The 56,918-nt window shown below is 68.6% G+C and carries 50 protein-coding genes and 3 tRNA genes; 36 read left to right on the top strand and 17 right to left on the bottom strand.

Translation table 11 applies throughout. The features are described 5' to 3' along the window. The coding region (locus G6016_RS02005; RefSeq protein ID WP_422110426.1) for a THUMP-like domain-containing protein at nucleotides 1-828 on the top strand (828 nt) is incomplete at its 5' end. A gap of 14 nt (nucleotides 829-842) precedes the next feature. On the opposite strand, the gene G6016_RS02000 is transcribed toward G6016_RS02005, so the two are convergent. Further along, complete coding sequence (locus G6016_RS02000) at nucleotides 843-2,288, bottom strand: BamB-related PQQ repeat family beta-propellar protein (RefSeq protein ID WP_182631038.1); 1,446 nt, start codon at nucleotides 2,286-2,288, stop codon at nucleotides 843-845. 257 nt (nucleotides 2,289-2,545) lie between these two features. Here G6016_RS02000 and G6016_RS01995 point away from each other — a divergent pair, with 257 nt between their 5' ends. The 6 genes from G6016_RS01995 to G6016_RS01970 all read left to right on the top strand — a co-directional run bounded on the left by G6016_RS01995 (nucleotide 2,546) and on the right by G6016_RS01970 (nucleotide 9,596). After that, nucleotides 2,546-4,177 carry an AMP-binding protein gene (locus G6016_RS01995; protein WP_182631037.1) on the top strand — a complete coding sequence of 544 codons (1,632 nt, stop codon included), beginning with the start codon at nucleotides 2,546-2,548 and terminating at the stop codon, nucleotides 4,175-4,177. A gap of 126 nt (nucleotides 4,178-4,303) precedes the next feature. Further along, a complete protein-coding gene (locus tag G6016_RS01990; RefSeq protein WP_182631036.1) occupies nucleotides 4,304-5,089 on the top strand; it encodes an electron transfer flavoprotein subunit beta/FixA family protein in 786 nt (261 codons plus the stop codon). 50 nt (nucleotides 5,090-5,139) lie between these two features. Further along, complete coding sequence (locus G6016_RS01985) at nucleotides 5,140-6,090, top strand: electron transfer flavoprotein subunit alpha/FixB family protein (RefSeq protein ID WP_182631035.1); 951 nt, start codon at nucleotides 5,140-5,142, stop codon at nucleotides 6,088-6,090. 106 nt (nucleotides 6,091-6,196) lie between these two features. Continuing rightward, on the top strand, nucleotides 6,197-7,393 hold the full coding sequence (locus G6016_RS01980; RefSeq protein ID WP_182631034.1) for a cysteine desulfurase family protein: 1,197 nt from the start codon (nucleotides 6,197-6,199) through the stop codon (nucleotides 7,391-7,393). Then, nucleotides 7,390-8,520 (top strand): tRNA 2-thiouridine(34) synthase MnmA, encoded by a 1,131-nt coding sequence (gene mnmA / locus G6016_RS01975; RefSeq protein ID WP_182631033.1) that lies wholly within the window; start codon nucleotides 7,390-7,392, stop codon nucleotides 8,518-8,520. The genes G6016_RS01980 and mnmA overlap by 4 nt, the downstream gene beginning before the upstream one ends. After that, the gene (locus tag G6016_RS01970) at nucleotides 8,517-9,596 is read left to right on the top strand and encodes a cobalamin-independent methionine synthase (RefSeq protein ID WP_182631032.1); all 1,080 of its coding nucleotides are present in this window, start codon (nucleotides 8,517-8,519) and stop codon (nucleotides 9,594-9,596) included. The genes mnmA and G6016_RS01970 overlap by 4 nt, the downstream gene beginning before the upstream one ends. A 116-nt stretch (nucleotides 9,597-9,712) precedes the next feature. Here the strand turns inward: G6016_RS01970 and G6016_RS01965 are convergent, their stop codons facing one another. After that, complete coding sequence (locus tag G6016_RS01965; protein WP_182631031.1) at nucleotides 9,713-10,408, bottom strand: exonuclease domain-containing protein; 696 nt, start codon at nucleotides 10,406-10,408, stop codon at nucleotides 9,713-9,715. A gap of 59 nt (nucleotides 10,409-10,467) precedes the next feature. Here G6016_RS01965 and ligA point away from each other — a divergent pair, with 59 nt between their 5' ends. Further along, complete coding sequence (gene ligA, locus G6016_RS01960) at nucleotides 10,468-12,642, top strand: NAD-dependent DNA ligase LigA (protein ID WP_182631030.1); 2,175 nt, start codon at nucleotides 10,468-10,470, stop codon at nucleotides 12,640-12,642. After that, complete coding sequence (locus G6016_RS01955; RefSeq protein WP_182631029.1) at nucleotides 12,639-13,043, top strand: hypothetical protein; 405 nt, start codon at nucleotides 12,639-12,641, stop codon at nucleotides 13,041-13,043. Before ligA ends, G6016_RS01955 begins: the two co-directional genes overlap by 4 nt. Here G6016_RS01955 and G6016_RS01950 read toward each other — a convergent pair. Further along, the gene (locus G6016_RS01950; RefSeq protein WP_182631028.1) at nucleotides 13,031-13,684 is read right to left on the bottom strand and encodes an ACT domain-containing protein; all 654 of its coding nucleotides are present in this window, start codon (nucleotides 13,682-13,684) and stop codon (nucleotides 13,031-13,033) included. The two genes, G6016_RS01955 and G6016_RS01950, sit on opposite strands and share 13 nt — an antisense overlap. Nucleotides 13,685-13,760: 76 nt before the next feature. On the opposite strand from G6016_RS01950, the gene gatC reads away from it, so the two are divergent. From gatC to gatB, 5 genes are read left to right on the top strand one after another with little or no spacing between them, the layout of a single operon-like run. After that, complete coding sequence (gene gatC / locus G6016_RS01945; RefSeq protein WP_182631027.1) at nucleotides 13,761-14,060, top strand: Asp-tRNA(Asn)/Glu-tRNA(Gln) amidotransferase subunit GatC; 300 nt, start codon at nucleotides 13,761-13,763, stop codon at nucleotides 14,058-14,060. Further along, nucleotides 14,057-15,511: an Asp-tRNA(Asn)/Glu-tRNA(Gln) amidotransferase subunit GatA gene (gene gatA, locus G6016_RS01940; protein ID WP_182631026.1), complete on the top strand. Its 1,455-nt coding sequence runs from the start codon at nucleotides 14,057-14,059 to the stop codon at nucleotides 15,509-15,511. The genes gatC and gatA overlap by 4 nt, the downstream gene beginning before the upstream one ends. Next, nucleotides 15,508-16,917: a DHA2 family efflux MFS transporter permease subunit gene (locus tag G6016_RS01935; protein ID WP_182631025.1), complete on the top strand. Its 1,410-nt coding sequence runs from the start codon at nucleotides 15,508-15,510 to the stop codon at nucleotides 16,915-16,917. Before gatA ends, G6016_RS01935 begins: the two co-directional genes overlap by 4 nt. A 45-nt stretch (nucleotides 16,918-16,962) precedes the next feature. Then, the gene (locus G6016_RS01930) at nucleotides 16,963-17,997 is read left to right on the top strand and encodes an ATP-dependent 6-phosphofructokinase (RefSeq protein ID WP_182631024.1); all 1,035 of its coding nucleotides are present in this window, start codon (nucleotides 16,963-16,965) and stop codon (nucleotides 17,995-17,997) included. Nucleotides 17,998-18,007: 10 nt separating this feature from the next. Then, on the top strand, nucleotides 18,008-19,489 hold the full coding sequence (gene gatB, locus G6016_RS01925; RefSeq protein WP_182631023.1) for an Asp-tRNA(Asn)/Glu-tRNA(Gln) amidotransferase subunit GatB: 1,482 nt from the start codon (nucleotides 18,008-18,010) through the stop codon (nucleotides 19,487-19,489). A 177-nt stretch (nucleotides 19,490-19,666) separates the two neighbouring features. Here the strand turns inward: gatB and G6016_RS01920 are convergent, their stop codons facing one another. Beyond that, nucleotides 19,667-20,692 carry an oxidoreductase gene (locus G6016_RS01920; RefSeq protein ID WP_182631022.1) on the bottom strand — a complete coding sequence of 342 codons (1,026 nt, stop codon included), beginning with the start codon at nucleotides 20,690-20,692 and terminating at the stop codon, nucleotides 19,667-19,669. A gap of 66 nt (nucleotides 20,693-20,758) precedes the next feature. On the opposite strand from G6016_RS01920, the gene G6016_RS01915 reads away from it, so the two are divergent. Next, nucleotides 20,759-21,586 carry a DoxX family membrane protein gene (locus G6016_RS01915; RefSeq protein ID WP_182631021.1) on the top strand — a complete coding sequence of 276 codons (828 nt, stop codon included), beginning with the start codon at nucleotides 20,759-20,761 and terminating at the stop codon, nucleotides 21,584-21,586. A 71-nt stretch (nucleotides 21,587-21,657) separates the two neighbouring features. Here the strand turns inward: G6016_RS01915 and ilvD are convergent, their stop codons facing one another. After that, nucleotides 21,658-23,496, bottom strand: coding sequence for a dihydroxy-acid dehydratase (gene ilvD / locus G6016_RS01910; protein WP_182631020.1), 1,839 nt, complete (start codon nucleotides 23,494-23,496; stop codon nucleotides 21,658-21,660). A 177-nt stretch (nucleotides 23,497-23,673) separates the two neighbouring features. Here ilvD and G6016_RS01905 point away from each other — a divergent pair, with 177 nt between their 5' ends. Continuing rightward, complete coding sequence (locus G6016_RS01905) at nucleotides 23,674-25,179, top strand: YhgE/Pip domain-containing protein (protein WP_182631019.1); 1,506 nt, start codon at nucleotides 23,674-23,676, stop codon at nucleotides 25,177-25,179. Here G6016_RS01905 and G6016_RS01900 read toward each other — a convergent pair. Then, nucleotides 25,072-25,506 carry a PH domain-containing protein gene (locus G6016_RS01900; protein ID WP_182631018.1) on the bottom strand — a complete coding sequence of 145 codons (435 nt, stop codon included), beginning with the start codon at nucleotides 25,504-25,506 and terminating at the stop codon, nucleotides 25,072-25,074. The two genes, G6016_RS01905 and G6016_RS01900, sit on opposite strands and share 108 nt — an antisense overlap. 279 nt (nucleotides 25,507-25,785) lie before the next feature. Between G6016_RS01900 and G6016_RS01895 the strand changes: the two genes are divergently transcribed. The 4 genes from G6016_RS01895 to G6016_RS01880 all read left to right on the top strand — a co-directional run bounded on the left by G6016_RS01895 (nucleotide 25,786) and on the right by G6016_RS01880 (nucleotide 30,973). Then, nucleotides 25,786-27,681, top strand: a complete 1,896-nt coding sequence (locus G6016_RS01895) for an acetolactate synthase large subunit (RefSeq protein ID WP_182631017.1) — start codon at nucleotides 25,786-25,788, stop codon at nucleotides 27,679-27,681. Beyond that, nucleotides 27,678-28,184 (top strand): acetolactate synthase small subunit, encoded by a 507-nt coding sequence (ilvN, locus tag G6016_RS01890; RefSeq protein WP_182631016.1) that lies wholly within the window; start codon nucleotides 27,678-27,680, stop codon nucleotides 28,182-28,184. The genes G6016_RS01895 and ilvN overlap by 4 nt, the downstream gene beginning before the upstream one ends. Nucleotides 28,185-28,224: 40 nt before the next feature. Continuing rightward, nucleotides 28,225-29,238: a ketol-acid reductoisomerase gene (ilvC, locus tag G6016_RS01885; RefSeq protein WP_182631015.1), complete on the top strand. Its 1,014-nt coding sequence runs from the start codon at nucleotides 28,225-28,227 to the stop codon at nucleotides 29,236-29,238. 76 nt (nucleotides 29,239-29,314) lie between these two features. Then, entirely contained in the window at nucleotides 29,315-30,973 is a 1,659-nt protein-coding gene (locus tag G6016_RS01880; RefSeq protein WP_182631014.1) for a hypothetical protein, read from the top strand. 17 nt (nucleotides 30,974-30,990) lie between these two features. Here the strand turns inward: G6016_RS01880 and G6016_RS01875 are convergent, their stop codons facing one another. Next, nucleotides 30,991-32,505, bottom strand: a complete 1,515-nt coding sequence (locus G6016_RS01875) for a phytoene desaturase family protein (RefSeq protein WP_182631013.1) — start codon at nucleotides 32,503-32,505, stop codon at nucleotides 30,991-30,993. Continuing rightward, the gene (locus tag G6016_RS01870) at nucleotides 32,502-33,113 is read right to left on the bottom strand and encodes a hypothetical protein (RefSeq protein ID WP_241729663.1); all 612 of its coding nucleotides are present in this window, start codon (nucleotides 33,111-33,113) and stop codon (nucleotides 32,502-32,504) included. The genes G6016_RS01875 and G6016_RS01870 overlap by 4 nt, the downstream gene beginning before the upstream one ends. A 162-nt stretch (nucleotides 33,114-33,275) precedes the next feature. Here G6016_RS01870 and serA point away from each other — a divergent pair, with 162 nt between their 5' ends. The 5 genes from serA (at nucleotide 33,276) to G6016_RS01845 (ending at nucleotide 39,406) form a co-directional block, all read left to right on the top strand. After that, nucleotides 33,276-34,868: a phosphoglycerate dehydrogenase gene (serA, locus tag G6016_RS01865; protein ID WP_182631012.1), complete on the top strand. Its 1,593-nt coding sequence runs from the start codon at nucleotides 33,276-33,278 to the stop codon at nucleotides 34,866-34,868. A gap of 25 nt (nucleotides 34,869-34,893) precedes the next feature. Next, nucleotides 34,894-35,913 carry a 3-isopropylmalate dehydrogenase gene (locus G6016_RS01860; protein WP_182631011.1) on the top strand — a complete coding sequence of 340 codons (1,020 nt, stop codon included), beginning with the start codon at nucleotides 34,894-34,896 and terminating at the stop codon, nucleotides 35,911-35,913. 106 nt (nucleotides 35,914-36,019) lie between these two features. After that, nucleotides 36,020-37,882: a DUF294 nucleotidyltransferase-like domain-containing protein gene (locus G6016_RS01855; RefSeq protein WP_182631010.1), complete on the top strand. Its 1,863-nt coding sequence runs from the start codon at nucleotides 36,020-36,022 to the stop codon at nucleotides 37,880-37,882. 41 nt (nucleotides 37,883-37,923) lie between these two features. Beyond that, a complete protein-coding gene (locus tag G6016_RS01850; RefSeq protein ID WP_241729662.1) occupies nucleotides 37,924-38,601 on the top strand; it encodes an exonuclease domain-containing protein in 678 nt (225 codons plus the stop codon). Between the two features lie 10 nt (nucleotides 38,602-38,611). After that, nucleotides 38,612-39,406, top strand: a complete 795-nt coding sequence (locus tag G6016_RS01845) for a fumarylacetoacetate hydrolase family protein (protein WP_182631008.1) — start codon at nucleotides 38,612-38,614, stop codon at nucleotides 39,404-39,406. Between the two features lie 10 nt (nucleotides 39,407-39,416). On the opposite strand, the gene G6016_RS01840 is transcribed toward G6016_RS01845, so the two are convergent. Beyond that, nucleotides 39,417-40,547 (bottom strand): isochorismate synthase, encoded by a 1,131-nt coding sequence (locus G6016_RS01840; protein ID WP_182631007.1) that lies wholly within the window; start codon nucleotides 40,545-40,547, stop codon nucleotides 39,417-39,419. 126 nt (nucleotides 40,548-40,673) lie between these two features. Here G6016_RS01840 and gltX point away from each other — a divergent pair, with 126 nt between their 5' ends. The 3 genes from gltX (at nucleotide 40,674) to G6016_RS01825 (ending at nucleotide 42,438) form a co-directional block, all read left to right on the top strand. Next, entirely contained in the window at nucleotides 40,674-42,158 is a 1,485-nt protein-coding gene (gene gltX / locus G6016_RS01835) for a glutamate--tRNA ligase (RefSeq protein ID WP_182631006.1), read from the top strand. A 79-nt stretch (nucleotides 42,159-42,237) separates the two neighbouring features. Next, a tRNA-Gln gene (locus G6016_RS01830) sits at nucleotides 42,238-42,309 on the top strand. A 56-nt stretch (nucleotides 42,310-42,365) separates the two neighbouring features. Continuing rightward, nucleotides 42,366-42,438: transfer RNA gene (locus G6016_RS01825), tRNA-Glu, on the top strand. A 126-nt stretch (nucleotides 42,439-42,564) separates the two neighbouring features. Here G6016_RS01825 and G6016_RS01820 read toward each other — a convergent pair. Further along, nucleotides 42,565-44,151, bottom strand: a complete 1,587-nt coding sequence (locus G6016_RS01820; protein WP_182631005.1) for an MDR family MFS transporter — start codon at nucleotides 44,149-44,151, stop codon at nucleotides 42,565-42,567. Beyond that, nucleotides 44,148-44,816: a TetR/AcrR family transcriptional regulator gene (locus G6016_RS01815; RefSeq protein ID WP_182631004.1), complete on the bottom strand. Its 669-nt coding sequence runs from the start codon at nucleotides 44,814-44,816 to the stop codon at nucleotides 44,148-44,150. The genes G6016_RS01820 and G6016_RS01815 overlap by 4 nt, the downstream gene beginning before the upstream one ends. A gap of 112 nt (nucleotides 44,817-44,928) precedes the next feature. On the opposite strand from G6016_RS01815, the gene G6016_RS01810 reads away from it, so the two are divergent. Continuing rightward, nucleotides 44,929-45,004, top strand: a tRNA-Glu gene (locus G6016_RS01810). 169 nt (nucleotides 45,005-45,173) lie between these two features. Here the strand turns inward: G6016_RS01810 and G6016_RS01805 are convergent. Further along, entirely contained in the window at nucleotides 45,174-45,338 is a 165-nt protein-coding gene (locus G6016_RS01805) for a hypothetical protein (protein WP_182631040.1), read from the bottom strand. Between G6016_RS01805 and G6016_RS01800 the strand changes: the two genes are divergently transcribed. Then, the gene (locus G6016_RS01800; protein ID WP_241729661.1) at nucleotides 45,337-46,008 is read left to right on the top strand and encodes an ABC transporter substrate-binding protein; all 672 of its coding nucleotides are present in this window, start codon (nucleotides 45,337-45,339) and stop codon (nucleotides 46,006-46,008) included. The genes G6016_RS01805 and G6016_RS01800 overlap by 2 nt on opposite strands. A gap of 38 nt (nucleotides 46,009-46,046) precedes the next feature. Here the strand turns inward: G6016_RS01800 and G6016_RS01795 are convergent, their stop codons facing one another. Further along, nucleotides 46,047-46,748, bottom strand: a complete 702-nt coding sequence (locus tag G6016_RS01795; protein ID WP_182631003.1) for an IclR family transcriptional regulator domain-containing protein — start codon at nucleotides 46,746-46,748, stop codon at nucleotides 46,047-46,049. Between the two features lie 71 nt (nucleotides 46,749-46,819). Between G6016_RS01795 and leuC the strand changes: the two genes are divergently transcribed. From leuC to G6016_RS01780, 3 genes are all read left to right on the top strand, one after another. Beyond that, nucleotides 46,820-48,286 (top strand): 3-isopropylmalate dehydratase large subunit, encoded by a 1,467-nt coding sequence (gene leuC / locus G6016_RS01790; RefSeq protein ID WP_182631002.1) that lies wholly within the window; start codon nucleotides 46,820-46,822, stop codon nucleotides 48,284-48,286. Between the two features lie 5 nt (nucleotides 48,287-48,291). Further along, nucleotides 48,292-48,888: a 3-isopropylmalate dehydratase small subunit gene (gene leuD / locus G6016_RS01785; protein WP_182631001.1), complete on the top strand. Its 597-nt coding sequence runs from the start codon at nucleotides 48,292-48,294 to the stop codon at nucleotides 48,886-48,888. A gap of 196 nt (nucleotides 48,889-49,084) precedes the next feature. Then, nucleotides 49,085-49,465: an HU family DNA-binding protein gene (locus G6016_RS01780; RefSeq protein ID WP_182631000.1), complete on the top strand. Its 381-nt coding sequence runs from the start codon at nucleotides 49,085-49,087 to the stop codon at nucleotides 49,463-49,465. A gap of 161 nt (nucleotides 49,466-49,626) precedes the next feature. Here the strand turns inward: G6016_RS01780 and G6016_RS17465 are convergent, their stop codons facing one another. From G6016_RS17465 to cofC, 3 genes are read right to left on the bottom strand one after another with little or no spacing between them, the layout of a single operon-like run. Next, nucleotides 49,627-50,544 carry an NUDIX hydrolase gene (locus G6016_RS17465; protein WP_182630999.1) on the bottom strand — a complete coding sequence of 306 codons (918 nt, stop codon included), beginning with the start codon at nucleotides 50,542-50,544 and terminating at the stop codon, nucleotides 49,627-49,629. Beyond that, nucleotides 50,541-52,637 (bottom strand): RNA degradosome polyphosphate kinase, encoded by a 2,097-nt coding sequence (locus G6016_RS01770; protein ID WP_182630998.1) that lies wholly within the window; start codon nucleotides 52,635-52,637, stop codon nucleotides 50,541-50,543. The genes G6016_RS17465 and G6016_RS01770 overlap by 4 nt, the downstream gene beginning before the upstream one ends. Further along, entirely contained in the window at nucleotides 52,634-53,368 is a 735-nt protein-coding gene (cofC, locus tag G6016_RS01765; protein ID WP_182630997.1) for a 2-phospho-L-lactate guanylyltransferase, read from the bottom strand. Before cofC ends, G6016_RS01770 begins: the two co-directional genes overlap by 4 nt. A gap of 108 nt (nucleotides 53,369-53,476) precedes the next feature. Here cofC and G6016_RS01760 point away from each other — a divergent pair, with 108 nt between their 5' ends. Further along, on the top strand, nucleotides 53,477-54,475 hold the full coding sequence (locus G6016_RS01760) for an NAD(P)H-dependent glycerol-3-phosphate dehydrogenase (protein WP_182630996.1): 999 nt from the start codon (nucleotides 53,477-53,479) through the stop codon (nucleotides 54,473-54,475). Between the two features lie 10 nt (nucleotides 54,476-54,485). Continuing rightward, nucleotides 54,486-55,592: a D-alanine--D-alanine ligase gene (locus G6016_RS01755; RefSeq protein ID WP_182630995.1), complete on the top strand. Its 1,107-nt coding sequence runs from the start codon at nucleotides 54,486-54,488 to the stop codon at nucleotides 55,590-55,592. Nucleotides 55,593-55,658: 66 nt separating this feature from the next. On the opposite strand, the gene G6016_RS01750 is transcribed toward G6016_RS01755, so the two are convergent. Next, nucleotides 55,659-56,288, bottom strand: a complete 630-nt coding sequence (locus G6016_RS01750; RefSeq protein WP_182630994.1) for a DUF3515 family protein — start codon at nucleotides 56,286-56,288, stop codon at nucleotides 55,659-55,661. A 136-nt stretch (nucleotides 56,289-56,424) separates the two neighbouring features. On the opposite strand from G6016_RS01750, the gene G6016_RS01745 reads away from it, so the two are divergent. Continuing rightward, nucleotides 56,425-56,918: thiamine-phosphate kinase (locus tag G6016_RS01745; RefSeq protein ID WP_338403474.1), on the top strand; the 494-nt coding region annotated here is incomplete at its 3' end.

Genomic DNA, 56,918 nt, shown 5'->3' with positions numbered 1-56,918 from the left:
CCGACCCGCGACGCCGTGGTGGTGGCCGATCCCGCGCGCCGCTCGGGAGGCCGCCGGATCCACGATCCGGCACAGCTCAGCCCCCCGCTTCCGGCGCTGCTTGCCTCGCTCGCCGGGCGAGATCACGTGGTCAAGTGCGCGCCGGGGTTGGACACGTCCGTCCTGGAGCACCGCGGGGAGGTCGAGGTGGTGTCGCTGGACGGCTCGGTGCGCGAGGCGTGCCTGTGGTCGCCGGGACTGTCCGGTGGGGTGGGCCGCCGGGCGACCGTGGTGCGAACCGTCCCGGCCGCGACAGATGTAGAGACGACGACGGCGCCCGCAGATGCGCGCGGCGGAACGTGGGTCGGGGCGTGGGGCGGCGCGTGGGGCGTACCGCGGGTCACCGCAGAGGGGCTCGAGGTGTATGTGGAGGAGGTCACCGATTCCGACGACGACGACGTCGACGCCTCCCCGGAACCGGACCGTTTCATCGTGGATCCGGACGGGGCCGTCGTCCGGGCGGGACTCGTGCGTCACTGGGCCCGCCGTCACGGGCTCCGGCAATTAGACACCCGGATAGCCCACCTGACCGGTCCGCAGATCCCCGCCGGGTACTCGGGTTTCGAGGTGCTCGACCGCTGCAGGCTCGACCGCAAAGAGCTGCGCCGGGTGCTGCGCGAGCGGGACTGCGGGTCGCTGGAAATCCTGGTGCGGGGCGTGGACGCTGACCCGGACGTGCTGCGCCGCTCGCTCTCACTCAAGGGATCCAGGCCGCTGGCGCTGGTGGTCACGCGGATCGAGCGGTCCGCGGTGGTGTTCGTGTGCGGGCCACGCACGCGCGCCGACTGATCGGTCCGCGAACCCTAGTCGAAGAGGTAGACCGCGCCGAGCCCGGTCGTGAGCACGATCCTGCCATCGGAGTCCACGCTCAACCCCGACACCGGGCCGTGCGCCGCCGGCACCAGGATGCGGTGCAGGGTCTCGCCCGAGGCGCCGTCGAGCAGGTGGATGGCGATGCCGGGCTCGCCGGCGGGCTCGTTGCCGGATTCGTCGTCGTCGGATTCGCCGTCGGCACCGCCGTCGCTTGCACTCCCGTCGGCCCGCACCGCGACGAGCACCCGACCATCGTCAGTGGCCGCCGGATTGGTCAGTTGCCGGAGATCATCGCGCCGCCAGAGTTCGCGGCCCGAACCGTCCTCGGAGGAGATGGCCACGACGGGGGAGGGGCCGGCGTCGTCGTCGTGATCATCCTCGGGGCCCCGCCACAACGTCGACGTGCGGCCCCCGGTGACTACCGTCCCGTCCGGCAGCACGGACGGCGGAAGGTCGGGGCGGTACCCCACCGGCGCCGTCCACAGGTGCGCGCCATCGGTGGTGGAGTAGGCGGCGAGGTCACCGTCGTCGGTGTGCACGTACGCCTCGGCCCGGTCGTTCGACAGGACCACCGGCACCCCGAGACGCCCCTCGGATAGCGGGACGCGCCACAGTTCCTCGAGGGCCCCGCCGTGCTCGTCGCCGGAGCCGCCCGAGTCGGAATCGCTCGAATTGAAACGGAGGGCGACCAGCTCGGGGTCGTCGGCACCGGGGGTCCACACGGTGACGTACGCGGTGGCCGTTGAGGTGTCCACCGCCGCCGGGCCGGGCACGGGACAGCCGCGCGCGCCGATCCCGCACCAGGGCAACCCGTAGCCGCGATCATCGGTCGCGATCGGACCGGCCAACCGCAGCTCCGGAGATGAATCCAGACCCGTGTGCGCGTTGACGACCCTGGCCGCGCCCTGATGGGAGATCACCAACAGGTGGCGCTTGTTGAGCAGCGTCACCGTGGTCGGCGTCCCCCTGGTCTGGACGAACCACCGGTTCTCACCCTCGGCGGCCAGGGCGCCGACCCCGCCGTACATCGGCACGAACAAAGACCCGCGCCCATCGACGGTCGCGGTGATACGCGGACCGTCGGTCGGCAGCCGCACACACCAGCGCTTGCGGCCGTCCTCGGCGGACAGGGCGAACAGATTGCAGCCGCGCTCGGAGATCGTGGCCTGATACGAGGTGCCGATGCCGTCCGACGAGGCGACGCCGATCGCCGGCGCTCCCAACGTGCGCGACCACACCAACTCCGGGGACTGCGACACCGACGAATGTGCGCGCCCCGAATTGGGCGGGCCGCCGGTCACCGACGACCAGCTCGCGGCCTGGGGGAGCCGCGCACCGCCGCTCTCGGTACTCGAGGTGCAGCCGGCGAGCAGACCCACCGCGACCGCGACGAGGCCCAGAGCCCGTACGGTGCGCGCTGTCGTTGCCGGTCCCACAGATCCCCCCCTCGTCTGCACTCCCGTGGTGAGAGTCACCGCATGACACTAGTCCGCTCCGGCGCACCGGCTTCGGTGGACGCACCGATGGCGGCCCCGATGCCGACGAGGACGCCGACCTCGATGCCGGCTTCGCGCCGGTTCCGTCGGCCGGGCAGGGGCGGGGGGAATCCCCGGCGATCAGAGCGCACACCGCACCACCCGCCACTACCGTGACGGACATCACGACCGCCCACACGAGAGGCCACACACTCCCGATGACTGCCGTATCTGGACTGGACACCGCACTGAGCCCGCTGGGATTCCTCGAGAAAGCGGCCAGGGTGTCGCCCGACAAGATCGCGGTGGTCGACGGCCCACGGCGGCAGACCTACGCCGAATTCGCCGAACGGGCCACGCGACTGGCCTCGCTGCTGAAGATGCGTGGCGTCGCGCGCGGTGACCGGGTCGGCGTTCTCGCACCGAACTCGGCCGAGGCGCTGCTCGCGCAGTTCGGAGTCCCACTGTCCGGGGGTGCCGTGGTCGCGCTCAACACCCGGCTCGCGCCCGCGGAGATCGCGTACATCGTCGAGCATGCCGGAATCGGGGTGCTCATCGCGGACGCGGACCTGCTGGCGGGACTGGGCGACGAGGTGCCCGAGCAGCTGAAGCTGATCCTGGTCGCCCCCGATGCCGACGGCACCCAACCGGACCCGGCCCGCTTCGGGCCGAAGGCCGAAGCGCTCGAGGAGGCCCTCGAGCTCGCGTCGCCGCAGCCGGTGCCCTGGACCGTCGACGACGAGGACTCGATCATCGCCGTCAACTACACCTCGGGGACCACCGGGCGACCCAAGGGCGTCATGTACACCCACCGTGGCGCCTACCTCAACGCGCTCGGCGAGATCGTCACCCAAAGTCTCGACGCCGACTCCCGGTATCTGTGGACGCTGCCGATGTTCCACTGCAACGGGTGGTGCACCACGTGGGCCCTGACCGGTGCGGCCGGAACACACGTCTGCCTGCGCGCGGTCCGCGGCGACGAGATCTGGCGGCTGTTCGACGCCGAGCGGGTCAACCGACTGGCCGGTGCCCCGGCGGTGCTGTCCACGATCGCCGACGACCCGGCGGCCCGGCCCGTGCAGGGGATCAGCATGGTCACCGCCGGCGCCCCGCCGTCACCGACCATCCTCCGGCGATTCGAGGACCTCGGGATCGACGTGACCCAGGTGTACGGGCTGACCGAGACCTACGGCCCCTTCACCGTGTGCACCCCGCAGCCGGGATGGGCCGACCTGGAACCCGACGATCGCGCTGCACTCAAGTCGCGGCAGGGGGTCGCGATGATCCACGCCGACACCGTCCGCGTCATCGAGCGCACGGCACCCGGGGAGACGACACTCGTCGACGTGCCGGCCGACGGCGTGACGATGGGCGAAGTGGTCATGACCGGCAACGGCGTGATGAAGGGCTACTTCCAGGACCCCGACGCCACCGCCGCAGCCTTCGCCGGAGGATGGTTCCACTCCGGTGACCTCGGCGTGATGCACCCGGACGGCTACGTCCAGTTGCTCGACCGGGCCAAGGACGTGGTGGTCTCCGGCGGCGAGAACATCTCGACGATCGAGGTCGAGCAGGCCATCGCCTCCCATCCGGACGTCATGGACTGTGCGGTCGTGTCCATGCCCGACGAGAAATGGGGCGAGCGGCCCAAGGCGTACGTGGTGGTGCGGCCCGGATCCGAACTCGACGAAAACAGCGTGATCGAGCACTGTCGGACCAGGATCGCGCGCTACAAGGTGCCCGGTGCCGTGGAGCTCACCGAGGCGTTGCCACGGACCTCCACCGGCAAGGTGCGCAAGAACGAACTCCGTGATGCGGCGTGGTCCGGTTGGGAAAAGCGCATCAACTGACTCACCCCGGAACTCCCTCCACCGGTCGCGGGACGTTATTGTGTGTCGAAGGACCATTATCCGGTGTGATCCGGTCACCTGACGGACTGCACCCAGCCCCGACTCGCAGGAGGTCGACGCAGGCCCATGACGAACATCGTCGTACTGATCAAGCAGGTTCCCGATACGTACTCAGAGCGCAAGCTCTCCGATGGGGACTTCACCCTCGACCGCGAGGCCGCGGACGCGGTCTTGGACGAGATCAACGAGAAGGCCGTCGAGCAGGCCCTCCAGATCAAGGAGGCCGGAGAGGGCGAGGTGACCGTCCTGTGTGCCGGTCCGGACCGCGCCACCGAGGCCATCCGTAAGGCACTGTCCATGGGAGCGGACAAGGCTGTCCACCTCAACGACGAGTCGCTGCACGGTTCCGACCTCGTCCAGACCTCGTGGGCACTGGCCAACGTTCTCAACGGCATGGGCGATATCGATCTGATCATCTGTGGCAACGAGGCCACCGACGGTCGCATGGGCGCGGTCCCCGCGCTCCTGGCCGAGTACCTGGGCAAGCCGCAGCTGACCCACATGCGCACTCTCGAGGTCGCCGACGGCGTCGCCCGTGGCGAGCGCGAGACCGATGAGGGCGTCTTCGAGGTCGAGGCCGCACTGCCGGCCATCATTTCCGTGGGCGAGAAGATCAACGAGCCGCGGTTCCCGTCCTTCAAGGGCATCATGGCGGCCAAGAAGAAGCCGGTCGAGGTTCTGACCCTCGCCGACACCGCGGTCGAGGAAGGCCAGGTCGGCAAGGACAACGCGGCCTCCGCCGTCACGTCCTCCACCCCCAAGCCGCCGCGCACCGCGGGCGAGAAGGTCGCAGACGAGGGCGAGGGCGGCAACGACATCGCCAACTACCTCGTCGCCCAGAAGCTCATCTGATCCGAGCTCACCCGACCGACTCATCCCAGACTTTTCAAGGAGAATCCACCATGGCTGAAGTCCTCGTCGCGGTCGAGCATGTCGACGGCGAACTCAAGAAGGTCTCGCTCGAACTGCTCACCGCCGCTCGCACCCTCGGTGAGCCCGCCGCCGTCGTGTTCGGTGAAAGCGGCTCCGCCGCCGCCCTCACCGACGCCCTCAAGGCCGCCGGTGCGGAGAAGATCTACGTCGCCGAGGGCGACGCGGTCCAGAACTACCTGATCACCCCGAAGGTCGACGTCCTGGCCGGCCTCGCCGAGCAGGGTGCCGCCGCGGTGCTGCTCGCCGCCACCTTCGAGGGCAAGGAGGTCGCCGGTCGTGTGGCGGCGCGTACCGGCTCCGGCATCCTCGGTGACGTCATCGAGATTCGCGACAACGGTTCCGCAGTGCACTCGATCTTCGGTGGTGCCTACACCGTCGAGGCCACCGTCGCCGGTGACGTCCCCGTCTACACCGTCCGCCCCGGCTCCATCGAGGCCAACCCGACCGCCGGTGCCGGCGAGGTCGTCGAGGTCGAGGTCCCCGAGCCCGAGAACGCCGCCAAGGTGATCTCGCGCAACCCGATCGTCGGTGGTGACCGCCCCGAGCTCACCGAGGCCACCGTCGTGGTCGCCGGTGGTCGCGGCGTCGGCTCGGCCGAGAAGTTCGAAGAGGTCGTCGAGCCGCTCGCCGATTCGCTCAAGGGCGCTGTCGGTGCCTCGCGTGCCGCGGTCGACTCCGGCTACTACCCGGGCCAGTTCCAGGTCGGTCAGACCGGCAAGACAGTCTCGCCGCAGCTCTACATCGCCCTGGGTATCTCTGGCGCCATCCAGCACCGCGCCGGCATGCAGACCTCCAAGACGATCGTTGCGGTCAACAAGGACGAAGAGGCCCCGATCTTCGAGATCGCGGACTACGGCATCGTCGGCGACCTGTTCAACGTCGCGCCGCAGCTCACCGAGGCCGTCAACGCCCGCAAGTGAGTCGCGACTGAGCCGCCGCGCACGCGGCGGTAGCAGGCCCCACCCGAACCCCGGCACCCCTGCGGTGCCGGGGTTCGGCGTGTTCCGGCGTATCCTTGCCAGCGATATGCGCACCACCCGCACCGTCCACTATCTGGACCACGCCGCCACCACCCCGATGCGACCGGCCGCCGTCGCCGCCTACGCCGAGGCAGCCTCCACGGTCGGCAATGCCTCGTCGCTCCACGGCTCAGGTCGCCGGGCACGTCGGCGCGTCGAAGAGGCTCGCGAACTGTTGGCCCACCACCTCGGATGTCGGCCCTCTGAGGTCGTGTTCACCTCCGGAGGCACGGAGGCCGACAACCTCGCGGTACTCGGACTGGCGACCGCCGCGGCCGGTGACGTCGTGGCCGTGAGTGCCGCAGAGCACCACTCGGTCCTCGACGCCGCGGAGCACCTGTCGAGCGAGCGGGGCGGCCGCAAGGATGTCCGAGTTCTCCCAGTCGACGACCGGGGTGTCGTCCGGCCCGACACCGTACGAGAGCTGTCCGAGAACCTCGGACCGCGCCTCGCATTGGTCGCGACGATGCTGGCGAACAACGAGATCGGGAGCATCACCGACGTCGCGGCCGTCGCCGAGCCCGCGCTGTCCGCCGGGGCCGCGGTGCACACGGATGCCGTTCAGGCGGTGGGACACATTCCTGTGAATTTCGAGGCACTCGGAGTGACCTCGTTGAGCCTGTCCGCCCATAAATTCGGAGGCCCGCTCGGCGTCGGGGCACTGTTGCTCGACCGTGGTGCCGAGTGCCGACCGATCGGTTTCGGGGGCGGTCAGGAACGCGACCTCCGATCCGGTTCGGTCGACGTGCCGGGAGTGGTGGCGATGGCTGCGGCTCTCGATGAGGCCGTCCGCGAAATGGAGTCCGAGGCGCAGCGATTGGCCGCACTGCGGGACCGACTCGTCGAGGGCGTCCTGGAGACCGTTCCCGGCGTGATCGGCAACGGTGGCGGGCAGCGGTTGCCGGGGATCGCTAATCTCACCTTCCCGGGATGCTCCGGGGAGTCGCTCATCTTGCTGCTGGACGCCGCAGGAATCGAGTGTTCGACCGGATCTGCCTGCACTGCGGGAGTCGCCGAGCCCAGCCACGTCCTGCTCGCGACCGGAGCCGACGAGGCAGCGGCCCGCAGTAGCCTCAGACTGAGTCTGGGATACACCACAACCGAGTCCGACGTAGACGAGGCGATCGCTGCACTCGGGCCAGCCGCCGAGCGTGCGCGGGTCGCCGGACTCGGCCTTTCAGGGGCAGGAGCGAGCGCATCATGAGAGTTCTGGCAGCGATGAGCGGGGGAGTGGACTCTGCGGTGGCCGCCGCCAGGGCAGTTGCCGCCGGACACGACGTGGTGGGCGTCCACTTGGCGCTCAGCGCCGATCCCGCGACACTGCGGACAGGGTCACGGGGCTGCTGCTCGCGAGAAGACGCCGGCGACGCCCGACGGGTCGCAGACCTGCTGGGCATCCCGTTCTATGTGTGGGACTTCGCCGAACGATTCCGTGCGGATGTGATCGACGACTTCGTCGAGTCATACGCCCGCGGTGAGACCCCCAACCCGTGTCTTCGTTGCAATGAGCGCATCAAGTTCGAAGCTCTCCTGGAACGCGGTATGGCCCTCGGTTTCGACGCGGTCGCCACCGGACACTACGCCCGGCTCTCCCATGAGGAGCTGACCGACGGCACCACCCGGCCGGTACTGCGTCGGGCCGTCGACGACGCCAAGGACCAGTCCTACGTCCTCGGTGTCCTCACCCCCCGACAGCTGTCTCATTCGATGTTCCCGCTCGGGGACACACCCAAGTCTCAGATCCGTGCGGAAGCCGAGGCCGCAGGATTCTCGGTGGCATCCAAGCCCGACAGTCACGACATCTGCTTTATCCCGTCAGGGGATACGCAGGCTTTCCTCGGCAAGCACATCGGTGTCCGGCCGGGGGCAATGGTCGATGCGGATTCGGGTCAGGAGCTCGGTCAGCATGAGGGCGTCCACGGATTCACCATCGGACAACGCAAGGGACTCGGTCTTCCCGGGCCCGCGCCGGACGGACGACCCCGATACGTCACCGCGATCGACGCCGACACCGGGACGGTGACTGTGGGCGGCGCCGATCACCTTCTGTCGGCCTCGATGACGGCCACCTCCCCGTACTGGCTGGTCGACAGTGACATAACGGAGACCGAGTGCCGGGTCCAGATCCGCGCCCACGGCGAGGCGACCCCGGGATATGTCAGACGCCTTGGCGACGGCCCGGACGCCCGCTTCGAGATCACACTCGACACGCCAGTCCGGGGTGTGGCCCCGGGACAGGCCGCAGTGCTCTACCGCCCCGAGGCCGAGGGCGACCGTGTGCTGGGCAGCGGGACGATCTCCGCGGCTCGGCCGGTCACGGACACCCCGTGAACCCGGTGGTTCCGGCCAGCACCGGCCCGGGCCCGATGCCGGGCGCCGATCCCCGGGAAGCAGCCCGAATCGTGATGGGCGAATGTCACGGCCTCCCCTTCCTCCCGGAACTCACTGGACGGGGTCCGGGTGCGGATCTCGTCGGACGGACCCTGGCGATGCTCGTGGATCTGCCGGTCGACATCTCCCCGCGCGGGTGGCGTCTCGCGCAGTCGCCGGGACGACTGGCGCGACTTGCCACGGACCTGCTGGACCGTGACGGCGACGCACTCGAGGAGGCCGATGAACTCGCCCGAGACCCGGAAGCCGAAACGCCGCCTGTCGCCCGACGACTTCAGGTTCGCGTGGTGGGCCCCTGGTCCCTGGCCGCGGGACTGGAACTTCCGGGCGGATACCCGGTTCTCACCGACCGCGGCGCACGCCGGGACCTGGCTGTCTCGCTCGCCGAGGGCGCCGGCCGGTGGGCGACTCGTGCAGCCGGTCGACTCAGGGCGAGAACCCGGATCGTGCTCGATGAACCATTGCTCTGGAGGGTCGCCGCCGGCACGGTTCCCGCCCCGAGTCATTTCGACCCGGTACCGGCCGTGCCCGCGGAGCAACTCTCGCTCGCACTGTGTCGATTCGCCGATGCCCTGCGGACGGTCGGCGTCGACGAGGTGTTGCTCCGGGTGCCGACGAGCTCCGGCCCCGATGCTCCCGCACGTTTTTCGGCGATCGCCCAGACACCCCAGGGCGAGACCCCACTGGACGGACTGTGCGTGCAGGCTGAACCGCTGTACGCGGCCCGGCAGCATGACGCACTCGATGCCGCCGGGACAGTACTGGGCGACGGTCGGCGGCTCCAACTCGAGGGAGCAGCCGGAATGGCCCGGCAGATCAGTAGCCCGGATGAGGCCGAACGTGCAGCACACGCGCTGCTCGGCCTACTGGACCGCCTGGCCGCGCCACGCTACGAGAGCCTGAACAGACTGATCCTGACCCCCACCGAATCCCAGATGTCGGACCCGGTGTCCGCCACCAGGGCACTGACCGGAGCAAGGCTGCTGGCAGACACCGCACCACGCGTCGCTGAGTGATCCCCCAATGGGCTCACCGTTCAACAGTTCAATGCGGTGGCCCGGATCGGCGCTGGGTTGCGCCGCGGCCGATACACGGTGCATGGCGCGACGCAGCCCTGAGCGGAAGGCCGGTGTCAGATGGCCGCGACGGGCCAAGCGGTGTTGACCCCGGATGCGTCCTTACCGGTCCTCTCCAGATACTGCGCGAAGTCACGTTGACGAGCCTCATGCCAGCGCGCCTGCTGCGCGTTGACCTCGCGCCAATCCGCTGCTGCCAGATCGGGGAGATTGCCGAGGAACTTCCACGCGAGGCGGGCGGCGGCGAGAGCATCCGCAGATGCTTCATGGGCATCCTCCAAACGCACCCCGTGGAATTCACACACGGCGCCGAGGGTGCGCTTGCCCTTGCGGTACGGATCCGCTGCGCGGTCGATGACGAACGGGTCGACGACAGGGCCCGTCACTTCGAAAGAGGGATCCCATCTGCGAAGGATCGTCAGGTCGAAACTCGCATTGAACACGACCAGCGCGCGTCCCTCCCGCCAGCCCGCGCGGATACCCTCCACGGTCTCGGCGATCACCTCGGCATGGGGCCGACCATTGGCCCGGGCGTGCTCCGTGGTGATCCCGTGGACCTCAGTGGCGCCGGCGGGGATCTCGATACCCGGATCAGCGAGCCAGCTCTGATCCTGCTTCCGGGCGCCGTCGACGGCCAGAAGCGCGGAGGTGACGACGTGGGCGGTGCGCGGATCGGGGCCGGTCGTCTCGAGATCGAAAGCGAGCAGACGATTGCGGTCGATGGTGACGGAGGACTGGATATCGGTTGTCATGCTCACACCGTAGGGCAGTGGTCCGACAGTCAGGTTGCGGTCGGGTCTAGCCTGTTGACGTGAGTGAACCGATCGAGAGCAGTGAGCCCATCGGCACGGCGGACATCCCGCCCGAGATTCGACACGCCTGGAACGATCTCGCCGAGACCGTGCGTGATCACCAGTTCCGCTATTACGTCAGGGACGCACCGATCGTCTCGGATGCGGAGTTCGACACCCTGTTCCGGGAACTCCAGGAACTCGAGGAACGACATCCGGGGCTGCGGGGACCGGACTCGCCGACCCAGCTCGTCGGCGGCGGGTTCTCCACCGACTTCGCGCCGGTCGAGCACCTCGAGCGGATGACGAGTCTGGACAACGTGTTCTCGGAGGAGGAGCTGCGGGAGTGGATCGCGTCCGCGGTGGAGCAGGCCAATGTCACCGAGGAGGAGTTGCCGTTCCTGTGCGAGGTCAAGATCGACGGCGTTGCGCTCGATCTCGTCTACCGCGACGGCAAACTCGTCAGCGCCGCCACCCGCGGCGACGGCCGTACCGGGGAGGACGTCACACTCAACGCCCGGACGATCGAGGACATCCCGGTGACGCTCACCGCGGCCGAAGGGCGTCCGGTGCCGACGCTGCTCGAGGTCAGGGGAGAAGTCTTCTTCCGGGTCGAGGATTTTGCCGACCTCAACGCCGGGCTGGTCGCCGAGGGCAAACCGCCGTTCGCGAACCCCCGCAACAGTGCGGCGGGATCGCTGCGGCAGAAGAATCCGGCGATCACAGCCCAGCGAAAGCTGCGTATGTATTGCCACGGACTCGGAGCAGTGGAGGGAGCCTCGTTCGACAGCCTGCATGACGTCTACCTCGCCCTCGCCGAATGGGGGCTGCCGGTCTCGCCCTACACCGCGCCCGCCACCGGTGCCGCGGAGGTGCTCGAGCGGGTTCGTTACTGGGGAGAGCATCGCAGTGACCCCGAGCACGAGATCGACGGGCTCGTGGTGAAGATCGACGACCGCGGGGTGCAGCGTCGGCTGGGCCAGACCTCGCGAGCGCCGAGGTGGGCGATCGCGTTCAAGTACCCGCCCGAGGAAGTGATGACGACGCTGCTCGACATCCGGGTCTCGGTCGGCCGTACCGGGAGGGTCACCCCGTTCGCCTATATGGAGCCCGTTCTCGTGGCCGGTTCGACGGTCTCGCTGGCCACGCTGCACAACCAGACCGAGGTGACGCGCAAGGGTGTCCTGATCGGGGACACCGTCGTGATCCGCAAGGCGGGCGACGTGATCCCGGAGGTGCTCGGCCCGGTGGTGGAGCGGCGGGACGGCACAGAGCGGGAGTTCGTGTTCCCCGAGCGGTGCCCGGAATGCGACACGGTGCTGGCACCGGCCAAGGAAGGTGATGCCGACTGGCGCTGCCCCAACCAGCGGTCGTGCCCGGCGCAGTTGCGGGAGCGACTGTTCTACCTCGCCTCCCGAAACGCGTTGGACATCGAGGCGCTCGGATACGAGGGAGCCTCGGACCTGCTGGCCAGTGGGGTGCTCGAGAACGAGGCCGGGCTGTTCGAGCTCACCGAGGCGGATCTGCTCCGGACCGACCTCTACACCCGTACGGTCAAGGCCACGCGAAAGCAGATCGACGAGGGCGCCGAGCCGGAGCGGATCGCGCTCAGCGAGAACGGCCGCAAATTGATTGCGAATCTGGCGACCGCGAGCGATCGCCCGCTGTGGCGGGTTCTGGTCGCGCTGTCGATCCGACACGTCGGCCCGACCGCGGCGAGAGCGCTCGCGACGCGCTTCCAGACAATGGGAGCGATCCGGGCGGCGACCGAGGAGGAATTGGCAGAGACCGACGGCGTGGGTGGCACTATCGCCGCGTCCGTCGTCGAGTGGTTTGACGTCGACTGGCATCGAGAGATCGTCGACCGCTGGACCGCCGCCGGGGTCTCGATGGCCGACGAGCGTGACGAGTCGGTGCCGCGCACCCTCGAGGGGTTGACGATCGTCGCGACGGGCTCGCTGGAAGGGTTCACCCGCGACGGGATCAAGGAAGCGATCATCTCCCGGGGCGGTAAGGCCTCGAGCTCGGTGTCCAAGAAAACCGACTACGTGGTGGTGGGGGACAACCCCGGATCCAAGGCGACCAAGGCCGAGGAATTGGGGCTGACCATCCTCGATGAGGCCGCCTTCGTCGAGTTGCTGGAGAACGGGCCGGCCGGGGATGACGACACCGATCAGGAGGAGACCGACGGGTGACGGCAGGGCATCCCGTGACGCAATTGGCGCAGTTTCCGTGGCCGCTGATCCTCGGAGGACTCCTCGGCCTGGTGCTGAGCCTTGCGGCCGTCCGGTGGGGCGCGCGACGGACCGCGAGTCAGGGCGTCGTGGTGCATCTGGCCGCCTCGCTGGCAGGGGCATCAGCGGGGGCATTCGCCGGTCTGGTGTGGATGTGGGTAGACCCGATGGCGCGGTCGTTCGCCTGCCTCTACGCCTGTCAGGAGGGCATGCAGTTCCTGTCGAACGAGCAGTTCCGCCAGATCACCCTCATGGCGGACCTGGCGTGGGTTCTACCGCTCATTGCCCTTGTGTCTGGTGCCGTGGCGCTGTGGGCATCGCGGCGTGACAGAAGACGTCCGGGCGGGGATCAGCCGGCCTGAAGCGTGCGGAGAATTCCGGTGAGGTAGCCGAGCCGGGCGATCTCCGAAGGCCGGAACGAGGGGCCACCGGGACGGCCCACCACGACGACGGTCCCGTCCATCAGCGGCGCAGCGGCGAGAGCGGTGTCCATCGCCGTCCAGGCCGCCGGCACGGTGTCGTCGTCGTCCCCGATCGCGATGGCCCGATCCAGGCCGCACAACGGCTCCACCCGCCCGGCCTCCGATGTCGGGGCGGACTCGCCACGCGCGACCACCTGGCAGGTCTCACCCGAGACGTCGACCACCAGGGCCCATCCGACACGCAACGCCGACGGCAGCTCGTCGGCGAGCAACTGGTTGGCCTCGGCACCAGCGCTGGCCACCGCATCGATCAGTTCGAGCTCACGGTGCGCGTCGAGGATGCCGCCGAACGGGCGGAGGGAATCGACCACCACACCGTCCAGCCGCTCGGCCGCGGTGATGAGCGTGTCCGGGAAGGTGCCGTGGGGGACATTCACCACGATGTCGTCCACCGCGACCCCGTCGAAACGGTCCACCACGTCCAGGCTGATGATGTCCGCGCCCTCGGAACCGAGCTCCATCGCGAGGTGTCCGAGGCTTCCCGGGCGGTCGGGAAGGAGGACACGGAGCAGATATGACATGACGCCATTGTGCCGCACCGAGCCGGGCTGACTAGGCTGGGCCGGTACCGACCACGTCACCGAAAGGGGCAGGCACGTGACCTCGATCTCACGCGGGGACGTCGCCCATCTGGCCAGGCTCTCTCGCCTGGATCTGAGCGACTCCGAGCTGGATTCTTACGCACAGCAGCTCACCGACATCCTCGTCCACGTGCAGGCGGTGTCCGAGGTTGCCGCGGACGACGTCCCGGCGATGAGCCATCCCACCGCGATCAGCAATGTCTACCGCGACGACGTCGTGGCACCGGGGCTGAGCCCCGAGCAGGCGCTCGACCAGGCCCCGGCCTCGGACCAGCAGCGCTTTGAGGTTCCGCAGATCCTGGGAGAGGACGCATGACCGATCTGACCACCGCCACGGCCGCCGAGCTCGCAGGGCGGATCGCCGCCCGCGAGGTCTCCTCGGAAGAGGTCACCCGGGCGCACCTGGACCGGATCGCCGAGGTTGACGGCGAGATCAACGCCTACCTCCATGTCGGGGGAGACGAGGCGCTCGAGGCCGCCCGGGCCGTCGACGCCCGGCTGGCCGGTGGCGAGGAGCTCGGCCCGTTGGCCGGAGTGCCGGTCGCGCTCAAGGACGTGTTCACCACGACCGACGCCCCGACAACGTGCGCGTCCAAGATGCTCGACGGATACATGTCACCGTACGACGCGACGGTCACCTCGCGGCTGCGCGCCGCGGGCATTCCGATCCTTGGCAAGACGAACCTGGACGAGTTCGCGATGGGCTCCTCCACCGAGAACTCCGCCTACGGCCCCACCAAGAACCCCTGGGACCACACCCGCACGCCCGGCGGATCCGGCGGCGGTTCGGCCGCAGCACTGGCGTCCCACCAGGCGCCGCTCGCTGTCGGCACGGACACCGGCGGCTCCATCCGGCAGCCCGCCGCGCTCACCGCGACCGTCGGGGTCAAGCCCACCTACGGCACGGTCTCCAGGCACGGGCTGGTCGCCTCCGCCTCGTCGCTGGACCAGGGCGGACCCTGCGCCCGGACGGTCGAGGACGCGGCCCTGCTGCACCAGGTGATCGCCGGACATGATCCGAGCGACTCGACGAGCCTGAACGTGGCCATCGACGACATGGTGGCGGCGGCCCGCGAGGGCGCACGCGGCGACCTCAAGGGAGTGCGCGTCGGCGTGGTCCGTGAGCTCGGCGGCGAGGGCTACCAGGCCGGCGTCGAGGCGGCGTTCCAGTCCGCGGTGGAGACCCTGCGCGGTCTCGGAGCCGAGGTCGTGGAGGTCTCGTGCCCCAACTTCCAGTACGCCCTGCCCGCCTACTACCTCATCCTGCCGTCCGAGGTCTCCAGTAACCTCGCGCGATTCGACGCCATGCGCTACGGACTGCGCACCGGTGACGGATCCGCGGACCAGGTGATGGCCGCCAGCCGCGCGGAGGGCCTCGGCCCCGAGGTCAAGCGACGGATCATGCTCGGCACCTACGCCCTGTCGGCTGGCTACTACGACGCCTTCTACGGTCAGGCGCAGAAGATCCGGACGCTCATCGCCCGCGATTTCGACGCGGCCTACGAGAAGGTCGACGTCCTGGTCTCGCCCACCACGCCCACCACCGCGTTCCCGCTCGGGGACAAGGTGTCGGACCCGGTCGCGATGTACAAGTTCGACCTGTGCACGCTGCCGCTGAACCTGGCGGGCCACTGCGGCATGTCTGTGCCGACCGGTCTCGTCGACGGCCTGCCGACCGGAATGCAGATCATGGCCCCGGCCCTGGCCGACGAGCGTCTGTACCGGGTCGGTGCGGCGTTCGAGGCCGCGAGGGGTGCGATCGCGTGACCGTGGTCCCCGAGCGGGACGCATGGAAGGCCCTCGCAGCCCTGGTCATCGGGTTCTTCATGATCCTGGTCGACCAGACGATCGTCGCGGTGGCCACCGAGTCCTTCGTCACGGGGCTCGGCGCCACCACGAACCAGGTCATCTGGGTCACCAGCGCCTACCTGCTCGCGTATGTGGTCCCCCTGCTGTTCACCGGACGGCTGGGGGACCAGATCGGCCCGCGCACGGTGGCCATCGCGGGGCTGGTGGTCTTCACCGGGGCCTCACTCTGGTGCGGTCTCGCGCCCGATATCGAGGCCCTCATCGTGGCGAGGGTCTTCCAGGGCATCGGTGCCGCGCTGCTGACACCACAGTCGCTCAGCGTCATCACCCGCGTGTTCGCGCCCGCCCGCCGCGGCGCCGCGATGGGGGCGTGGGGAGCGGTCGCGGGAATCGCGTCCGTGGTCGGGCCGATCCTCGGCGGAGTGCTCATCGACCTGTTCGACTGGCGCTGGATCTTCTTCGTCAACATCCCCTTCGGAATCCTCGCCGTGATCCTGGTGTGGCTGTGGGTGCCCGAGTTGGGAACGCGGTCCCACTCCTACGACATACCGGGAATCCTGATGTCGGCGGTGGGGATGTTCCTGCTGGTGTTCGGCATCCAGCAAGGCGAGTCCCACGGTTGGGGCGCCACGACCGGTGCGCTGATCGCGGCCGGACTGCTCGGCCTTGCGGTGTTCCTGTGGTGGCAGTCGCGGATCCGCACCGAGCCGCTGGTGCCTCTACGGCTGTTCCGGGACCGCAACTTCTCGATCGGCAACTTCGGTGTCTCCACGATCGGGTTCGTCACGGCCGGCACCATGGTCCCGCTGATGTTCTATCTGCAGGGCGTCAAGGGACTGTCGCCCACCCAGGCCGGCCTCATGCTGTTGCCGATGGCGGTGGTGGCGGGGATCCTCGCGCCCGTCGTGGGCGGGCTCTCCGATCGCCTCGACCCGCGCATCTTCACCGGGGTCGGCTACTTCTCGTACGCGATCTCGATGTTCTGGCTTGCGCTGGGCATGGATTCCCAGTCCTCGATCCCGATGCTGCTCGGCCCCATCGCCCTGATGGGGGTGGCCAACGGGTGCGTCTGGGCGCCCACGTCCTCCACCGCGATGCGCAGGTTGGACCTGGAGTCGGCGGGTGCCGGATCGGGTGTCTACAACACGACGCGTCAGGTCGGTGCGGTGCTCGGGTCCGCGGCGATCGGCGCCCTGATGCAGGCCCGCCTCGTCGCCCACGGGGACGTCGGTCAGGCGGTCGCGGACTCGATGTTCCTGCCCGCGGTCGTGGTCCTGTTGGGCGGTCTGGCCACGATGTGGTTCCGAACAGGTGGGCCGGTCGATGGACAGGCCGGTGAACAGTCGGTGAGCACGGCGCGGTGACCCCGGTTCGTCCCTAGACTGCTGGGGAACCGAGAGGAGCTCCACGTGCGAATTGGCGTGCTCACCGCCGGCGGCGACTGCCCCGGACTCAACGCTGTGATCCGGGCGCTGGTCCGGACCGCTCACTCCGAGTACGACTCGCCGGTCCTGGGTTTCCAGGACGGGTGGTCCGGGCTGGTGGATGATCGTGCGGTCCCGTTGTACGACGACGAGGAGATCGACCGCCTGCTGCTGCGCGGTGGCACCGTGCTCGGAACGGGGCGTCTCAACCCGGATATCCTCACGGCCAGTCTGCCGGAGATCCGGCAGACGATCTCTCGGCACTCTCTCGACGCGTTGGTCGCCATCGGTGGCGACGGAACCCTCAAGGCCGCCCGGTGGCTCACCGAGAACGGCATCCCGGTGGTGGGGGTGCCCAAGACCATTGACAACGACGTGGGCGGGACCGACTACACCTTCGGGTTCGACACCGCGGTGTCGATCGCCTCGGACGCGATCGACCGACTGCACACCACTGCGGAGTCCCATGAGCGCGTGATGCTCGTGGAGGTCATGGGCCGACACGCGGGGTGGATCGCGCTGCATGCCGGGCTGGCGTCCGGGGCACACATGATCGTCATCCCCGAGGTCCCGTTCGACATCGATTACGTCTGCAAGGTCATGAGGCGTCGGTTCCAGATGGGCGAGGCCTACGGGATCTGCGTGGTGGCCGAGGGCGCCACCCCCATTGAGGGTTCCGGGATGACGCTCCGCGAGGGCGGCATCGATCAGTTCGGTCATCAGGTCTTCACCGGGGTCGCCGACCAGATGGCGGCCGCGATCACCGAACGGATGGACCGGGACGTGCGCACGACCGTGCTCGGGCACATCCAGCGTGGTGGCACACCCACCGCGTATGACCGGGTCCTGGCGACCCGGTTCGGTGTCCACGCGGCGCACGCCGTCCACCGCGGTGACTTCGGTCAGATCGTGGCCCTGCGGGGCGAGTCGATCGCGATGGTGCCGGTAGAGGAGGCGGTGGCCGTTCTCAAGACCGTTCCCGAGGACCGCTACCGCGAGGCCGCCTGCCTCTTCGGCTAGATTGTTGCGCATGGAGTTCACCGAGGTCGTGTCACGTTTCGATCCCGTCATGGGTATGGAGGTGCACGTCGAGCTGCACACCGCCACCAAGATGTTCTGCGGTTGTCCGACCGCATTCGGGGCTGAGCCCAACACACAGGTGTGTCCGGTGTGCATCGGCCTGCCCGGCGCCCTGCCCGTCGTCAACCGCCAGGCGGTCGAGTGGGCGATCAAGATCGGTCTGGCGCTGAACTGCTCGATCGCCCCGCACAGTCGCTTCGCCCGGAAGAACTACTTCTACCCGGACCAGCCGAAGAACTACCAGATCTCGCAGTACGACGAGCCGATCGCGCACGACGGCTACCTGGACGTCGAGCTCGAGGACGGTACGACCTGGCGGGTCGACATCGAGCGTGCCCATATGGAGGAGGACACCGGCAAGTCCACCCACGTGGGGTCGGCGTCGGGTCGGATCCACGGCGCCACCCACTCGCTGCTGGACTTCAACCGGGCCGGCGTGCCGCTGATCGAGATCGTCTCCAAGCCGATCGTCGGCGCGGGGGAGCGGGCACCCGAGATCGCCCGCGCCTACGTCTCCGCACTCCGCGACCTGCTCAAGAGCCTCGACGTGTCCGACGTCCGCATGGACCAGGGGTCGATGCGGTGCGACGCGAACGTCTCACTCATGCCGAAGGGCACCACCGAGTTCGGCACGCGCACCGAGACGAAGAACGTCAACTCCCTCAAGAGCGTCGAGGTGGCCGTCCGGTACGAGATGTGCCGCCAGGCCGACGTGCTCACCGAGGGCGGCGAGGTCGTGCTGGAGACCCGCCATTTCCAGGAGGGCGACGGCACCACCACCGCCGGACGCCCCAAGGAGTCCGCCGAGGACTACCGCTACTTCCCGGACCCGGACCTGGCCCCCGTCGAGCCGTCGGAGGACCTCGTCGAGCAGATCCGTGCGGACCTGCCCGAGTTGCCGTGGGTCCGCCGTGCGCGGGTCCAGGCGGAGTGGGGAGTCTCCGATGAGGAGATGCGGGACCTCGTCAACGCCGGTGCCCTGGACCTGATCCTGGCGACCGTCGATGCCGGCGCCTCACCGACCGAGGCGCGGTCCTGGTGGGTGTCTTACCTGTCCCAGCAGGCAAACAAGCGGGGGGTCGAGCTGTCGGCACTCCAGATCACCCCGGCGCAGGTGGCCCGGGTGATCGAGCTGGTCTCCGAGGGCAAGCTCACCAACAAGCTCGGCCGGCAGGTCGTCGACGCCGTCCTCGACGGCGAGGGCGAGCCCGATCAGATCGTCGCGGACAAGGGCCTCGAGGTGGTCCGCGACGACTCGGCCCTCCAGGCGGCCGTCGACGAGGCGCTCGCGGCGCAGCCGGATATCGCGGACAAGATCCGCTCCGGCAAGGTCCAGGCCGCCGGCGCGATCGTCGGTGCGGTCATGAAGGCCACGCGCGGCCAGGCCGACCCGGCCCGCGTCAAGGAACTGGTCATCGCCGCCTGCAGCTAGGGCGAACCGCACGTCCAGCGTGTCGCGGTCGTCCACCGCGCACTCTCGCAGGACGTGCCTGTGGCGCACACCGCCAGCGGGGCGAAAGCCAACCGGCCGGGTCCATGAGGGCCCGGCCGGCGTCGTTGTCGTCGTCGTAAAATCTCTCTCCCGCGCCGACCCCGGGCCACCTCCCGGCTACATCCGGGCGTCCCCACCGCCACCGGACTGCGGCAGGATCACCGCGCGGTCATCGGTGGGCACCGGCGTGCCGCCCATCTTGTTGGTGGTCCCGGCGAGCAGGATCCCGTCGCCGATCGCGGTGAGCCCCGTCAACCGGCCGTACTCACCCTCGGCGAGCGGCTCCGGCTGCCCGGTGGCGGCCCCGCCGGAGGTCTGGACCGTATCGACGCGCTCGGCGTTCGGAAGGGCGATCGACAGCGTGCCCTCGGCGGCCGCACAGCCGCCCGCCTGACGCTGATCCGGCCACGTCCACACGACGCGATCAGGCGTGCGCAGCGCCGCACCGCGGTCCGAGACGGTGGACAGGAACACCTCGTCCGCATGGGTGCACACCGCCGTCACCCGGCCCAGCCCCGTGGCCAGCACCTCGGGGTTCTCGGCGCGGCCGATGCCCGTGAAACCAGGGAACCGCACCAGCTCGTCCCCGGCCGCCACCGTGAGGACCTTGTCGACGAACGCCAGACCGCCGGACTCCGCCGGCGGGAGCTCGGCCACCGTCCGCGGCGTGTCCCCGCGCGCGAGACGCTCGACGCGGGTCGGACCGTCGCCCACGACCAGCAGGTACACCAGGCGATCCTCCGCGTAGTCCGGTGACGGCGTCACCGCGGCTACCCGGCCGCCACGCGGGTCGACCCGCCCGAACTCCTCCGGCTCGGTCTCCGGCGCGACGATCTTGATCCCACCCGTGGATTCGGCCACCAGGGCCTTGTCCCCGATGGACGCGACCGACACGGCCGGCTCCAGGCAGGTCGCGATGACCGCAGGATCCGGATCGACACACGGGCCGGTCTCGGGTTCAGGGGCGGGCGACTGCGAACCGGACGTGGGCGGCGGCATCTGTGAGCTCGGCGGTGGCGACGGCGGGGGTGCCCCCTGCCCCGGACCCGGAGCGGGGGTGAACGGATCGTCCAGCCGGTCATCGAATCTCGCGCAGCCGGACACCACCAGCACCAGTGCGAGAAGCAGCGAGATCGATCTCATGCCGACTAGAGTACGGCCCGCCGTGTCCTCGGTGCGCGCGTGGCGGGCTGCGCCTACAGTCGATTCGTGACTTCCTCAAAGCCCGGAGATGACGCCCGTACCGAGATCATCCACGACGTCGACTACCCGTTGGACGTCCCCGCCGCGTCGGGGTCGTCCTCCGGGGACGCGGCGACCACGGCGTTCCCCGCGGCGACGTCGGCCACCACGGCGTTCCCCGCCGCAGGCGGTACGGACTACTCGCAGTTCGCCGAGTCCGGCGGGTACGACATGTCGACGCCGCTGCCCTTCGGTGAGGAGCCCACCACGATCGCGCCTGGTCCGCGCGATGACATCGGCAGGCGCGGAACCACCGACCTGGGCCTGTTCATCCTGCGCGTAACCGTGGGCGTGCTGCTCACCCTGCGGGGTCTGCAGAAGCTGTTCGGACTGTTCAACGGGCCCGGCATCGACGGGATGACGGCGACGCTGACCGAGGCCGGGTTTGAGCAGGCGCGACTGCTGGCGATCGCCGGCGGTGCGGTCGAGCTGGTGGGCGGGATCATGCTCGTGGTCGGCCTCGCCACCCCGATGGCCGTGGCGGGCCTGCTCGGCCTCGTCGGGCTCATCATCGCCATCACCATGACCGGGAGCGAGCCGGTGCCGCTGCTCGGCGAGACCACGCGAGGCCTGGAAGCGTCGGTCCTCTATGCAGCCGCCCTGCTCGCCCTGCTGTTCACCGGGCCCGGACGGTGGGCCCTGGACCGCAAGTGGGGATGGTCGCATCGGCCGCGGTTCAGCGGAATCATCTGGCTGGTGATCGTGGCCGTGATCGTCGGACTGGTCTGGTACTTCCTCAACGGCACCAACCCGCTGACCTCGAGTGGCAACAGCGCCCCGGTCACCGCGGGCTGATCGCGCTGCGGTGACCGGGGCGACCCGGGACTGCTGGTAGTGCCGGGAACCGCGTCCCCGGCCCGGCGTTTCTAGTCCGGAAGGATGCGGACGGCGCCCTTGTCGGCCGAGGAGGCCATCGAGGCGTAGGCGCGCAGCGCCGTGGAGACCTGGCGGTCACGCTTCACCGGGCGCCAGGGGAGGGCGCCCTTGTCCTGACGACGACGAGACAGCTCCTCGTCGCTGACATCGACCGAGATCGACCGCGTCTCCACGTCGATCGTCACGATGTCCCCGTCGCGCACCAGCCCGATGGGGCCACCCGCGGCGGCTTCGGGGGCGATGTGCCCGATGGACAGGCCCGAGGAGCCGCCGGAGAAGCGGCCGTCCGTGATGAGCGCGCACTTGGTGCCGAGGCCCGCGCCCTTGATGAATGCGGTCGGGTGGAGCATCTCCTGCATCCCCGGACCGCCCGCCGGACCCTCGTAGAGCACCACCAGGACCTCGCCCGGTTGCAGCTGCTTGCCCAGGATGGCCGACACGGCCTCCTCCTGGGACTCGACGACCCGCGCCGGGCCAGAGAAGTGGAAGTTCTCCTCGGACACACCTGCCGTCTTGAAGACGGAGCCGTTGGGGGCGATGTTGCCGCGCAGCACCGCCAGGCCGCCCTCCTCGGTGGCCGGATGCTCCACCGAGTGGATGCAGCCGTTCTCGGAGTCGGTGTCCAGAGACGCCCAGCGATTGTCGGTCGAGAACGGCTCGATGGTGCGAACGCCGCCCGGCGCCGCGTGGAACAGTTCGATGGCCTTCTCGGTGGCTGTGCCGCTACGGATGTCCCAGTCGGCGATGTACTGCTCGAGGTTCGGCGAATGCACCGAGTGGACATCCGTGTCCAGGAGCCCGCCGCGGTAGAGCTCGCCGAGGATCGCCGGGATGCCGCCGGCGCGGTGGACGTGCTCCATGTAGAAGTCGGAGTTGGGGGCGACCTTCGCCAGGCACGGGACGCGGCGGGAGATCTCCTCGATGTCGTGGAGATCGAAGTCGACCTCGCCCTCCTGGGCGGCGGCCAGGATGTGCAGGACCGTGTTGGTCGAGCCGCCCATCGCGACGTCCAGTGCCATCGCGTTGTTGAACGCCGACTTGGTGGCCACCGAGCGCGGCAGCACCGAGTCGTCGTCGTCGCGGTAGTAGCGCGTGCACAGGTCGACGATCAGTCGACCCGCCTCGGCGAACAGCTCACGCCGGGCGCTGTGGGTGGCCAAGGTCGACCCGTTGCCGGGCAACGACAGGCCCAGGGCCTCGGTGAGACAGTTCATGGAATTGGCGGTGAACATGCCCGAACACGAGCCACAGGTGGGGCAGGCGGACCGTTCGATCGCATCGAGATTCTCGTCGTTGATGGCCGAGTTCGCCGAGGCGGAAATCGCGGTGATGAGGTCGGATCCGGCCCTGACCACACCGTCGACGACCACGGAGAAGCCCGATTCCATGGGGCCACCGGAGACGAACACCGTGGGGATGTTCAGGCGCATCGCCGCATTGAGCATGCCCGGTGTGATCTTGTCGCAGTTGGAAATACACACCAGCGCGTCTGCGGTGTGGGCATTGACCATGTACTCCACCGAGTCGGCGATGATCTCTCGGCTCGGCAGGGAATAGAGCATGCCGGCGTGGCCCATCGCGATCCCGTCGTCCACGGCGATCGTGTGGAACTCGCGGGCGACGCCCCCGGCCTCGGCGATCTGCTCGGCGACGATCTCGCCGACGTTCTTCAGGTGCACGTGGCCGGGCACGAACTGGGTGTAGGAGTTGGCGATCGCGATGATCGGCTTACCGAAGTCCGAGTCCGTCATGCCGGTTGCGCGCCACAGGGCGCGAGCACCTGCAGCGTTGCGTCCGGCGGTACTGGTTCGTGACCTCAGGGGCGGCATGTGACCTCGATCCGGTTCGGTGACGTGAGTCGGCGTCAACTGAATGTGGCTGCGGCGCTCGACTCTGGCGAGGGGGAATTCGCGCCGTGACCACTACACGATACGCCCCGGTACGGGGTTACTCTTCTCACGGTCGACCCTTCGGCCGGCACGTGAAGAGAAGGAATGGGGATCCGCATGACTGATTCCGGGCAGACCTCAGGGCACACCGGCGGCGTGCGTGAGTTCGCCTCGCACTCCGCGGGCGCGATCGTCGTGGTTTGTGGGCTGTTCTTCCTGCTGGCGTTCATGTACCTGGGCGGTACAGCCGACCCGCAGTCGCATGCTCGTCACGTCCCGGTCGCCGTGGTGAACGAGGACGAGGGCGCTACTCTGCAGACCCCGGTCGGGCCACGCAATCTCGACGTGGGGACGCAGATCACCGCCGGCCTGTTGCAGGGCAATGACTGGGGCAAGCTCAGGTTGCATGTCGTTGATGCACAGGAGGCGGATGACGGGCTGAAGGACGGTTCGTTCTTCGGTGCCGTGCGGATCCCACCGGAGCTGAGTCAGCAGGTGGTCGATCTCGTCGAGGCCGCGGCTACTGAGGAGGGGGAGTCCGGTGAACCCCCGGCCCGGGCGGCGGTCACCCTGCAGTACTCGCCCCGGGTCTCGATCGTGTCCGGCCAGGTCATGAACACGGTCGCCGATCGATTGCAGGACTCTCTCCACGAGAACATGGGGGCCCGGCTCGTCGACGATTCGTCGTTGCTGGCCGAGGCGGAGGGGCGGACCATCGGTGCCGCGGCCACCCTGGCGCTGCAGTACCCGGTGCAGGTCGACGTGGTGGAGTGGAATCCGCTCCCGGACGGGGTGTCCAACGCCTCGCTGCCGATGTTCTACGCGTTGATCGTGATCCTCGCCGGGTTCACGGGAGCCATGATCATCCACAATCTCCTGGATGCCCGCCTGGGCTTCATCCCATTGGAGATCGGTCCGCTCGCCCTCCACGTCCACGTCGCACCGTTCGGGCGATTGCAGACCCTGCTGCGGAAATGGGTCGTGACCGTGATCACGGCGCCACTGGTTTCGGTGTTGTGTCTGTGGGTCGCGGACATCATCGGGATGACGGGCTACGACGCCTGGCACATGTTCTGGTTCTCGAGCCTGGTGATCGTGTCGGTGGGCGTGTGTGCCCACTCGATCCTCGCGGCCATCGGCAACGCGGGGTTGTTGGTCAATCTGGTGCTGTTCGTGGTGCTGGGTATCCCGACCTCCGGCGGAGCCACGCCCACCCAGATGCTCCCGCAGGTGTTCGTGTGGATCGGCTCCTTCCAGCCGATGCACCAGGCATACCTCGGATTGCGATCGATCATGTTCTTCGGATCGAGTTGGGACGCCGGACTCGGTCATGCCGTCTGGGTGCTCGTCGGATGGTGCGTGGCCGGGCTTGTGCTGGGCGTGGCGGTCACCTTGCTGTACGAGCGGATGGGACTACGACGACAAGCGGTGGTCGATCGGGTGCCCGCCAATCAGGGCGTGAGCAGTGGCCTGCCGCTGCGAAATGGTTCCCGGGTGCGTCGCGGCGAAGGCGGATCAGTCGTCGCCGGGGGCCGGGGCGCTGTAGGGGTCGCGGATCCGTCCGTCGCTGGCACGGGAGAGTCGGGGCAGGTCGTGGAACGAGACGCCGCCCATCGGGAGTGAATCGTCGTCGACCGTGACGAGGCGGGCGAACCCCTTCTTGGGGAACATCACACCCTTGACCTGATCCCACGGGATGGTCCGCCGGTAGCGCCAGGTCGACACACGGACGCCTTCCTCGTCGAGCCTGGTCGACGTCCGTGCGACCCACCAGCCGAAGGCGAGGGGGAGCAGGATCAGCCAGCCGAGCGCGAGCGGATAGGTGGTGACCGGCCAGGCGATCGCCAGGAGGAACACCAGGATGACGATGTACGACATGGGGTTGACCCGAAATAGTGCCCGGTCGCGGGGGGTGGACTCCGGAAGGGGGGCTCTGAATGACGCGCTCATGATGCCCGCCAGTCTCTCATGGTCCACATAGTGGGATTAGGTTTCCACGAATTGACGCTGCGGCCGACGTCCCCCTAATGTTGTCCGCATGACAACACGGAACGGTCTCGTACTCGGCCGGCGCGTCGGCGCCTGAGCCGTCACCTGGCTTCTCGACGACGCGCACCCTCGCCGGCCCCATGGCCGTCGGGGGTTTTTTGTTGCCGGGTACCCGCGGGCCGACCGGACCGCGGAGGGCGACAAACCACTGCTCCACGACCAGCATGAAGGATAGTTGAAGTGAGCGCACCAACGGCACAGCCCGGACCACGTCCGGGTGCAGAGCAGAAGACCCGGTCGGTGGTCCCTGAGCGGATGACCGGAGCACAGGCGGTTGTCCGGTCTCTTGAGGAGATCGGCACCGAGGTGGTCTTCGGCATTCCCGGCGGAGCCATCCTGCCGGTCTACGACCCGCTGTACGACTCGGCGAAGGTCCGGCACGTTCTCGTGCGTCATGAACAGGGCGCCGGCCACGCGGCGACGGGTTACGCCCAGGCCACGGGCAAGGTCGGTGTCTGCATGGCCACCTCCGGCCCCGGCGCGACCAACCTGGTCACGCCCCTGGCCGACGCGCAGATGGACTCGGTCCCGATCGTTGCCATCACCGGTCAGGTCGGCACGGCGCTCATCGGAACGGACGGCTTCCAGGAAGCCGACATCTCCGGCATCACCATGCCGATCACCAAGCACAATTTCCTGGTCTCCCACGGCGATGACATCCCACGGATGATCGCCGAGGCCTTCCACATCGCACAGTCCGGTCGTCCGGGTGCGGTGCTCGTGGACATCCCCAAGGACGTCCTGCAGGGCGAGATGACGTTCTCGTGGCCGCCGGAGATGAAGCTGCCCGGCTATCGTCCGGTCACCAAGCCGCACGGCAAGCAGATCCGTGAAGCCGCCCGGATGATCGACAAGGCCGAGCGTCCGGTGCTCTACGTCGGTGGCGGCGTGATCAAGGCCGACGCCTCCGCGGAACTGATGGAGCTGGCAGAGCTCACCGGTATCCCCGTGGTCACCACCCTCATGGCGCGGGGAGCGTTCCCCGATTCGCACCGTCTCCACTACGGCATGCCCGGCATGCACGGCGCCGTCGCGGCGGTCGCCGCACTGCAGCGTTCCGACCTGCTCATCACGCTGGGCGCACGGTTTGATGACCGTGTGACCGGACGGCTGGACACCTTCGCCCCCGATGCGAAGGTTATCCACGCGGACATCGACCCGGCCGAGATCGGCAAGAACAGGGCCGTGGACGTGCCGATCGTCGGTGACATCAGGGAGGTCCTCGTCGAGCTGGTGGCCACGCTCCGTGGCGACAGTGGCTCGGGTTCCCTGAGCGCGCCCGCGGCCTGGGTGTCGCAGCTGGACGAGATCCGCGACGAATACCCGCTGGGTTACGGCCCGCAGTCCGACGGGTCCCTGTCGCCCGAGTACGTCATCGAACGACTCAGCGCCGCAGCCGGACCCGACGCCATCTACTGTGCTGGCGTCGGCCAGCACCAGATGTGGGCGGCACAGTTCGTCCAGTACGAGAAGCCGCGCACGTGGCTCAACTCGGGCGGACTCGGGACGATGGGCTACTCGGTCCCCGCCGCGATGGGCGCCAAGTTCGGTCGACCCGACGCTGAGGTGTGGTCGATCGATGGTGATGGCTGCTTCCAGATGACCAACCAAGAGCTCGCCACCTGTGCGATCGAGGGTGCGCCCATCAAGGTCGCCCTGATCAACAACGGCAACCTCGGCATGGTCCGGCAGTGGCAGACACTGTTCTACGAGGAGCGGTACTCGCAGACCGACCTGTCGACGCACTCGCTGCACATCCCGGACTTCGTCAAGCTCGGCGAGGCCCTCGGGTGCGTGGCGCTCCGCTGCGAGCGCGCCGAGGACGTCGACGACGTGATCGCCCAGGCACGCGCGATCAACGACCGCCCGGTCCTCATCGACTTCATCGTGGGCAAGGACGCCCAGGTGTGGCCGATGGTCGCAGCCGGCACGTCCAACGACGAGATCATGGCGGCCCGGGACATCCGGCCGCTGTTCGACGACGAAGACTCCGCGGCCGACGAGCCCGCGGAGATCCACGAGGCGACCGAGCGGATCGATGCCGCGGTGCTCGCCGCCCAGGAGGAGGACCAGTGACCGCTCGCTCCCACACCCTGAGCGTTCTGGTGGAGGACAAGCCGGGCGTGCTCGCACGCGTGGCATCCCTGTTCTCCCGGCGCGGATTCAACATCGAGTCGCTCGCCGTCGGCCCGACCGAGACCGACGGCCTGTCGCGGATGACGATCGTCGTCAACGTCGAGGACTTCCCGCTCGAGCAGGTGACCAAGCAGCTCAACAAACTCGTCAACGTCATCAAGATCGTCGAGCAGGACCCGGGCGGTTCGGTGTCCCGCGAGCTCACCCTCATCAAGGTCCGCGCCGACGCGACCAACCGCGGCCAGATCGTGGAGATCGCGAGCCTGTTCCGCGCCCACGTCGTCGACGTGGCGCCGGAGTCGGTCATCCTCGAGGCCACCGGCACGCCGGACAAGCTCGACGCGCTCCTGCGCATGCTCGACGGCTACGGTATCCGCGAGATCGTGCAGTCCGGCATGGTCGCGCTGGGACGCGGCCCCAAGTCCATTACCACCACTCGATAGTCTCGACTTCTGACTACCACTCTCTAGAAGGGAATCCACCATGGCAGTGGAGATGTTCTACGACGACGCGGCTGACCTGTCGCTCATCCAGGGCCGCAAGGTCGCCGTCATCGGATACGGCTCGCAGGGCCACGCGCACTCGCTGAGCCTGCGCGACTCCGGGGTCGAGGTCGCCATCGGCCTGCGCGAGGGCTCAAAGTCCCGCGCCAAGGCCGAGGAGGCCGGTCTCAAGGTCATGACCGCTGCGGAGGCCGCCAAGTGGGCCGACGTGGTCATGCTCCTGGCCCCCGACACCTCGCAGGCGAAGATCTTCACCGAGGACATCGAGCCCAACCTGAACGACGGCGACGCGCTGTTCTTCGGCCACGGCCTGAACATCCACTTCGACCTGATCAAGCCGGCGGACAACATCACGATCGCGATGGTCGCGCCCAAGGGCCCCGGCCACCTGGTGCGTCGTCAGTTCGTCGACGGCAAGGGCGTCCCGGCGCTCATCGCCGTCGAGCAGGACCCGAAGGGTGAGGGCGAGGCCCTCGCGCTGTCCTACGCCAAGGCCATCGGCGGCACCCGCGCCGGCGTCATCAAGACCACCTTCAAGGACGAGACCGAGACCGACCTGTTCGGTGAGCAGGCCGTGCTCTGCGGCGGCACCGAGGAGCTCGTCAAGACGGGCTTCGAGGTCATGGTCGAGGCCGGCTACGAGCCCGAGCTCGCCTACTTCGAGGTGCTCCACGAGCTCAAGCTCATCGTTGACCTCATGTATGAGGGTGGCATCGCCCGCATGAACTACTCGGTGTCCGACACCGCCGAGTTCGGCGGCTACCTCTCCGGCCCGCGCGTCATCGACGCCGGTACCAAGGAGCGCATGAAGGAGATCCTCGCCGACATCCAGAACGGCGAGTTCACCAAGCGTCTCGTGGCCAACGTCGAGGGCGGGAACAAGGAGCTCGAGGGCCTGCGCAAGGAGAACGCCGAGCACCCGATCGAGGTCACCGGCCAGAAGCTCCGCGACCTCATGAGCTGGGTGGATCGTCCCATTACGGAGACCGCCTGAGTGTTGCCGGGGCAATCCCGGTGAGCGCCCTGTAGCGTGCATCGGGATTCAGATCCCGAGTGCTTGGAGGACCGCCGTGCGTCACATCAACCGAGGTGTGGGTGCGGCGGTCCTCGCCATTTCCCTGGCGGCCTCCCTGGTCGCGTGCACGTCGGACGGATCCGGCGACGCCGCGGGGGTCGAGGTGACCGAGGCCCAGGGGCCGAAGGTCGCCGAGGACGCGGACGGGACCGGGGTGGAGACCTCGGAGTTGTTGCTGGAGTCCGCGCCGGTGGTCGTCGTCGCCGCCCCCGACGCCGAGGCGCAGGCGCGTGGCGCCTCGGTGGCCGTCGGGCTGCGCGCGCCCATGTTCACCGCCGTTCCGGGCGGGGACGAGGAACTGGCCGAGGAGGTCACGCGGCTCGGCGCCGAGCGGGTGCTGCGGGTCGGCGAGGTGGGATTCGAGTACGACGACGGCGAGGTCGTCGACGCCCCGACGGAACGCTCCGACCTGGAGACGTTCACGGGCATTTCCTTCGCCGGTGAGGACGATATCGCCGAGTCACGGATCGACGACGTCACGGTGCACCAGAACCCAGGGTCGCCGCTACTGATGCGGTCAGGCGAGTCGTCGGTGTCCGACGAGGGAGACGGAGCAGACGGCGGCGAGAACGACGGAGCCGACGGTGCCTCGACAGATGTTGAGCCATTCGAGGTCGGCGCGCCCGCCTGGGAGGGCGACGACGCTCCGAGGGTTCTCGTTCACGACGACACCCCGGTCGCCTCTGTTGCCACCGCGGTGGCGACCGGCGCCGCGGTCACTCACCTCCGCGCACCGGACCCGCGAGTGGACGGCGGTTCGGTGGAGGCCGTGCGTGACGCGGAGGTGGTGTACGCGTTGGGCCCCGACTGGGGTGATGACGACCAGCTCGCGGAGCGGATCGAACTGGCCCGGACGGTGCCCGAGTTGCCCGGTGGCGGACAGTTGATGTTCCCGGGCCGGCGATTCGTGGCCGCCTACGGCTCCCCGTTCACGACGGCGCTGGGAATCCTCGGCGAGCAGGGGCCCGAGGAGAGCGTGGACCGGGTGGAGGAGCTGGTCGAGCAGTACCAGCCGCATTCCCCGGAGCCGGTCATCCCCGCGTTCGAGATCATCGGCACCGTCGCCGCCGGCGGCCCCGGCGACAACGGGATGTACACCAACGAGTGGGATCCGCAGGAGTTCGCCCCGCTGGTCGACGCGATCACCGACGCCGGCGGCTACGCCGTCATCGACCTCCAGCCGGGCAGGGCTGATCTGCTCGACCAGGCCAAGATCTTCGAGGAGATGCTCAAGCGCCCCGGGGTCGGCCTGGCACTTGACCCGGAGTGGAAGCTTCAGGACGGGCAGCAGCCCGGCGCCCAGATCGGGGCGGTGGACGCCGAGGAGATCAATCGCGTGATCGAGTGGCTCGCTGACCTGACCAAGGAATCCGGTGGGCCCCAGAAGCTGCTGATCCTGCACCAGTTCAGCACGGCGATGATCACGAACCGGGACCAGATCGACACCTCGCGTCCGGAGTTGGCCATCGCGCTCCACGCTGACGGCCACGGCACCCCGGATCTGAAGCTGGGGACCTGGGATCAGTTGCGTGCCGGCCTGTCGCCCGACATCTGGCTCGCGTGGAAGAACTTCTACGACGAGGACACCCCGACCTTCACGCCGGAGCAGACGATGGCGGTCGAGCCCCGGCCGTGGTTCGTCTCCTACCAGTGATCGATTCCCGGTAGATCTCAGGCGCCCGCCCGGGCGCGCAGGATCCGCTCGGAGACGTGCGCTCCGGCCATGCCGTGAACACCGGGGCCGGGCGGGGTTGACCCAGAGGCGTGCCACACGCCCGGGATGCCGGTGGCGAACGGATCCACCCGGGGGACGGGACGGGCGATCAGCCCTCGGAGGTCCACGCGTCCCGCAGCGATATCCCCGCCGACATAGTTGGCATTATGCGTGGACATCCGCGCCGCAGGAGTGCAGTGCGTCGCCACCACCACGTCGCGTATCCCCGGTGCGACCGCCTCCAGTGCCACGAGAACCTGTTCGGTCTGGTCCCGTTCGGAGAAGGCGGGGACGTGCGCGTAGGTCCACAGCGGCCTGCGTCCGTCGGGGGTGATACGTGAGGGGTCGGTGACCCAGGGCTGAGAGACCAGGATCATCGGATCGTCGGCGTGGCGGCCGGCCGCCACCTCATGTTCCGCACGACGAATCCCCGCGGCGTCGCCACCGAGATGGACGGTGCCCGCATCCCGGAGTCGGGGATCGCGCCAGGGAACCGGACCAGACAAGACCAGATCGACCTTCGCCGCCGCGCCGCCCACGGGGGCGCGGACCAAGCGACGGGCACGGCGGGCGGTGGCCGGTGACGGACAGGACGCCAGCAGGACGGATCCGAGGCCTCGAGCGGAGGTGGTGAACACGACCTCGGGTGCGTCGAGTCGGGACAGATCGCCTACGCGGAATCCGGTCCGGATCTCCCCACCGGCGCGCCGGAGCGCGTCGGCGAGTGCGGTCGTGATCGCCCCGCTTCCGCCGACCGGAAGGGGCCAGCCATGGGGAGCGTGAAGCAGCGTTCCGAGGACGAGCCCGACGGCGGTGGCCGCCGGGGATCCGAGTGGAGTGATGGCGTGCGCGGAGATTCCGGACAGCAGCGTCCGCCCGTCCGGTCCCAGTCCGTCGCCCAGTCCTGCCCGGGGGTGTGCTCGGACGAACGTCGCGGCGAGCGCCGCCGTGGCCTGGATCGGGGGCAACGAACGTTGGTCGGACAGTGCGGCGGCGGTCACCTCGTAAGGCCGGCGGGCGAGCGGCCCCATGAGCGACAGCCATGCGGCCGACTCTCTTGCCGAGCCCAGCCCGGCGGCGAGGGTATCCGGGGTGGGGCCCGCCGGCATGACGATCGCGTCCCTTCCGGGCAGTGCATGCGCGAGCTGGACCGGGGGAGTGCGCATTTCGACTCCATGCGCGGACAGGTCGAACTCACGGAAGAAGGGCGATGCCCCGGCCATCGGATGTACCGCCGAGCAGGGGTCGACCAGCACTCCGTCCCAGTGCCCGGCTTCCAGTGCGTTCGCACGGTCCGCATCGTCGAGCAGGTCGACCATGGGAAGGGTCCGGCAACCGCCACCGACACCGTCCTGCTCCTCCACCACCACGACGCTGCGCCCGGCCCGCGCGCACAGAAGCGCAGCCGCGAGACCGTTCGGGCCGGACCCCACGACGATCACGTCCGCACGAACCCGCTCACCCCCGCTCATCCGAACACCTCCAGACCGTAGTGGCGACGAAGTTCCTCCAGCAGATCCTCCTGGCGACGCGCCTGATCCGCCAAGCCGAGCAGGAGGCCGCGGGTGTCGTCCGGGTGGACAGTGTCGTCGTCGTTGTCATCATCGTCGGGGACACGAACTGCGCCGGAGTGAACACCGTCGGCCACCCATGATCCCGCGAGTAGTTCCCACATCGATCTCTTGGCCACCACCAGGGTCCGCAGGCTCTCCAATAACCCGAGCCTGGTCAGGGGTTCGCGAAGGAGCGGCCCCGCCGGGAGCGCCGCGAAGGTGACCGCCGTCGTCACCCGGACGAGCCGGCGTCCCGGTGTCCCCAGCGGTGAAATGCGCGCCAACAAGTGCCTCGCGGTGGCGATCTCCATGTCGAACTGGGCGCGCAGAGGGCGGATCCGGTCCCGGTCGGCGGGATCGACCGCACTGATGCACCTGTCGAGGAGGGTCCGGCCCAGCGCGGCACCGTACAGGTGGGCGCGCAGATACGTGGCAGCCGCGGCCCGTCCACGCGCGGGCGGCCGAGGCTCGGACCGCGACCTCGGGACCCCGCCGGGCGCGGACATCGAACGGGGGGAACGGGCCATGAGGTGACCTTCCGATCATCGGGTGGTGGTCGCGCCGCAGGCGAGGCCCGGGGTATGACTTCTGTCACGGTAGGCGCGCGTGGGGGCGCTGGCCACTGGTAGAGCGAGCGGGTCGGTGGCATAGACTGGCCGTACCCGAATTGACACTGAGGAGTTCCCACTGTGACAGCATCCGGACGTCCCGTCGTCCTCATCGCCGACAAACTCGCCCAGTCGACCGTCGATGCGCTCGGCGACGCCGTCGAGGTCCGATGGGTCGACGGCCCGGATCGCCCCAAGCTCCTCGAGGCGGTCAAGGACGCCGACGCGATCCTGGTGCGTTCGGCCACGACCGTCGACGCCGAGGTGCTCGCCGCCGCCCCGAACCTCAAGATCATCGGTCGTGCCGGCGTCGGCCTGGACAACGTCGAGATCCCCGCCGCCACCGAGCGCGGCGTCATGGTGGTCAACGCGCCCACCTCCAACATCCACTCCGCCGCCGAGCACGCCGTCGCGCTGCTCATGGCCGCCTGCCGCCAGATCCCGGCCGCCGACGCGACGCTGCGTGAGCACACGTGGAAGCGCAGTTCCTTCAACGGTGTCGAGCTGCTCGGCAAGACCGTCGGCGTGGTGGGCCTCGGCCGTATCGGCCAGCTCGTGGCGCAGCGTCTGGCCGCTTTCGAGACCAACCTCATCGCCTACGACCCGTACCTGCCGGCCGCCCGTGCCGCGCAGCTCGGCATCGAGCTCGTGGACATCGACGAGCTGGTCTCGCGCGCGGACATCATCACGATGCACCTGCCCAAGACCAAGGAGACCGCCGGTCTCTTCGACGCCGACCGTCTGGCCCGCGCGAAGGACGGCGTCGTGATCGTCAACGCCGCCCGCGGCGGCCTCATCGTCGAGTCCGCTCTGGTGGATGCACTGAATTCCGGCAAGGTCCGCGCCGCCGCGCTCGACGTGTTCGATACCGAGCCCTGCACCGACTCGCCGCTGTTCGAGCTTCCCAACACCGTCGTCACCCCGCACCTGGGTGCCTCGACGGCCGAGGCCCAGGATCGTGCCGGCACCGACGTCGCCCGCAGCGTCCTGCTCGCCCTGCGCGGCGAGTTCGTCCCCGACGCCGTCAACGTTTCCGGCGGACCGGTCGGCGACGAGGTCGCCCCCTGGCTCGACCTGGTCCGCAAGGTCGGCCTCGTGGCCGGCCACCTGTGCCCGGGCGTGCCGACCACCGTCAAGGTCGAGGTCGCGGGCGAGCTCGCCGCCGAGTCGGTCGATGTGCTCGGACTTGCCGCCCTGCGCGGCATGTTCTCCGCCATCACCGACGAGCCGGCCACGTTCGTCAACGTCGGCCAGATGGCCGAGCAGCGCGGCGTCACGCACTCGGTGGAGACCCGTAGCGAGTCCAAGTCGTACCGCAGCACCATCTCCGTCACCACCGTGACCGCCGACGGTGCGAGCGCGATCGTCACCGGCACGCTGTCCGGCCTGGAGAAGGTCCAGAAGATCGTGCGGATCAACGACCGTGGCTTCGACATGCGTGCCGAGGGCCAGAACCTCTTCGTCCAATACGCGGACCGGCCCGGCGTGCTCGGTCGCGTCGGCTCGATCCTCGGCGGCGAGGGCATCGACATCCAGGCCGCAGCCCTGAGCCAGGACGCGACCGGCGAGGGTGCCTCGCTGATCCTGCGTGTCGACCGCGCGGTGGCCGAGCCCACCATCGACCGGATCGTGTCCGAGCTCAGCGCCACCGCCACCCAGATCAACCTGGACTAGAAGCGAAAAGGAACCGACGAAGCCCATGAAGCTGGCAGTCATCCCCGGAGACGGGATCGGTGTCGAGGTCACGGCCGAGGCGCTCAAGGTCCTGGACGCCCTCGTCCCGGGAGTAGAGAAGACCGAGTACGACCTCGGTGCGCGCCGCTACCTGCGCAACGGTGAGACCCTCACCGATTCCGACATCGCGAGCCTCAAGGAACACGACGTGATCCTGCTCGGTGCGATCGGCGACCCCCGATCCGTGCCGGCCGGTGTGCTCGAGCGGGGCATGCTGCTCCCGCTGCGTTTCGCCCTCGACCACCACGTCAACCTGCGGCCGTCCAAGCTGTACCCGGGATCGGCGACCCCGCTCAAGAATCCGGGCGAGATCGACTTCGTCGTCGTCCGCGAGGGCACCGAGGGCCTCTACACCGGTAACGGAGGCGCCATCCGGGTGGGCACCCCCCACGAGATGGGGACCGAGACCTCGGTCAACACCCGCTACGGCGTGGAGCGCGTCGTGCGCGACGCGTTCGCGCGCGCCGCGGCGCGGCGCGGCAAGCTCACGCTGGTCCACAAGACCAACGTGCTGGTCAACGCCGGCGGCCTGTGGCAGCGCACGGTCGACGAGGTCGCCCCCGAGTTCTCGGACGTCGAGGTGGACTACTGCCACATCGACGCGGCTACCATCTACATGGTCACCGACCCCGCCCGCTTCGACGTGATCGTCACCGACAACCTGTTCGGCGACATCATCACCGACCTCGCGGCGGCCGTGACCGGCGGCATCGGGACCGCGGCGTCCGGAAACATCGACGCCTCGGGCACCAACCCGTCCATGTTCGAGCCGGTGCACGGCTCGGCCCCGGACATCGCCGGGCAGGGCAAAGCCGATCCGACGGCCGCGATCCTGTCGGTGGCGCTGCTCCTGCGTCACGTGGGCAAGACCGCCGAGGCTGATCGTGTCGAGGCCGCCGTCGAGGCCGATCTCGGTTCGCGCGGCGAGGCGCCCGTCGTCACCTCCGAGGTCGGCGACCGGATCGTGGCGGCACTCACCAGCTAGACACTCTCGGCCCGGCTCCTGACGCCGGTGCTGGGACCTCGGGCCCGCGGGTGCGATTCACGCCAAGTGGATCACACCGCGGGCCGTCGGCGTTCACAGTGGTGTCATGGATGTCGAACTGGTCGAGGTGCGGGACTTTCTCGCGCGATGCGCTCCTTTCGATGAACTCGCCCCGTCGATCCTGGACCGGCTGCCCGCCAGGTTGACGCAGCGATATCACCGGCGCGGCAGCACGATCGTCGGTGCGGGCCAGCCCAATGACACCCTGCACATCATCCGCTCGGGGGCAGTGGAGATCTGCGACCCGGATGGCCGGCTGCTCGACACCCGCGACGAGGGCGACTGCTTCGGCTACTCGACGCTGGCCAGCGCGATCCCCTCGCGGTACCGGATGGAGGCGGTGGCCGACACGCTGCTGCTCGAGATGTCTCGGGAGGTCTTCGATGAGGTGGCCGCCGAACACCCCGTGTTGCGGGACTTCTTCGCGGCGCGGAGCGACAAGGTCCGTCAGGACCTAGCCTCGGTGCGGGTCGCGGCAGCCGGCGGCGACGTTCTCGCCACGCCGGTCGGTGAACTGCTGACCCGGGACGCCGTGACCATCGGCCCGGACGCGAGCATCCGCGAGGCCGCGCAGCTCATGACCTCCCGGCGCGTCTCGGCGCTGCTGGTGGTCGATGCGGGCCGGGTGATCGGGATCTTCACCGACCGGGATCTGCGCTCCAAGGTGGTGGCGGCGGACGCCGACACGCGGGCGCCGGTGTCGACCATCATGAGCCCCGAGCCGGTCTCGGTGGACGCGCGTACCCGTGCGTTCGATGCGGCATTGGTCCAGATCGAGCGAGGCGTCCACCATCTCCCCGTGCTCGACGGCGATGCGCCGATGGGCATGGTCACGACCAGCGACCTCCTGCGACTGGCCCAGGGGGATCCGGTGTACCTGGCGGCGCGGATCTCCCGGGCGGCCGATGCGGATGCCGTCGCCGAGCTCGCCGGCCGCGTGCCCGGGCTCGTGGAAGAGTTCGTGCGCCGGGGGACCGCGCCACAAGACATCGGTCGGGTCGTCACCGCCACCGCGGACGCCGCCACACGTCGACTCATCGCCCTGGCCGAGGAGGAACTCGGTCCCGCGCCGGTGCCGTACTGCTGGGTGGGGCTCGGTTCGCAGGCCCGGGGCGAGCTCGGGGTGGCAAGCGATCAGGACAACGCGCTCGTCCTCGCGGATGAAGAGGGGCGGGCGCCCGGCGCGGACGCCTACTTTTCGGCGCTGGCGGACCGGGTCTGCCGCGGACTGGACCGGGCCGGCTTCGCGCTGTGCCCGGGGGAGGTGATGGCCAGCAATCCCGCATGGCGCCGGACCACGAGCGAGTGGATCACCCGGGTCGGCGACTGGATCGGCGCGCCGGAGGCTGACGCGATGCTGCACGCGCAGGTGTTCTTCGACCTCCGCGCCGTCCACGGCGACGCCGAGCTGCTCGCCCCGATCCGGCGGGAGATGCTCGAGCGGGCCCGTGGCAGCGCCCGGTTCCAGGCGCACCTGGCGCGGATCGCGTGCGAGTGGCAACCCCCGCTGGGGTTCTTCCGGGGCCTGGTGGTGGCGCGTCGCGGGGAGTACCGCAACACCCTCGAGATCAAGGCCGGCGGGATCGCCCCGGTCGTGCAGATCGCGCGTCTGCACGCGATCGCGGCCGGGGTGGACGAGGTGTCGACCCTCGACCGGCTCGACGCCGCGGCCCGCGCGGGGACGATCTCGCGCAATGACGCCGAGAACCTCGCCGAGGCCTTCCGATTCCTCCGCCGCCTCGCCTACCGGCACCATGCGCTGCAGATCGCGGAGGGCCGGCCCCAGGACAACAACGTCGATCCGCGGAGCCTGGGCAACAAGGACCGGCATCGCCTGCGGGCGGCGTTCCGCATCATCGCCACCGCGCAGGACGCGTTGTCCCTCAAGTACCGCGTGGGACAGATGTGATGACCTTTGGGTGGCATCGCGGGGAGCGCGCGCGGCGCCGCATGGCTGTGGCCGTACCCGAGGGTGGCCTGCGCCGCTTCCTCGAGGCGCCGGTGCCGGACCCCTCGACGCCGGTGGGTGAGATCCCGCTGCTGGCGGTCGATGTGGAGACGACCGGGTTGGACCCGCGGCGCGACAGGGTCCTCGCCGTGGGTTTCGTGCCCGTCGACGGGGCGCGGATCGTCCTGGGCGGGGCCGGATCCATGTTGGTGCGGGCCGACGTTTCCGGGGGCGACGACGACGGCGTGGGCCAGAGCGCAACCGTGCACGGCATCACCGATGACAGTCTCATCGGTGGCATGGAGGTGGCTGATGTCCTGGACCGGCTCTTCGATGCCGCCGCCGGGCGCGTGCTCCTCGCGCACTACAGCCCGATCGAGGTCGACTTCCTCGGCGCGTTGTGCCGGCGGGTGTACGGCGTCCGCCCGCCTCTTCTGGCCGTCGACACCCTCGAGTTGCACCGGCGGGTGTTGGGCGGCGGGATCGACATCGGGTTCACGGCCGATCCGAACCCGGATGACCTCCGTTTGTGGGGGGCCAGAAAGCGTTACGGGCTGCCGCGGTACCGGGCGCATGATGCGCTCGTCGACGCGGTGGCCTGCGCGGAGCTCTATCTCGCCCAGTTGGCGGAGTTGTCCGAGCGCGGGGCGCGCACTCTCCGGGACCTGCGAACGGCCTAGGATCGCGGGTATGCGTCTCGCCCGAATTGCCCACCCGCAGGGGTTCGCCTTCGTTGAGGTCCGCGGGGATGTGTCCGATCCGTCGTCGTTGACGTGCGCGGAGATCTCCGAGCACCCCTTCGGCACCCCCGAGTTCACCGGCCGCGAGTGGCCGCTCGCCGACGTCCGTCTTCTCGCCCCGATCCTCGCCTCCAAGGTGGTGTGCGTCGGCAAGAACTACGCCGAGCACGCCGCCGAGATGGGCGGCGAAGCCCCGGCGGAGCCGTTGATCTTCCTCAAGCCCAACACCTCGGTCATCGGCCCCGAGGCCGCGATCGCGTACCCGCCGAGTTCGGAGCGGGTCGATTACGAGGGTGAGCTGGCCGTGGTGATCGGCCAGCCGTGCCGTGACGTCGCCGCCGCTCGCGCCCACGAGGTTATCCTCGGCTACACCTGCGCGAACGATGTGACCGCACGCGACCAGCAGCTGGCGGACGGCCAGTGGACGCGCGGCAAGGGCTACGACACGTTCTGTCCGCTCGGTCCGTGGATCGTCACCGACCTCGATCCCAACGGCCTGGATGTGCGCACCACCCTCACCAAGGACGGCGGGGATGCGGAGCTCAAGCAGGACGGCAACACGTCGCAGTTCATGCACACAGTCGGCGAGATCGTCGAGTATGTCAGCCGTGTCATGACCCTGCTCCCGGGCGATGTGGTCCTCACCGGCACGCCCGCGGGCGTGGGCCCGATGCTTCCGGGCGACCGGGTCACCGTGGAGATCGAGGGGATCGGCTCACTGAGCAACCCCGTCGTCGACCGCTAGGCGGTGCCGGTCACGAGGCGTTGAACGCCCTGAGCACGGTGCGCAGTTTGGCACCGGTTTCGGCGACCTCGGCGTCGGGGTCGGAGTCGGCCACGATCCCGCCGCCGGCCCAGGCAATGGCGCCGCGGCGGTCGGCGTCGATTTCGGCGCACCGGATCGACACCATCCAGTCGCCGTCCCCGTCCGCGTCGGACCAGCCGATGGCGCCGGCGTAGAAACCGCGGGGACCTTCGATGCCGGCGATGAGTCGCCGCGCTTCGTCCGTCGGCGTCCCGCACACCGCCGGCGTGGGATGGACGGCGAGTGCGAGGTCCAGGGCGGTGGTCCGGGGGTCTGAGATACGGCCCCTGATGCGTGTGCCGAGATGCCACATCTCCCGTGTCGAGGTCAGCGAGGGGCGCTCGGGGATCTCGAGATCGGTGCACAACGGGGCGAGCGCGTGCGCGATCGAGTCCACGACAAACGCGTGCTCGAACGCGTCCTTGCCCGAGTCCCGCAGCGCCCGCGCCGAGGCCTGATCGGTGGCGGGATCGGCATCTCGGGGGGCTGATCCGGCCAGTGGGTGGCATTCGACCTGGTCGCCGCGGCGCCGCACCAGCAGTTCCGGACTCGACCCCACGAGCACCCGCCCGGCGTAGGCGTCGCCGGCGGGGGAGAGGTCGACCAGGAACCCGTCGGCGGCCGGGCTCGAGTCGATGAGGGAGGCACACACCGCGTGCGGATCGAGCGGCCGGTCGGCGACCAGCCGGACGGCCCGAGCCAGCACGACCTTGCCCACGCTCCCCGCTTTGATCCCGGAGATCGCGCTCGACACTCGGGCGCGGTGCACGGCCGGGATCGGGATCTCCTCGGCCACGCGGGCCTCGCTGCGGATCCCACGGAAATAGGCCGGGGGTTCCAGAGGCCCGTCGGTGCGGACGACCAATTCCGGTTCCATGAGCGCGGCGGGGGCATCCGGCTCGAACCCGATGGCACCGACGACCAGCCCGCAGGAACCGTCACGCAGGGCGAGGGCCGCATCGCCCGGGTCGGTGAACGTCCGCAGGGCACCCTGGGTGCGCAGTGACCCGGTCGGGCGCGAGAGCAGGAAGTCCGGCGCGGTGACGGGGCGACCGACGTCGGGGTGTTGCCCTGACGCCACGGCCCGCCTCCCTCTGCTCCCCGAACCCCGTGGTTCCACGCGCTGACGGCGTCCACGAGTACCCGGTCGATCCTAGGCCGGTCCTCCCCGGGGGTGCGAGCCGGGATCGTCACTAGGATGTTCGGTATGACCGCCTCGAACGTTCGCGTCCGCTTTTGTCCGTCCCCCACGGGAACCCCGCATGTGGGCCTCGTCCGCACCGCCCTGTTCAACTGGGCTCATGCCCGGCACACGGGTGGGACGTTCGTCTTCCGGATCGAGGACACCGACGCCGCCCGCGACTCCGAGGAGTCCTACACCGCGCTTCTCGATGCCTTGCGCTGGTTGGGACTGGACTGGGACGAGGGCCCCGAGGTCGGGGGCCCGTACGCCCCCTACCGCCAGTCCGAGCGACGCGACCTCCATCTCGACGTCGTCCGGCAGCTCGTCGAGGCGGGTGAGGCCTACGAGTCGTTCTCCACGGCTGAGGAGGTCGAGGCCCGCCACGTCGCGGCCGGGCGGGACCCCAAGCTCGGGTACGACGGCTTCGACCGCGATCTCACCGAGGAGCAGAAGCAGGCCTACCGAGACGAGGGTCGTGGCGCCGTGATCCGCCTCCGGATGCCGGACGAGGACCTGTCGTGGGACGACCTCGTCCGCGGCGAGACGGTGTTCAAGGCCGGCACCGTTCCCGACTTCGCCCTGACCCGCGGTAACGGGATCCCGCTGTACACGCTCGTCAATCCGGTTGATGACGCGCTGATGAAGATCACCCACGTTCTTCGGGGCGAGGACCTGCTCAGCTCCACCCCCCGCCAGATCGCCCTGTACCGGGCTCTCCAGCGCATCGGTGTCGCCGATGCCGTCCCCGAGTTCGGGCACCTGCCGTTCGTCATGGGCGACGGCAACAAGAAACTGTCCAAGCGCGATCCGCAGTCGGACCTGTTCCTGCACCGCGAGCGCGGGATGGTGCCCGAGGGGCTCCTCAACTACCTCGCGCTGCTGGGCTGGGGCCTGTCTGAGGACCGCGACGTGTTCTCCCTGTCGGAGATGGTCGACGCGTTCGACGTGCGTCAGGTCAATGCCAACCCGGCACGGTTCGACCAGAAGAAGGCCGACGCGATCAACGCCGAGCACATCCGGCTGTTGCCTCCGGAGGAGTTCGCACGCAGGCTGCGGGAGTTCCTCGTCGAGCATCCCTCCGAGGACGGACTGACATTCCCGGAGAGCCTGGACGGCGACCGTTGGGCGATCGTGGCAGAGCTGCTCCATACGCGCATCGTGGTCCTGTCCGACGCCTGGAAACTGATTCGATTCCTCGTCGTCGACGAGGACGAGTTCACCGTCGATCCGCAGTCCGCGGCCAAGAACCTCAAGGCGGAGGCCCGTGAGGTCGTGGACGCGGCAGTCGCCGCGCTGGAGGCGCTCACGGAGTGGACCACCGCGTCGATCGAGGCCGCACTGTCCGGCGCGCTGGTGGAGGATCTGGGCATCAAGCCGCGTAAGGCCTACGGCCCGGTGCGCGTCGCCGTGACCGGTTCGCACATTTCGCCACCGCTGTTCGAGTCCCTCGAGCTGCTCGGCCGGGAGGCCACCATCGCGCGTCTGAAGGCGGCGCCGATCGCGGACTGATCAGGCGATTTGCTATTCACTCTCGAAGTTTTGTAATCTCTTCGACGTCGCCAAAAAGCGGCGAAGAAGTGAATAACAGTGGCCTATGGTGTAATTGGCAACACAGCTGATTCTGGTTCAGTCGTTCTAGGTTCGAGTCCTGGTAGGCCAGCTGAACACTCCGCGCGAGTGTTCACGCGAGCGGATTCTCCGCGAATCCGTGTCCAGGCCCCCGTCGTCTAGCGGCCTAGGACGCCGCCCTCTCACGGCGGTAGCGTGGGTTCGAATCCCATCGGGGGTACACAATATCGACGCCCGGAGCATTTTGCTCCGGGCGTCGTTTGCGTTCGGGTGCCGGGAGTCCCGTCGTGCCCGATACCTATACAAGACCCCCGGAGGTCGGTGCGCGACCCCCGGGAGCCCGCGATCAGTCGATGGTCTCTTTGAGCTTGTCCTCGCGAATGAACATCAGCATGACGGTCGCGACCACGAGGAGCGGCACCACGACGTGGTAGATGGGCACCAGGGCGTCGTTGTACGCGCTGACGATCGCGTCGTGCAGCGGCCCGGGAAGCCCGGCGAGGATTTCCGGGCTCATCGAGTTGGCGGCGCCGGACCCGTCGGCGAAGCCCGCAGCGGCCTCGGCGCCCTCGGGACCCATGGTCTGGGCGGCGACAGGGATACGTTCCCCCAGGAGGTCGGCGAGTCGACTGACGAAGACCGTCCCGACGACAGCCGAACCCAGGGTTCCGCCGATCTGGCGGAAGAAGTTGTTGGATGCGGTGGCGGTGCCGACGATGGCGATCGGGAACGAGTTCTGCACGATGAGGACCAGCAGCTGCATGCACAGGCCCAGCCCGAAACCGAACACGAACAGGACGACCCCGAGGTGCACGAGGCTGTCGCCGGAGTGGAGTGAGCCGATCAGCCACAGTCCGACGGCCATGACCACCGTGCCGGCCACCGGGTACCACTTGTACCGGCCGGTGCGGCTGACGATGTTGCCCACGACGATGGAGGTGCCCATCATGCCGACCATCATCGGGGTCATCATGAGGCCGGCCGCGGTGGGACTGAGGCCGTGGACCATCTGGATATAGGTGGGCATGTACGCGAGGCATCCGAACATCGCCACACCGATGATCAGGCCCGCCGCGGTGGTCAGCGTGTAGTTCCGCTCGCGGAACAGGGTCATGGGGATCAACGGATCCGAGGTGCGCAGCTCGACGAGCACGAACGCGATCGCGCTGACGAGGAAGAGCACGCCCAGTCCGAGGATGACCGGATCGGTCCATTCGAACCGGTGGCCACCCCAGGACGAGACGAGGATGAGCGCCGTGGTCCCCGTGGCCATGAGAATCGTGCCGACCCAGTCCGTCTGTCGGCCGGCACCGCGCCGGGGCAGGTGCAGATAGATCACGGACACGATCAACGCGATGAAGCAGATGGGCAGGTTGAACCACAGCGCCCAGCGCCAGCCGGGTCCCTCCGTGAAGAAGCCGCCCAGGAGCGGACCGAGCACGGAGGACAGGCCGAAGACGGCGCCCATGATCCCCATATATCGGCCGCGCTGGCGGGCCGGCACCACGTCCGCGACGATCGCCTGGGACAAGACCATGAGCCCGCCGCCGCCCAGGCCCTGCACGGCCCGCGCCACGATGAGCACGTCGATGCTCCAGGCCAGTGCGCCGAGGAGCGAGCCGGCGGAGAACAGCAGGATCGCGACGACGAACAGCGGCTTGCGGCCGATCTGGTCGCCGAGCTTGCCGTACACCGGCAGGCCGATCGTCATGGTGAGTAGATAGACGGTGATGACCCAGCTCATGCGGTCCACGCCACCGAGGTCGGCGACGATCGTCGGAAGTGCGGTGGCGAAGATCATCTGCCCCAGGGAGACGATCAGCATCCCGAGCATCAGAGAGGTGAAGACCATCGGCACATTGTGCTGGGGAGTGGCCGGTGTGGCGTCGGGTTCTGCCCGCTCCTGCGTCGAGGGGCTGGTGGTGTCGGTCATTGAAGACTCCCTGTAGGTGCAGTGACGAGGCGCGCGAGTTGATCGAGGGCGGTGAGGCACTCGTCGATGAGGCTGTCGAGGGTGGCGGCTTCCCTCGTGAGCCAGGTGGACAGGCCGAGGTTGCCGGAGGCGGCGACCAGTGCCACGCAGGCGCGGGCCTCGGCCTCGGCGGGCACTCGGGGCAGTCGCCTGAGCGAGGGGTGGAGTTCGAAGAGCTCGGTGATGAGGTGCACCAGTCGGAGTTGGAACCGCGACGATGCGGTCATCCGTGTGACGGCGAGGTCCGGGTGCTGGACGAAGATCTCACGGCGACGCTGCAGCAGGATCGTCGTCTGTGTGTCGTCTCCGGCGCGGGCAGCGGCGAAGGTCGCGAGGAAGAGGGACAGGAGCGCGCGCGGGACGTCGGGGTCGGCGCGGTCGAGGAACTCGACGCGATCGACGTCCGTGACATCTCCCGGAATCGATCCCGTCACGGCCGACTCCTTGGAGGCGACATAGTTGAAGAACGTGCGTTTGGAGATCTCCGCGACGGCACAGATCTGATCCACGGTCACGTCGTCGTAGCCGTGCTCGAGTACGAGGGAGGTCGCGGCGTCCTCGATGGCCGCCATGGTTGCGCGCCTCTTGCGTTCACGGAGCGAATCGACGTCGGGTGGGGAAGGCATGACGGAAAGCATAGCGAAGAGTGCACTGAGTGCATACTTTCACCAAGTGAAGAGGATGTGCCTGCCGGTTTGTCATTCGGAAAGTGCTCTGTTTATAGTTGTTGAGCACTAAGCCCCCGTCGTCTAGCGGCCTAGGACGCCGCCCTCTCACGGCGGTAGCGTGGGTTCGAATCCCATCGGGGGTACCAGGGAAATGTCCCGGCTCGTCCACGACAACGAGTCGGGACATTCTGCATTTGCACCGCGTGGCAGGATCGCCGACGTGACTCCGCGACGTTCACCGCTCCACCTCGCCCTGGCCGGTGCGATCACGATCGGCTTGGCGGCCGGGTGTGCGGGCGCCGACGGGCCGGAAGGTCAGTCGCCTGAGTCTCCGGCGGTGACGACGACGGCGACCTCGGCGACCTCGGCAACGACAGCGACGGCATTGCCGTCAGGTGCCGAGGCGTCCGCATCGGGATCAGCCGGCTCACCCCAGCCGGTCCGCACTGTCACCCCGGATGCGCCAGCGAAACAGGTCATGCCCCTGTCCTCGGCTGACCTCGACGTCCTGCTCGCACTCGAGCTCGAGCCCACCGCAGCCTGGGCGGTTGATGGCACTGGTCCGAGGCCGTGGCGGCAGCACCCCGCACCCGCCGGGCCGGAATGGGACGAGGCGGGGATGCCCAGCCTGCGGTCGCTACTGCCATTCGGGGCCGAGGCGTTCGCGATGGCCGCAGCTGATGTCTCCGAGTCGCAATTGCGCGCCTATGAAGGTTTGGCGGCGGTGATCGTCGACCCGGAGGGTCGACCCGGCTGGCGCGACCATCTCAACCTGATGGCAGACACGGTCGGCCGCGATCCCGCTTCGGCCGCGGCGTCCACCGAGGACGACCTCGAGGCGTGGGCCGAGAAACAGCGGCGGCTGGGTGTGGAGGACTTCGTCGTCGTCGTGGGAACGGGCGCCTACCCCGACACCCCCGTCGCCACACTCGCCGCGGACTCGCCCCTGGGCGCCGAGATCCGAGCGCTGGGATTCGGCGTCATCTCCCACCCCGAACCCGTGTCATACCGGGACCTGCGGGGGCCCGGAGTCCAGGTCGTCAGGGTGGATCCGCGCGACGAGGATCTGGTGGCCGCCGTCCGTCAGCCGAGCGTGAGCAGTTTGCCCTGGGCGCTCGATCGACTAGTCGCCGGGCGGCGCCCCGCCTGATCCGCGGCTCGTTCGGTGATGGCGGGAAACGTTCGGGGCTAGAGGCGCTGTCCGATCGCATCCGCCGCGTCGAGCAGGTCGGAGGCCCAGCGCACTCCCGGGCGGCGTCCGATGCGATCGACCGGCCCGGACACGGAGATCGCCGCTACGACGGCGCCGGACGCATCGCGGATAGGGGCCGAGATCGACGCCACGCCGGCCTCGCGTTCGGCGACCGACTGCGCCCACCCACGCCGACGGATCTCGGCGAGGTGGCGCTCGGTGTACACCGCATCGGCGAGAAGCGCGCGCTGGGTCGCCGCATCGGCCCACGCGGCAAGGACCTTCGCGCCGGAACCGCGGGTCATGGGCAGGACGGCCCCGACCGGAACGGTGTCGCGCAGGCCGGTCAGCGGTTCGGCGGAGGCCACGCACACGCGACGGTCGCCGTCGCGTCGGTACACCTGGACGCTCTCGTCCGTCGACTCGCGGAGACGGGGGAGGACTGCCGAGGCGGCCTCGGCGAGCGGGTCCGGGAGATTGGCGGCGAGCTTGGCCAGTCCGGGGCCCAGCGTCCACACGCCCGACTCGTCCCGGGCCAGGAGGCGGTGCACCTCGAGGCCGACTGCGAGCCGGTGCGCGGTCGCCCGGGGCAGTCCGGTGCGCTCGCACAAATCGGAGAGAACACAGGGCTGTTCGGCCACCGCATGGAGCACGGTCATCGCTTTGTCAAGGACACCGATCCCGCTATACTGTCTCACAGTTCGACTATAGCGTCCTACATGGTGAGAATCCACCGTTTACTTACCTGGGGCGTGGACTTGGAGACGTGATGAGCGAGACGGTAACCGGAAGCGGTCGGCCGCGGACCCTGGCGGAGAAGGTCTGGGACGACCATGTGGTCGCCCGGGGAGAGGGCGAGGGTGAGGCACGCCAGCCCGACCTCATCTTCATCGACCTGCATCTTATCCACGAGGTGACCAGTCCCCAGGCGTTCGACGGACTTCGACTCGCGGGGCGTCAACTGCGTCGTCCCGACCTCACGCTGGCGACCGAGGATCACAATGTGCCCACCGACATCGTCGGCGGCGCGGTCAACCTCATCGCCGACCAGACCTCGCGCACGCAGATCGAGACGCTGCGCCGCAACTGCGAGGAGTTCGGCGTCCGGCTGTACCCGATGGGTGATCTCGAGCAGGGCATCGTCCACGTGGTGGGCCCCCAGCTCGGCCTCACCCAGCCGGGCATGACGGTCGTGTGCGGAGACTCGCACACCTCGACGCACGGCGCGTTCGGCTCCATCGCCATGGGGATCGGTACCTCCGAGGTGGAGCACGTCATGGCCACCCAAACCCTGTCGCTGCGCCCCTTCAAGACCATGGCGATCACGGTCACGGGCGAGCTGGCCCCCGGCGTCACGGCCAAGGACCTGATCCTGGCCGTGATCTCCAAGATCGGTACCGGCGGCGGCCAGGGGCACATCATCGAGTACCGCGGTGAAGCCATTGAGAAGCTCTCGATGGAGGCGCGCATGACCGTGTGCAACATGAGCATCGAGGCCGGCGCGCGCGCCGGCATGATCGCCCCGGACCAGACCACCTTTGACTACCTGCAGGGGCGTCCCCATGCGCCGGCCGGCGCAGAGTGGGATGCGGCCGTCGAGTACTGGCGGGGCCTGCGGACCGACGACGACGCCGTGTTCGACACCGAGGTCGTAATCGACGGATCCGCCCTGACGCCGTTCGTCACCTGGGGCACCAACCCGGGCCAGGGTGTCCCGCTGGGCGAGAATGTGCCGGTGCCGGACTCTTTCACCGACGAGTCCGAGCGGATCGCCGCCGAGAACGCACTCGAGTACATGGATCTTCAGGCCGGCACCCCGATGCGGGAAGTGCCCGTCGACGTGGTCTTCGTGGGGTCCTGCACCAACGGTCGCATCGAGGACCTGAGGGCCGTGGCCGAGGTCATCGAAGGGCGCACGCTCGCCGACGGTGTCCAGATGCTCGTCGTCCCCGGGTCCATGCGCGTGCGGGAACAGGCCGAGGCCGAGGGGCTCGACTCGATCTTCACCGAGTTCGGAGCCGAGTGGCGCCAGCCCGGATGCTCGATGTGCCTGGGAATGAACCCGGACTCACTCCAGCCCGGCCAGCGGTGTGCCTCCACCTCGAACCGCAACTTCGAGGGCCGCCAGGGCAAGGGTGCGCGAACCCACCTGGTCAGCCCGGCCGTCGCCGCGGCCACCGCCGTGCGTGGTCGGTTCTCCTCACCCGCCGACCTCGAGCCCGTGAAGGGGGCCTGACGATCATGGACGCGATCACTACTCACACCGGAATCGGTGCACCGCTGCGCCGCTCGAACGTGGACACCGATCAGATCATCCCGGCCGTCTACCTCAAGCGTGTCACCCGCACGGGTTTCGAGGACGGACTGTTCTCTTCCTGGCGCGCCAACGAGCCGGATTTTGTCCTCAACCGCGCACCGTACGACAAGGCCTCGGTGCTTGTGGCCGGACCGGACTTCGGGACCGGCTCGTCCCGCGAACATGCGGTCTGGGCGCTCATGGACTTCGGCTTCCGGGTTGTCATCTCCTCCCGCTTCGCCGATATCTTCCGGGGCAATGCCGGCAAATCCGGCCTCGTCGCCGCCCAGGTGGAGCAGGAGAACGTAGAGCTCCTCTGGAAGGTCATGGACGAGCAGCCCGGAATCGAGCTGACCGTCGATCTGGGGTCCCGCACCGTTTCTGCGGGAGATGTCACCGTCCCGTTCGACATCGACGACTACACCCGTTGGCGGTTGATGGAGGGCCTGGACGACATCGGGCTGACGCTGCGGCGCGAGGACCTCATCGAGGAATACGAGGGTCGACGTCCGGCGTTCAAGCCGGTCACGACCCCTAACTGACCGAGTCGCGGCGCGTTGACGATGCCAGATGCTCGACGCGCCGCACCGGGTCAGCCGGGGCGCGACCGGTCAGCCGAAACTTAATGTTGCGCTAACAACCGTTTTGGCTTCACGGCGGGCTTTTGTGTGAGTATGCTTATCCGTACTGGCTGCGGACAGGTTCCGTCACAGCGATACTCACCCGAAGGGGGCCCACGTGAATAAGGCTGATCTGATCGAAGAACTCGCTGATCGTATGGGTGGTGACCACCAGCTCGCAACCGAGGCGCTGGAGAACACTCTCGACATCATCGTTAGGACCGTCGCCTCCGGTGAATCGATCACTATCATGGGCTTCGGCATCTTCGAGAAGAAGGCCCGCGCGGCGCGGGTCGCTCGCAACCCGCACACCGGTGAGTCGATCCCCGTTCCTCCCACCTCGTCGCCCGTGTTCCGGCCCGGTCAGTACTTCAAGTCGGTCATCCAGGGCACCGAGAAGCTGCCGGAGGGACGACTGGCAGCCAAGCGGTCTAGTTCGCACCAGTCGTTCGGCAGCCTGACCAAGAACGGTGTTGACCACCGGGACAAGGTCAGCTGAGACGCGTCGAGATCTCAACGTTCGGGCTGACGACAGCCCGAAGGCCGGGTCGACCACGCCGTCGGTACGGTCACAAAATCATCAGCGCGGCCCCGCCAGAATCCTGACGGGGCCGTGCTGAATGCATTTCCGGTAGTCGCGGGCTCGACGTCTGCCTGCGATCAATGCACGGGCAATGGACTGCGGTAGTAGTCGGCGTAGAGCAGAGTGGTGCCGGAGAATCCGAGCCCCCATGTGCCGGCCTTCTTCGTGGACGTGTCGCCGAGGTCGAGGCCCGCAGCAGCGGCCAGGTCGTCGAGCATCCCCGGAATGGCGGTGCCCTGCGAGCAGATCGCCGCGACACCGTCGCCGGAAACCGCGATCTCGACGAGTCGGGACACCGCTGTCTCCGGCGAATCCAGATATGCCTCATCGCTCAGCGCGGATTCGATGGCCACGTCGACCCCGAGTTCATCCGCGAGGGGCGCAAGGGTCTGCTCGCACCTGACACGCGGCGCGCTGTAGAGGCGGCGGACCCCGAACGCCCCCAGCATCGGAACCAGCATCTCGGCTTGGGTTCGTCCGGACTTTTCCAGAGGTCGGAGCGTGTCGTCGCCGCTCCACTCACTTCTGTCTCCGGCTTTGGCGTGGCGGACGAGCAGTAAGACGTTCTCAACCGGTGGGGCGTCGCCGAACTTGGTGAGTATCTTCCGGTCCAGGGGATAGGTGACCAGTGACTTGGCCTCGTCGATGGGGAGCCATCGAATTTCGTCCACCTCGGCGTTGGGTTCGAACTCGCCTCCAAAATCGCGAGCCGACCAGTAGGTGACCTCTTTGCGCGTATTCTCCTTCAGCGGATACGCCGTGGTCCCGATGAGGGACTCGAGCGCCGATTCCGAGCCGGTCTCCTCGAGGATCTCGCGGACGGCGGTGGTGGGCAACGACTCGCCGGAGTCGACCTTGCCCTTCGGAAGCGACCAATCGTCGTACCGCGAACGGTGCACCACCACACAGACTGGGACACCGTTTTCCATGCGGTACAACACCGCACCGGCAGCGGGGATGACCCGCACCTTCGACTTGATTTTTGCTTTGCTCATCGGTGACGGAACCCCGTGTGTTCGGCTGCCATGCGTTCCTGGTGGTCGACCGACTCGGCCCAGTCCTCCGCGGCGGGCATCCGGACCCACGTGGAATCGGGCTGGAGATGGAAACTGCGAGTCGCCGGATCGAGCGCTGAGGTGAAGATGCGATTCACCTGCGCCTTGAGGCGTGGGTCGGTCACCGTGGCCATGACCTCGACGCGGCGGTCCAGATTTCGGTGCATCATGTCGGCACTGCCGATCAGCACCTCGTCCGCGCCACGGAAATGCAGGATCCGTGAATGCTCCAGGAATCGTCCGAGGATGGATCGCACATGGATGTTCTCGCTCAGTCCCGGCACACCCGCCCGCAGAGAGCAGATGCCGCGCACCACGATGTCGACCTGGACCCCTGCCTGCGATGCGCGGTATAGCGTGTCGATCACCTGCTCGTCGACCAGGGCGTTGGCCTTGAGCCGGATGCCGGCCTCGCGGCCCTCGGCGGCCAGGGCGATCTCGTTCTCGATTCGCTCGATGATTCCCGAGCGGATCCCCTCCGGGGCCACGAGCAGTCGACGGTACTTACTGACGTTGGAGAACCCGGTGAGGTGATTGAATAGATCGGTCAGATCCGACACCACGTCCTCGTCGGCGGTGAACAGGCCTACGTCCTCGTAGAGACGGGCCGTCTTGGGGTTGTAGTTGCCGGTTCCGATGTGGGCGTACCGCTGCAGGCGGTCACCCTCCTTGCGGACCACCAGGCAGGTCTTGCAGTGGGTCTTCAGTCCCAGGAGTCCGTACACCACGTGCACGCCGGCCTGCTCGAGCTCGCGCGCCCACCGAATGTTGTTCTGCTCGTCGAAGCGGGCCTTGATCTCGACCAGCGCGACGACCTGCTTACCGGCGGCAGCAGCGTCGACGAGCGCATTGACGATCGGTGAATCGCCCGAGGTGCGGTACAGCGTCTGCTTGATCGCCAGGACATTGTCATCCGCGGCCGCCTGCTCGATGAACCGTTGCACCGTGGTGGCGAACGAGTCGTAGGGATGCTCGACGAGGACATCGGATTCCTGGAGGGAATCGAAGATGTTTCGTGCGGTCTCCCGCTCGCCGAACGCCGGTGGGGTCGCCGGCACCATCGCCGGGTCCTTGAGATCCGGCAGTTCGAGTCCGTGGATCTGCCACAGCCCAGTGAGGTCGAGCAGGCCGCCGAATCGGATCACGTCTCCCGATTCGACATCGAGCTCGCGCTGAAGGATGCGCAGCATGCGCGGTGTCGTGTCCTCCGCGATCTCCAGCCGAACGGCGGAACCGAAGCGACGGCGAGCCAACTCACGCTCGAGGGCTTGCAGCAAGTCCTCGTCGCGGTCTTCCTCCACCTCCATGTCGGCGTTGCGGGTCACGCGGAACACGTGATGCTCGACGATCTCCATCCCCTGGAACAACTCGCTCAGATGAGCGGCGATGACCTCTTCTGCGGGGACGAACGCGAACTCCTCGGAGTCCTGACGCTCCACACGGAGGAAGCGGGGCACGTTGTGCGGGATCTTGACCCGGGCGAAGTGCTCCATTCCGGAATCGATGCTGCGGATGATCACCGCGAGATTGAGGCTCAACCCCGAAATGTAGGGGAAGGGGTGTGCGGGGTCCACGGCGAGTGGCGTGAGAACGGGGAAGATCTGATTGCGGAACAGCTCCGACATCTCGAAGCGCTCATCCGCCGTCAGCACCGACCACGGCAGGATCTTGATGCCGTTCGACTCGAGCTCAGGCCGGATCTCGTCGTTGAAGAGTCGCGACTGCTCATCGCAGAGTTCGCGGGTTCGAATGCTGATGCGGCTGAGCTGCTCTGCAGGAGTTCGGCCATCGGCGGAACGGACCGACAGGCCGGTCTTGTCACGACGCTTGAGGCCGGCAACCCGGACCATGTAGAACTCGTCGAGGTTCGAGGCGAAGATCGCGAGGAATTTCGCCCGCTCCAGGAGTGGGAGCGATTTCTCCCCGGCTAGAGCCAACACCCGTGCGTTGAAGTCGAGCCAACTGAGCTCACGGTTGAGGTAGCGGTCACGAGGGCGCGGTAGGCCCTGAAGGGCAACGTCGTCGACTGTCACCAGACCATTGTGGCTGATTCCGCGTGGACTCGGCAGGAGGGTTGACCGAGTTGCTCGCGGAGGGTCTTCGCGGTGGCGAGTCCGACCTGCCTCCCGGCCAGCCGGATCACGTCCGAGGGGATGTCGACGTCGCGGGAGGCCGCTCCACCGGAGCGCTCGTCAACGCTGAGCGTCACCGCCCCCTGGCGTAGGAAATTGGCCGCGGATCCCGGACCGAACAGGCACACCCGGTCGGTACCCGCAGTCCACATCGCCATTGTCGTGCCCTCGCCGCGGTGATCAACCACCACTGAATGACGGTGCTGGGATGCCGAGTCGAGAATCCGGGTCAGGATCCGTGAATCAAGCTCGGGCAGGTCGGCGGCGACGACGGCGACTGCGCCGGTGAGTCCGGTCAGAGCGCCCGCAAGCGCCGCATTCAGTGGATCCGACTGCAACGTGATCGCGGAGTCTGCCGCTGTCCGATGCCCCGATTCGGTGACGAACTTCGCCCCGAGATCCGTGGCCAGGGCAGCGACGTCGGGATCGGTGGAGACAACTTTGACGGCGGAGACGGAGGGGCATTCACGGCAGGCGGTGATCACATCGGTGGCCATCGCCACGACGAGCGCGCGACGTTGCAGGGGCGAGAGTGTCGACCCCAGGCGGCTTTTGGCGCGGGCCAGCGACTTGACGGGGACGACGATCGTCCAGCCGCCCCCGATGCCCTCCGGATCGCCAATTTCGTTCATCGCTCGCCATCCTGCCAGCACCGCCTCGGAAACGTCCCGCGCCGGGTAGCGTCAGACCGTGATAAGCCCCGGGCGGGGCACCAGGGCGACACGAGTGGGGAGACGACCATGGCGCGGATCGCAGTGATGGGTGCGGGTTCGTGGGGGACCGCGGTGGGCAAGGTTCTCGCCGACGCCGGTTCCGAGGTGGTCATGTGGGCCAGGCGGGAGGAAGCCGCCGCCGACATCAATGAAAATCACAGCAACAGCAAGTACCTCCCGGACGTCGTTCTGCCGCCGACGGTCACCGCCTCCACAGATCCGGCGCAGGTTCTCGACGGTGCGCAGGAGGTCGTCCTCGCGGTTCCGTCGCAGAGTCTGCGGGCCAATCTCGACAACTGGGTAGATCTCTTCACCCCGGGGGTCGGCGTCATCTCGTTGGCCAAGGGCATCGAGACCGGCACGCTCAAGAGGATCAGTGAGGTCGTGTCCGAGGTGGCGGGTCTGCCGGACGGACAGATCGCCGTACTGTCCGGACCCAATCTCGCACGGGAGGTCGCCGCAGGGCAGCCGGCCGCGACCGTGATCGCATGTTCCGATGAGGCGCGTGCGACCCGTCTCCAGGACGCGTTCTCCACGGGCTACTTCCGGCCGTACACCAACAGCGACGTGATCGGCTGCGAGATCGGTGGTGCGACGAAGAACGTGATCGCCCTCGTGTGCGGGATCGCCTCGGGAATGGGACTCGGAGACAACACCGCGGCGACGCTCGTGACGCGCGGTCTGGCGGAATCGACCAGGCTCGGCGTCGCACTGGGCGCGAACCAGATGACCTTCGCCGGCTTGGCCGGGCTGGGCGACCTTGTCGCCACCTGTACCTCGCCGCTGTCGCGGAACCGGACCTTCGGTGAGCGCCTGGGCATGGGGGAGAACCTCGAGCAGGCGCAGGCCGCGACCAACGGTCAGGTGGCCGAGGGCGTCAAATCCTGCAGCTCCATCCGGGAGCTCAGCCATCGGGTGGGCGTGGAGATGCCGCTCACCGAGGCGGTGCACGAGATCTGCCACGAAGGCGGTAACGCCGTCGAGGTGGCGGTGCGCCTCATGAGCCGGAGCACCAAGCCCGAGTAGCCTCGGTGCGGTGAACCGCACCACCGTTGCCGTCCTCTACGGCGGTCGCAGCACGGAACACTCCGTCAGCTGCGTGTCCGCCGGCGCCGTCATCTCTCATCTCGACAGGTCCCGGTATGACGTCATCCCCGTGGGGATCACGTCGACCGGCACATGGACTCTGGGCACCGATGATGTCTCGACCCTCCAGATAGTCGATCGGGAGATGCCGGTCGTCGATGCGGGGCGTCCGCAGGTCGCGCTGGGCTTGTCCACCGAGGACCGGGGAGTGCTGCGGTACGTGGACGGCGACAGGGCCGGCGAGGAGATCGCGCGGATCGATGTGGTGTTCCCGGTCATGCACGGCACGTTCGCCGAGGACGGCACCATCCAGGGACTGCTCGAACTCTCCGGGCTCCCGTACGTGGGACCGGGCGTGTTCGCCAGCGCCGCCGGGATGGACAAGGAGTTCACCAAGGTGGTGCTCGGCGCGGCCGGGCTGCCGATCGGACAGCAGGTCGTTCTGCGTCCGGGTACCGAGAAGCTGACGAAGGCGGAGCAGGACGACCTCGGGATGCCGCTGTTCGTCAAGCCCGCCCGTGGGGGTTCGTCGATCGGAATCTCCAAGGTCTCCCGGCCGGAGGACCTCGACGCGGCGATCGCCGAGGCGCGCCGGTTCGATCCGAAGGTGATCGTCGAGGCCGCGATCATCGGCCGTGAGGTCGAGTGCGGAGTCCTGGAGTACTCGGACGGTCGGGTCGAGGCCAGCCTGCCGGCCGAGCTCCACATCCCCGGGGAAACGACGGACCGGGAGGGGGAGAGCGAGGGCGACTCGTTCTACGACTTCAACACCAAGTACCTCGACGACGTCACCACGTTCGACCTGCCGGCGAAGCTCCCGGAGAACGAGATCGAGCAGCTCCGCGAACTCGCGGTGCGGGCGTTCCGCGCGATCGATGCCACGGGCCTGACCCGCGTCGACTTCTTCGTCACCGCCGACGGTCCGGTGATCAACGAGGTCAACACGATGCCGGGCTTCACCCCGATCTCCATGTATCCGCAGATGTGGGCCGCGACCGGTGTCGACTACCCGACGCTGCTGAGCGTGCTCGTGCAGACCGCGCTGGCCCGCGCCTGACGGTCGCCCAGCCGCACGAGTCACCTGACCCGCGGGCGGTCGTCCGCAGTCGGTCGTCCGCGGTGGTCAGCCCGCCGGCGCCGGGTTCGGTTCGGTCTCGTCGAGGGTCGCCGTCAGCGTGTCGGACAGGTCCTGGATGGGGCCGGTGCCACTGCCCTCGGGCAGGGTGACCGCCACGAACTCGGGCCGATCCACGGCCACCCAGGTCGACGCCGTGACCGCCGGGTTCGGATCCGGCTCGTTGAACCACTGGACCCCGTTGACCTCCTGCAGGCCGACGCCCACGACGAAGGTCGGCGGCGCGTCCAGGCCACAGCGGACGACGATCGGCTCGGCATCGGGCATCCGGTACGCCGCGACGCCGGGCGGTGCGGGCTCGGTGAGCGCGACCTGGTTCGCATCACCCAGGGCGGGCGGAAGGGCATCGATCAGTGCGGCGCATTCCTCGGTTTCGGCTCCTGGCGCCGGCAGTGGCACGGCCGCATACGGCTCGCTGGCGGCTTCCTGCGCGGCGTCGTCGCCGACAGTGCGCACCATCATCAGGGCCACGATCAGCACGATCAGGGGAATGGCCACCCCGGCGACCACCACGGGGATGGGGACGGGCCGCACGACCTCCTGGTCCCCGGAAGGCTTCGAGGCCTTCCTGGGGCCAGCGTTGTATCGCTCCTGCAGATCCGGGTCCGTCGAAGCCACCGGCGTCGTCCTTCCTCCCACGGGCGGACGCCGCCCGGGCGACCGCTAACCTGACGGCAACGCTACAGACCCGCGCCGGCACCCCCGGCGCGGGACTCCACCCGAAAGGGGAACTACCGAGGTGACCGATCGGGCCGTGACCGTGGCAGAGGCCGGCGAGGCCGCCGTCCTCGAGGTGCTCAGCGGGGCCGCGGGGGACGTGGGGGATGACCCGGTCGGCAACGGTGACGACGCCGCCGTCCTGGGCCCGGCCGACGCCACGGTGGTGACCACCGACATGCTCGTCGAGGGCACCCATTTCCGGTTGGACCTGACGAACTGGCGCGACCTCGGCCGGCGGGCCGTCGCCCAGAACGTGTCCGACGTGCTGGCCATGGGCGCCGATTGTTCGCGGATCCTCGTCGCGCTCGCCGTGCCCGGCCACACCGAGATGGACCAGATTGCACACCTCGCGGCGGGAATTCATGCCGAGGCCGCCCGGTCCGGTGCGGTGGTGGTGGGCGGCGATCTCACCAGTGCCGGCGTCGTCGTCGTCGGGGTCACCGCCATCGGCACCCTCCCGCGCGGGGCCGCCCCGCTGCGGATCGACGGCGCGCGCCCCGGGGACCGCATCGGTCTCACCGGCCTGCC

It is taken from the genome of Dietzia aerolata, assembly GCF_014144865.1.
Taxonomy (GTDB): domain Bacteria; phylum Actinomycetota; class Actinomycetes; order Mycobacteriales; family Mycobacteriaceae; genus Dietzia; species Dietzia aerolata.
Note: the sequence above shows the minus strand (reverse complement) of the source record. Positions and strands in the feature narration are given on the sequence as shown.

Bases quoted from the DNA above. Each gene is read 5' to 3' on its own strand.
- G6016_RS01995 (WP_182631037.1), top strand. From the start codon at position 2,546: ATGACTGCCGTATCTGGACTGGACACCGCACTGAGCCCGCTGGGATTC.
- G6016_RS01990 (WP_182631036.1), top strand. From the start codon at position 4,304: ATGACGAACATCGTCGTACTGATCAAGCAGGTTCCCGATACGTACTCA.
- G6016_RS01985 (WP_182631035.1), top strand. From the start codon at position 5,140: ATGGCTGAAGTCCTCGTCGCGGTCGAGCATGTCGACGGCGAACTCAAG.
- G6016_RS01980 (WP_182631034.1), top strand. From the start codon at position 6,197: ATGCGCACCACCCGCACCGTCCACTATCTGGACCACGCCGCCACCACC.
- mnmA (WP_182631033.1), top strand. From the start codon at position 7,390: ATGAGAGTTCTGGCAGCGATGAGCGGGGGAGTGGACTCTGCGGTGGCC.
- G6016_RS01965 (WP_182631031.1), bottom strand. From the start codon at position 10,408: ATGACAACCGATATCCAGTCCTCCGTCACCATCGACCGCAATCGTCTG.
- G6016_RS01950 (WP_182631028.1), bottom strand. From the start codon at position 13,684: ATGTCATATCTGCTCCGTGTCCTCCTTCCCGACCGCCCGGGAAGCCTC.
- gatA (WP_182631026.1), top strand. From the start codon at position 14,057: ATGACCGATCTGACCACCGCCACGGCCGCCGAGCTCGCAGGGCGGATC.
- gatB (WP_182631023.1), top strand. From the start codon at position 18,008: ATGGAGTTCACCGAGGTCGTGTCACGTTTCGATCCCGTCATGGGTATG.
- G6016_RS01920 (WP_182631022.1), bottom strand. From the start codon at position 20,692: ATGAGATCGATCTCGCTGCTTCTCGCACTGGTGCTGGTGGTGTCCGGC.
- ilvD (WP_182631020.1), bottom strand. From the start codon at position 23,496: ATGCCGCCCCTGAGGTCACGAACCAGTACCGCCGGACGCAACGCTGCA.
- G6016_RS01905 (WP_182631019.1), top strand. From the start codon at position 23,674: ATGACTGATTCCGGGCAGACCTCAGGGCACACCGGCGGCGTGCGTGAG.
- G6016_RS01900 (WP_182631018.1), bottom strand. From the start codon at position 25,506: ATGAGCGCGTCATTCAGAGCCCCCCTTCCGGAGTCCACCCCCCGCGAC.
- ilvC (WP_182631015.1), top strand. From the start codon at position 28,225: ATGGCAGTGGAGATGTTCTACGACGACGCGGCTGACCTGTCGCTCATC.
- G6016_RS01875 (WP_182631013.1), bottom strand. From the start codon at position 32,505: ATGAGCGGGGGTGAGCGGGTTCGTGCGGACGTGATCGTCGTGGGGTCC.
- G6016_RS01870 (WP_241729663.1), bottom strand. From the start codon at position 33,113: ATGGCCCGTTCCCCCCGTTCGATGTCCGCGCCCGGCGGGGTCCCGAGG.
- G6016_RS01860 (WP_182631011.1), top strand. From the start codon at position 34,894: ATGAAGCTGGCAGTCATCCCCGGAGACGGGATCGGTGTCGAGGTCACG.
- G6016_RS01855 (WP_182631010.1), top strand. From the start codon at position 36,020: ATGGATGTCGAACTGGTCGAGGTGCGGGACTTTCTCGCGCGATGCGCT.
- G6016_RS01850 (WP_241729662.1), top strand. From the start codon at position 37,924: ATGGCTGTGGCCGTACCCGAGGGTGGCCTGCGCCGCTTCCTCGAGGCG.
- G6016_RS01845 (WP_182631008.1), top strand. From the start codon at position 38,612: ATGCGTCTCGCCCGAATTGCCCACCCGCAGGGGTTCGCCTTCGTTGAG.
- gltX (WP_182631006.1), top strand. From the start codon at position 40,674: ATGACCGCCTCGAACGTTCGCGTCCGCTTTTGTCCGTCCCCCACGGGA.
- G6016_RS01820 (WP_182631005.1), bottom strand. From the start codon at position 44,151: ATGACCGACACCACCAGCCCCTCGACGCAGGAGCGGGCAGAACCCGAC.
- G6016_RS01815 (WP_182631004.1), bottom strand. From the start codon at position 44,816: ATGCCTTCCCCACCCGACGTCGATTCGCTCCGTGAACGCAAGAGGCGC.
- G6016_RS01800 (WP_241729661.1), top strand. From the start codon at position 45,337: ATGCCCCTGTCCTCGGCTGACCTCGACGTCCTGCTCGCACTCGAGCTC.
- G6016_RS01805 (WP_182631040.1), bottom strand. From the start codon at position 45,338: ATGACCTGTTTCGCTGGCGCATCCGGGGTGACAGTGCGGACCGGCTGG.
- leuC (WP_182631002.1), top strand. From the start codon at position 46,820: ATGAGCGAGACGGTAACCGGAAGCGGTCGGCCGCGGACCCTGGCGGAG.
- leuD (WP_182631001.1), top strand. From the start codon at position 48,292: ATGGACGCGATCACTACTCACACCGGAATCGGTGCACCGCTGCGCCGC.
- G6016_RS17465 (WP_182630999.1), bottom strand. From the start codon at position 50,544: ATGAGCAAAGCAAAAATCAAGTCGAAGGTGCGGGTCATCCCCGCTGCC.
- cofC (WP_182630997.1), bottom strand. From the start codon at position 53,368: ATGAACGAAATTGGCGATCCGGAGGGCATCGGGGGCGGCTGGACGATC.
- G6016_RS01760 (WP_182630996.1), top strand. From the start codon at position 53,477: ATGGCGCGGATCGCAGTGATGGGTGCGGGTTCGTGGGGGACCGCGGTG.